At 43.9% G+C, this 45,333-nt stretch carries 36 protein-coding genes (1 of these 36 only partly in view); 13 read left to right on the top strand and 23 right to left on the bottom strand.

Annotated features, from left to right (window positions below; all coding sequences use genetic code 11):
- Positions 1-169 precede the first annotated feature (169 nt).
- Positions 170-1,417, bottom strand: a complete 1,248-nt coding sequence (locus tag HL061_RS13950; RefSeq protein WP_252963004.1) for a Zn-dependent hydrolase — start codon at positions 1,415-1,417, stop codon at positions 170-172.
- Between the two features lie 287 nt (positions 1,418-1,704).
- On the opposite strand from HL061_RS13950, the gene HL061_RS13945 reads away from it, so the two are divergent.
- Positions 1,705-2,166 carry an Lrp/AsnC family transcriptional regulator gene (locus tag HL061_RS13945; protein ID WP_252963003.1) on the top strand — a complete coding sequence of 154 codons (462 nt, stop codon included), beginning with the start codon at positions 1,705-1,707 and terminating at the stop codon, positions 2,164-2,166.
- A gap of 231 nt (positions 2,167-2,397) precedes the next feature.
- Entirely contained in the window at positions 2,398-2,535 is a 138-nt protein-coding gene (locus tag HL061_RS13940) for a hypothetical protein (RefSeq protein ID WP_201568295.1), read from the top strand.
- Between the two features lie 408 nt (positions 2,536-2,943).
- Here HL061_RS13940 and HL061_RS13935 read toward each other — a convergent pair whose 3' ends face one another.
- Entirely contained in the window at positions 2,944-3,831 is an 888-nt protein-coding gene (locus HL061_RS13935) for an SDR family NAD(P)-dependent oxidoreductase (RefSeq protein WP_071001368.1), read from the bottom strand.
- A gap of 199 nt (positions 3,832-4,030) precedes the next feature.
- Here HL061_RS13935 and HL061_RS13930 point away from each other — a divergent pair, with 199 nt between their 5' ends.
- Complete coding sequence (locus HL061_RS13930) at positions 4,031-4,438, top strand: DUF1622 domain-containing protein (RefSeq protein WP_240365068.1); 408 nt, start codon at positions 4,031-4,033, stop codon at positions 4,436-4,438.
- A 76-nt stretch (positions 4,439-4,514) separates the two neighbouring features.
- On the opposite strand, the gene dusB is transcribed toward HL061_RS13930, so the two are convergent.
- From dusB to HL061_RS13915, 3 genes are all read right to left on the bottom strand, one after another.
- Entirely contained in the window at positions 4,515-5,546 is a 1,032-nt protein-coding gene (gene dusB / locus HL061_RS13925) for a tRNA dihydrouridine synthase DusB (protein WP_212563649.1), read from the bottom strand.
- A 121-nt stretch (positions 5,547-5,667) separates the two neighbouring features.
- The gene (locus HL061_RS13920; protein WP_252963002.1) at positions 5,668-7,713 is read right to left on the bottom strand and encodes a BCCT family transporter; all 2,046 of its coding nucleotides are present in this window, start codon (positions 7,711-7,713) and stop codon (positions 5,668-5,670) included.
- 317 nt (positions 7,714-8,030) lie between these two features.
- The gene (locus HL061_RS13915) at positions 8,031-8,474 is read right to left on the bottom strand and encodes an HIT family protein (RefSeq protein WP_186474719.1); all 444 of its coding nucleotides are present in this window, start codon (positions 8,472-8,474) and stop codon (positions 8,031-8,033) included.
- A gap of 223 nt (positions 8,475-8,697) precedes the next feature.
- Here HL061_RS13915 and HL061_RS13910 point away from each other — a divergent pair, with 223 nt between their 5' ends.
- The 3 genes from HL061_RS13910 to HL061_RS13900 all read left to right on the top strand — a co-directional run bounded on the left by HL061_RS13910 (position 8,698) and on the right by HL061_RS13900 (position 13,036).
- Complete coding sequence (locus tag HL061_RS13910; RefSeq protein ID WP_252963001.1) at positions 8,698-9,453, top strand: hypothetical protein; 756 nt, start codon at positions 8,698-8,700, stop codon at positions 9,451-9,453.
- A 192-nt stretch (positions 9,454-9,645) separates the two neighbouring features.
- On the top strand, positions 9,646-11,532 hold the full coding sequence (gene ilvD, locus HL061_RS13905) for a dihydroxy-acid dehydratase (RefSeq protein WP_212563651.1): 1,887 nt from the start codon (positions 9,646-9,648) through the stop codon (positions 11,530-11,532).
- Positions 11,533-11,788: 256 nt separating this feature from the next.
- A complete protein-coding gene (locus HL061_RS13900; protein ID WP_071001361.1) occupies positions 11,789-13,036 on the top strand; it encodes a cation:proton antiporter in 1,248 nt (415 codons plus the stop codon).
- A 56-nt stretch (positions 13,037-13,092) separates the two neighbouring features.
- Here the strand turns inward: HL061_RS13900 and HL061_RS13895 are convergent, their stop codons facing one another.
- The 4 genes from HL061_RS13895 to HL061_RS13880 form a co-directional block, all read right to left on the bottom strand.
- A complete protein-coding gene (locus HL061_RS13895; protein WP_083328791.1) occupies positions 13,093-14,529 on the bottom strand; it encodes a serine hydrolase domain-containing protein in 1,437 nt (478 codons plus the stop codon).
- Between the two features lie 157 nt (positions 14,530-14,686).
- Positions 14,687-15,274 (bottom strand): sulfur transferase domain-containing protein, encoded by a 588-nt coding sequence (locus HL061_RS13890; protein WP_252963000.1) that lies wholly within the window; start codon positions 15,272-15,274, stop codon positions 14,687-14,689.
- Positions 15,275-15,340: 66 nt separating this feature from the next.
- Positions 15,341-16,252 (bottom strand): MaoC/PaaZ C-terminal domain-containing protein, encoded by a 912-nt coding sequence (locus HL061_RS13885; protein WP_071001360.1) that lies wholly within the window; start codon positions 16,250-16,252, stop codon positions 15,341-15,343.
- A 306-nt stretch (positions 16,253-16,558) separates the two neighbouring features.
- Positions 16,559-17,959, bottom strand: coding sequence for a 3-oxoacyl-ACP reductase (locus tag HL061_RS13880; protein WP_058024956.1), 1,401 nt, complete (start codon positions 17,957-17,959; stop codon positions 16,559-16,561).
- Positions 17,960-18,527: 568 nt separating this feature from the next.
- On the opposite strand from HL061_RS13880, the gene HL061_RS13875 reads away from it, so the two are divergent.
- On the top strand, positions 18,528-20,156 hold the full coding sequence (locus HL061_RS13875; RefSeq protein ID WP_071001359.1) for an acetyl-CoA C-acetyltransferase: 1,629 nt from the start codon (positions 18,528-18,530) through the stop codon (positions 20,154-20,156).
- A 268-nt stretch (positions 20,157-20,424) separates the two neighbouring features.
- The gene (gene ppk2 / locus HL061_RS13870; RefSeq protein WP_252962999.1) at positions 20,425-21,438 is read left to right on the top strand and encodes a polyphosphate kinase 2; all 1,014 of its coding nucleotides are present in this window, start codon (positions 20,425-20,427) and stop codon (positions 21,436-21,438) included.
- A 123-nt stretch (positions 21,439-21,561) separates the two neighbouring features.
- Here ppk2 and HL061_RS13865 read toward each other — a convergent pair whose 3' ends face one another.
- From HL061_RS13865 to rsmG, 10 genes are all read right to left on the bottom strand, one after another.
- Positions 21,562-21,909, bottom strand: coding sequence for a PilZ domain-containing protein (locus HL061_RS13865; RefSeq protein WP_058024954.1), 348 nt, complete (start codon positions 21,907-21,909; stop codon positions 21,562-21,564).
- A 116-nt stretch (positions 21,910-22,025) separates the two neighbouring features.
- On the bottom strand, positions 22,026-23,156 hold the full coding sequence (locus tag HL061_RS13860) for a DNA polymerase III subunit delta' (protein ID WP_071001358.1): 1,131 nt from the start codon (positions 23,154-23,156) through the stop codon (positions 22,026-22,028).
- 86 nt (positions 23,157-23,242) lie between these two features.
- On the bottom strand, positions 23,243-24,055 hold the full coding sequence (gene kdsB / locus HL061_RS13855; protein ID WP_071001357.1) for a 3-deoxy-manno-octulosonate cytidylyltransferase: 813 nt from the start codon (positions 24,053-24,055) through the stop codon (positions 23,243-23,245).
- Positions 24,056-24,100: 45 nt separating this feature from the next.
- The gene (lpxK, locus tag HL061_RS13850; RefSeq protein ID WP_071001356.1) at positions 24,101-25,231 is read right to left on the bottom strand and encodes a tetraacyldisaccharide 4'-kinase; all 1,131 of its coding nucleotides are present in this window, start codon (positions 25,229-25,231) and stop codon (positions 24,101-24,103) included.
- Positions 25,232-25,297: 66 nt separating this feature from the next.
- Positions 25,298-27,085, bottom strand: a complete 1,788-nt coding sequence (gene msbA, locus HL061_RS13845) for a lipid A export permease/ATP-binding protein MsbA (RefSeq protein ID WP_071001355.1) — start codon at positions 27,083-27,085, stop codon at positions 25,298-25,300.
- Between the two features lie 76 nt (positions 27,086-27,161).
- Positions 27,162-27,593 (bottom strand): biopolymer transporter ExbD, encoded by a 432-nt coding sequence (locus HL061_RS13840; RefSeq protein ID WP_058024949.1) that lies wholly within the window; start codon positions 27,591-27,593, stop codon positions 27,162-27,164.
- A gap of 72 nt (positions 27,594-27,665) precedes the next feature.
- On the bottom strand, positions 27,666-28,379 hold the full coding sequence (locus HL061_RS13835; protein WP_071001354.1) for a MotA/TolQ/ExbB proton channel family protein: 714 nt from the start codon (positions 28,377-28,379) through the stop codon (positions 27,666-27,668).
- Positions 28,380-28,480: 101 nt separating this feature from the next.
- Entirely contained in the window at positions 28,481-29,623 is a 1,143-nt protein-coding gene (locus HL061_RS13830; protein WP_071001353.1) for a ParB/RepB/Spo0J family partition protein, read from the bottom strand.
- A gap of 104 nt (positions 29,624-29,727) precedes the next feature.
- Complete coding sequence (locus HL061_RS13825) at positions 29,728-30,507, bottom strand: ParA family protein (protein WP_093070840.1); 780 nt, start codon at positions 30,505-30,507, stop codon at positions 29,728-29,730.
- Between the two features lie 259 nt (positions 30,508-30,766).
- Positions 30,767-31,483, bottom strand: a complete 717-nt coding sequence (rsmG, locus tag HL061_RS13820) for a 16S rRNA (guanine(527)-N(7))-methyltransferase RsmG (protein WP_071001351.1) — start codon at positions 31,481-31,483, stop codon at positions 30,767-30,769.
- A gap of 350 nt (positions 31,484-31,833) precedes the next feature.
- Between rsmG and HL061_RS13815 the strand changes: the two genes are divergently transcribed.
- From HL061_RS13815 to HL061_RS13805, 3 genes are all read left to right on the top strand, one after another.
- A complete protein-coding gene (locus tag HL061_RS13815) occupies positions 31,834-34,623 on the top strand; it encodes an ATP-binding protein (protein WP_093070843.1) in 2,790 nt (929 codons plus the stop codon).
- A 183-nt stretch (positions 34,624-34,806) separates the two neighbouring features.
- Entirely contained in the window at positions 34,807-35,934 is a 1,128-nt protein-coding gene (locus HL061_RS13810; protein ID WP_071001349.1) for a WYL domain-containing protein, read from the top strand.
- A gap of 50 nt (positions 35,935-35,984) precedes the next feature.
- Positions 35,985-36,632, top strand: a complete 648-nt coding sequence (locus HL061_RS13805; RefSeq protein WP_071001348.1) for a TerD family protein — start codon at positions 35,985-35,987, stop codon at positions 36,630-36,632.
- Positions 36,633-36,765: 133 nt separating this feature from the next.
- On the opposite strand, the gene HL061_RS13800 is transcribed toward HL061_RS13805, so the two are convergent.
- Positions 36,766-37,749, bottom strand: coding sequence for an ion transporter (locus HL061_RS13800; RefSeq protein ID WP_212563654.1), 984 nt, complete (start codon positions 37,747-37,749; stop codon positions 36,766-36,768).
- A gap of 308 nt (positions 37,750-38,057) precedes the next feature.
- Positions 38,058-38,285, bottom strand: a complete 228-nt coding sequence (locus HL061_RS13795) for a hypothetical protein (protein WP_143506625.1) — start codon at positions 38,283-38,285, stop codon at positions 38,058-38,060.
- Between the two features lie 487 nt (positions 38,286-38,772).
- Here HL061_RS13795 and HL061_RS13790 point away from each other — a divergent pair, with 487 nt between their 5' ends.
- Positions 38,773-39,399, top strand: coding sequence for an OmpW family outer membrane protein (locus tag HL061_RS13790; RefSeq protein WP_252962998.1), 627 nt, complete (start codon positions 38,773-38,775; stop codon positions 39,397-39,399).
- Positions 39,400-39,561: 162 nt separating this feature from the next.
- Here HL061_RS13790 and HL061_RS13785 read toward each other — a convergent pair whose 3' ends face one another.
- Both HL061_RS13785 and aceE read right to left on the bottom strand, forming a co-directional pair.
- Complete coding sequence (locus HL061_RS13785; protein WP_252962997.1) at positions 39,562-41,259, bottom strand: 2-oxo acid dehydrogenase subunit E2; 1,698 nt, start codon at positions 41,257-41,259, stop codon at positions 39,562-39,564.
- Positions 41,260-41,284: 25 nt separating this feature from the next.
- Positions 41,285-44,098 (bottom strand): pyruvate dehydrogenase (acetyl-transferring), homodimeric type, encoded by a 2,814-nt coding sequence (aceE, locus tag HL061_RS13780; protein ID WP_252962996.1) that lies wholly within the window; start codon positions 44,096-44,098, stop codon positions 41,285-41,287.
- A gap of 601 nt (positions 44,099-44,699) precedes the next feature.
- Here aceE and HL061_RS13775 point away from each other — a divergent pair.
- Positions 44,700-45,333 carry the start of a hypothetical protein gene (locus HL061_RS13775; protein WP_252962995.1) on the top strand. 1,397 nt of this gene lie beyond the right edge of the window, so 634 of the gene's 2,031 nt are visible here — the first part of the coding sequence; the start codon lies at positions 44,700-44,702; the stop codon falls past the right edge of the window.

Below are 45,333 nucleotides of genomic sequence, written 5' to 3'. Positions count from 1 at the left end.
CTGATAATGAAATACAGGACATTGAGAACAAACTAAACAACAGACCAAGAAAACGATTAGGGTTTAAAACGCCTATGCAGGCGTTCTATAATATTAATTAGCGTTGCACTTGGTGTGTTAATCTAAGTTTTTAAATAACATGATTAATTCTCTCAAAATGGAAAGTAGGTTATGGGTGAGTGATATTCAGTAATGACTCTACAGTCGCTAGCAGCACTTTGGCACCTTGGATTAAATCATAAGTTTCAGTGAATTCTTTAGGGTTGTGACTTATACCATCTTTACTTGGTACAAAAATCATTGCAGCTGGAGCAATACGAGCAATCATTTGAGCATCGTGACCTGCACCTGATGTCATGCGACGATGTGGAATATTAAGTGCATTGGCGGCCTGCTCAATAGAATGAACCAGGTCTTCGTCAAAAATAACGGGATCAAATCGAGCCAATACTTCCGTTTCTATCGTTACCCCTTCTTTTTGGCGTAATATATTCAGATGCTCAACTAACGCTTGCTCAGCAATGCCCAATTTAGCGTTATCAGGATTACGTAAATCTACGGTTAATTCAGCTGATCGAGGGATCACATTGATGGCATTTGGCTCAAATTGAATACTACCTACCGTTGCTAAAGTATCTGCGTTATTATCAGTGTGGTTACGCAAAAATGCTATGATAGATGCGGCTACGTAGCCTGCATCATGCCGCATTGACATTGGTGTAGTGCCAGCGTGATTCGCTTTTCCTTTGATGAAGATTTTTTGCCAAGAAATACCTTGTAAGTTAGCCACTGCACCAATCTGAATGCCTTCTTTATCTAAAACTGGGCCTTGCTCGATGTGCAATTCAAGATATTGGCTTGGTACTAAAGTTCCTAGTGGCATATCGCCATGGTAGCCTATACGTTTTAATTCATCTCCTAAACGTGTGCCATCGGAACCAATGTTGTTCAAGACTTGTTCCGCGCTTAAGCCCCCTGCATGAGCAAGCGAACCCATCATGTCCGGTTGATAGCGCACACCTTCTTCATTGGTGAATGCTGCCACGATAATCGGCCTTGAAGGAGTCTGTCCTAGATCCCGATAGGCTTTAGTGACTGACAATCCAGCCAATACACCATAGCAGCCATCTAATGCGCCAGCGTTGTATACGCTATCAATATGAGAACCAATCATCAAAGCATTTTCTCTTGTATTGCCTGACTGATCAGGCAAAATACCAAAGATATTGCCAATCTCATCAATATGGACTGTTAGGTCAAGTGCTTTCATCCATGTCACTACTTGGTCACGCCCAAGCTTTTCTGCATTCGTTAAGGCAATACGTGAACGACCACCATTCTGATTGTCTATACCAATATTTCCTAAGGTTTCAATATTTTGAAGGAGTGTGTTTGCATCTAAAGTAAGTACTGTCATATAAATCCCATACTTTTGAGTAAATAGTCTGTTGCGATATGACTAGTATAAGAAGGCTTTGTAGTATGATTTCTCTAAATTGACCATCTAAACGCAAATTTATTGCGTTACACTATTCCTAAGAACAGCTTTTCTTTATTTATAAGTAAAATAATTTCAAAATATTTGATGAAAAGCATTTCTTAAACACAAAGGAATAAAATGCTATTTGCATGAACTAAAATAGTGAACGCCACAGAAATGTCCCAATTGGCCAAGACAACTCTTACCATTAAGTGCAAATACTTATGATTGAAGTAGATGAATTTGATCTAAAAATACTACGTGCAATTCAAAAGGATGCGCGCATACCTCAAAGTGAACTTGGGGAGAAAGTTAGTTTGTCTACAGCTGCTATAAATCGACGATTAAAGAAGCTCAAGGCTAATGGTGTGATCAAGCAGTACACCGCGTTACTCAATCAAGAAGCATTAGGGTTTGGTTTGACTATTATTGCGAATATTGAAGTGGAGTCAGAAAAAATACATGAACTGGATGCAACGCGCCAAGATTTTGAAAACTGCCCCTTCGTTCAACAGTGCTATTACGTAACTGGGGAATGGGACTTTGTCTTAATTTTTGCAGTGAAAAGTATGGATCAATATAACGATTTAACCCGCGAGTTATTTTTTCAAAATCCTAATATCAAACGCTTTAAAACCCTTGTGACTATGTCTAAAGCTAAAATTGGAGTGGGGTTAGCACTGTAAGAAGGCAGTTTATTATAGGGGTTACATTAGGCGTATGGTGTCAAAAAAGACAGTGGATTTTTTAAATTATATACAAAATATTTTTTAAGAGCTTTACGTTCTGGTGCTGCTGAAATAGTTGATCCTCTACCGACAAGAAGTTTCATTCTTGGAGTAAAATTCGCACATGAAGTTTGGGGAGTTCCTAAGAACTATATTCTATTCAGTACAGGCGAAGGTGAAGGGGGGTATTTGTACAACATAGAAGATGATAGTGTATGGGATTATCAGATGGGACAGCTACAGCAACTAGCCGACGGTACATTACCGCATTGGGATAGCTTCTATGAATTTATGATTTGGTATTTGAGCGATGAAGAAGATGCTTGATGATTTTTATCATAAAGCCTAACTAATTAAGTTGGATCTAATTTTTCCAACTCCTTTATTCATACCAAGATGAAGGCAAATGGAATGAAACCTTCCCTAGCTTTGAACAATCTTAGATTGTTCAACAAGTACACTGTGAAGTACACTACAGTTATCACAAGAATTCAAACTATTGATACCAGTGGTCTACAGCCAAATATTCAATTCCTCACTAGGGAACCACTCTTATTCCTATAAAGGTACATTATGGCAAATAAACTTTAACCGAAGCAGATTGCTAAGAACAAAAGGCTACTAACGCCTTACCTATCTATATTATAGGAACATTAATACAAATAGATAGGGCATTAAAAAAGGATACCATCGTATCCTTTTTTTGTTTTCGTAATAATTGAGAGTAAACCTATCTTAGTGATGCTCACCAGGGAGAATTCTGGCAAAGGCACGCTGCGCAAAGTTAGGCTTGCTATCAGTCGTTTGCGCCGCTGTCGAACTTGGGAAGATACGATAACCAATTGATTGAATACCGACGTTAAATGCTGGCACCAACGAATAAGTGGCTGAGGCAAATTTGCCCATATTACTGGCAATACTGTTTGGCTTATGGACAATCGCTTTTGCGACCATTAATGCAGCTTCATCAGGCATCAAAGCTGGCATATAACGGTATAGCTTGGTGGGGGCAATCATAGGGGTACGTACCAAAGGCATAAAGATATTGGTGACCTTGATATTATCGCCTTTGACTTCCGCGGCTAAGCAACGACTAAACGCATCTAGTGCAGATTTTGACGCCACATACGCGGCAAAACGAGGGCTGTTGGCCAATACACCAATCGAAGAGATATTGACGACTTGACCCGTTTGGCGGCTAATCATCGTCGGCAAGAAACCCAAAATAATTTTGACCGCGCCAAAATAATTGATTTCCATGGTGCGCTCAAAGTCATGAAAACGGTTGACCGACTCATGGACTGAACGGCGAATCGAACGACCAGCATTATTGACCAATACATCCACATGTTTAAAATCAGCAAGAATTTGTTCGCTGATTTTTTCAATCTCATCCATATTAGTGAGGTCACATGGATAATAACTGGCCCTGCCACCCAATATTTCAATATTTTCTTTGACGGTTTTTAGTTTGTCTTCAGTACGCGCCAACAAAATAACATGCGCCCCGCACTCACTTAATAAAAAAGCCGTACGCTCGCCAATACCACTTGATGCACCCGTAATGATAATATTCTTGCCTTTTACTGCTTTTGTTATTGCTTTTTTCGAGGGATTAGCCATAAAAAGTCCTTTTTGTCTGTCCTATGCCAATGAAAATTCGTTTACAGCATAGCAAAAAAATATCGCATACAGTGAACAAAACACCAATAGCTGATAGTTAACTTGACGGTTTTAGAGGTTTATAGTGATATATCATCATATAATAGTGACGATATTTAGCGCCATACTTTTTGCTGACTGATACAGAGGAGACATTATTTTGATCGGAAACCTAACCCACTATATTGACTTGATTGCCAAGATAGTCGAAGTCATTGGTGTCTTGATTATGTTCTTTGGACTCCTCTTTGCCTTTTACAAAGCATTTCGGATATCGGGCGGCCTGAACCATAATACCTATGTAGAGAGCAGGCAGACCGTTGGCAAATCCATTCTTTTGGGACTTGAGGTACTGATTGCCGCAGACATTATGGCAACGGTGGTGACAGAGCCGACATTACGCAGAGTCTTAGTATTGGGTATTATCGTGCTTATTCGTACGTTTTTGAGTTTATCACTACAAGTTGAGCTAGAAGGCCGATTCCCTTGGCAAAAAGAAAAGCCAACATCTGAGAAAAACCCTGATGCTATGCCTTTTAACGAAGCCGCTCCTGCTGATAAAATATAGCTCTAATCAATAGAGCTGAAAGAGGTATCAGTGATTTATGCTTATGATAAGCGTGATGAAACTGTACAGATCATTACTACTCATGCGTCTGCAAAAAACGCTCAACCACGCGGAACTGCCCTGCTGTACTCTCCTCGCCATACATCGCTTGACGGAAAGCGTTGGAGTTGGGGATGCCTGTCGTATACCACGCAATATGCTTGCGGGCGATACGGCAGCCAGAGTACTCGCCGTAAAAGTCATACAGCTCTTGCAAATGCGCCAGTACAACTTCCTTAATCTCGCTCACACTTGGGGCATCAAGCACATCACCTGTGCGCAAAAAGCGCTCAATATCACGAAATATCCACGGCTGCCCTTGCGCGGCTCGCCCAATCATCACCGCATCACAGCCTGTCATCTCATAAACATGCTGCGCTTTTTGCGCGCTATCGATATCGCCATTCGCAATGACAGGAATGCTAATGCTGTCTTTGACTTCGCGTATTAACTCATAACGCGCCTCGCCCGTATACATATCCTCGCGCGTACGCCCATGAATCGCAATCGCGGCAATACCTGCTTGCTCTGCCCGCTTGGCGACTCGCAGGATGTTTTCACGACCGTTTTCAAACCCCAAACGTGTTTTTAGTGTGACAGGCGCATCAACGGCATTGACTGCAGCATCAAGCAATCTTGCTACTAAATCCTCATCTTGCAGCAGCGCTGAGCCTGCCAGCTTACGACAAACTTTTTTGGCCGGACAGCCCATATTGATATCGATAATCTGCGCACCATTATCAATCTGATAGCGAGCCGCTTCAGCCAATTTATCTGGTTCTGCACCTGCTATCTGAGCAGAGATAGGTGCTATCTCGTTATCGAAGTTCGCACGATATAGGGACTTTTTGCGCGCATAAAGTGCGGTATCAGCGATGATCATCTCACTGACGGCATGACCTGCGCCAAATGACTTACACAATCGGCGAAAAGGATTGTCCGTCACGCCCGCCATCGGCGCAACCATCAAACGGTTTTCAATCGTCAGACCACCTATATTTAAGGGTTGCAACAATGGATGGTCGGACGAAGTCGAGGATGAAGGTAACACAGGAGAATCAATAGACATAAAAAAACGGCTTGATTTGTAAGGAAAACAAGCCGTTATTCTAAGGATTCTTACATTTATTGCAAGCGATTAACGTGAATAGCTTGCATAAGCATTACTCATTTTTGATACATTCTATTCATTATTTATCAAGCACACTGCCCTGCTCTAGCGTGATAGCATCATCATGCGCTTGCATACGCCACGGTAGGCTATCAGGTGACACATTCAAGAAGTGCAAATACTTCTCAAACTGATCGATGATATCATTGATCACCGATTCAGACTTATAACCGTATAAGTCATAGGTCTGACCACCACGGCGCAGATACACCTCAGCGCGATGATAGTGTTCTTGCGGCAAGGTGTCGGCGCTGCTTTCAGTATAATAATCAGGCGCTTCATGTTCAGACAAGCGCACTTCATACCAAAACTCGACATCGTCACCACGTTGCAACTCAAGCACGGCACGGTTATTGGCTGCATCATAATTCACCTCAGTCGTCCAACCTGTTTCTGCAAATTTAGACGACACTTCCATCATCGAGGGCATCACTACTTCTTTGATGTAGTTTAGCACCTTGTCACGTGTGGGCTTGTCGGTCATATAATCAATACGCTCACGCCATGCGGACGGTTTAAGTAAGTGCGGCGGTAGTTTGTTATTTTGATCAAGGCTTTGATTACGATGTCCCTCGATACGCAATGCGCGCCACATACCGAACATGGAGATCAGAATGATAATCGCAAATGGTAGTGCACTAACGATTGCTGCCGTTTGTAGCGCTGTGAGACCGCCTGCAATCAAAAGCACCGCGGCAACGGCCCCTTCAGTCACTACCCAAAAGCTGCGCTGCCACCATGGCGTATCACTACGACCACCAGCCGCCAGCGAATCGATCACCAATGAGCCAGAATCCGATGACGTCACAAAAAACGTAATAATCAACAAAATAGTCAATGACGACACAAATTCGGTAAACGGTAACCGCTCTAATAATTTAAATAAAGCAATCGCTTGGTTGTTTTGTACCTCGCTGATGAGTGAGTTATAGCCATCGACCATAATCATGTGTAGGGCAGTATCACCAAACACCGAAAACCAGAAGAACGTAAAGAACGTTGGCACCAACATCACACCGAGTACAAACTCACGGATGGTACGACCACGGCTAATCTTGGCGATAAACAGACCGACAAAAGGCGCCCATGCAATCGTCCATGCAAAGATAAACAAGGTCCAGCTACCGATCCAATCGCTATTCTCGTACGCTTGTAAGCTAAAGGTACGCTCAACGATATTACCCAAATAACTACCCGTATTTTCCATAAAGGCATTTAGGATAAAGATCGTCGGCCCTACTACAAATACAAACACCATCAACGCGGTTGCCAATACCATATTTAGAATAGACAAGCGTTTTACCCCTTTATCCATCCCTGCCAATACGGACACCAGTGCTGCTGATGTCACTAATGCAATCGCCACGACCTGTATGGTAGTATTCACGGGGATAATATCAGGTAACAAGTAGTTTAGACCTGCATTGATTTGCGATACTGACAGACCAAGACTGGTAGCAATACCAAACATCGTACCCAATATCGCAAACACATCAACAATATGCCCAATAGGACCATGAATCTTATCACCGATGAGTGGATACAGTGTTGAGCGTATCGATAGGGGCAAACCATGGCGAAAGGCAAAATACGCTAAGGATAGACCAACAACACCATAAATCGCCCAAATATGAAAACCCCAATGGAAATACGCAATTTGCATCGCCTCTTTTGCCGCGGCGATAGTTTGCGGATCCGACATTGGCGGACTAGAAAAATGCATCACTGGTTCCGCTACTCCATAAAATAGTAGCGCAATCCCGTAGCCTGCCGAAAACAGCATGGCAAACCATTCAAGGAATCCGTATTCCGCCTCCCCATGATCAGGGCCCAGCTTGATACTGCCATAAGACGAAAACGCCAGTACAATAATGAACATCAAAAACAGGGCAACCGCCAGCATGTAAAACCAGCCGAAGGTCTCGGTCGTAAAACTAAGCACATCACTGAACAGAGCACCCGCTGCCTCAGGATTGATGGCGGTACCGATGACCAACAGCAGCATAATCACAGCTGCGGGTATAAAGACTGGTAGTAAAATGGTAGAGCGTGAACCGTTAATCATAAGCAGTGATGTCCTCAAATCCGTAAAAATAAGTGATAAAGAATCCTATCCCTGATACTCATCAACATAATAGATATCAATCTACAAACAATAGATGTCATCAATATTAAAACAGCACGTTAGCAATAATACCGACGCATTCTGTATAGATGGGAATACTATGTAACATAAACTTTAGCCGAATCCCAAGATAAACGCGTGTTTACAACAATAACTTAACGTTTATTACACAATGATTACTGGGCAATAAAAAAGGCAACTTGTTAGTTGCCCTTCAATCTTATATACCTATCATCCTAAAAATTTATGCCTCGATATCAGGCAGCACTAATAGCTGTAGCAAGTCGCTGAGCAATATCTGCAAGCTCACCTTGATCAGCCTGCGTTACTGCATGACGTCCTAACTCATGAATACTCGATGGAATCAAATGCACATGATAATGAAAAACCGTTTGACCGGCTTGTGAGCCATTCAACTGCATCTGAATAACGCCTTCACGCTCAAACACTTGACGCTGTGCTTGCACAACCTTTTTAGAAGTCATCAGGACAGCAGCGGCATACTCTGGCTCAAGATCTACCAAGTCCACTGCCTTTTGCTTAGGTATCACCAATACATGACCTTCGGCTTGCGGCATGATATCCATAAAAGCAAGGGTCTTATCGTCTTCATAGACTTTATGACAAGGAATATCACCATCTAACATTTTGGCAAAAATATTATTGTCGTCATAAGCAGTCTTTTGATTTACTTCAGTCATTATTTTTTCCTTTGATTATTTGATTGTTGGATGCTTAACAGCTTTTAAAATGGTTTAGAGCGCTTGTCATATAGTGGACGAAATATAAGTTTAGTACAAGTTGCTATCATTTCCGTCGTTGATAAAATCAAGCTGTACACTCCCTAGCTTATCCCACTAATTTATTGGCGGGTCATGCCTTTTAAATGTTATATTAACCCTCTACTTTAATAACGCTATGTTTATGGATTCGTCTACTTTGCCAACTCAAACAGATATGGATAATACTGCTATAACACTTGATAATAAGGAAGAACACTCTGATATTGAGAGTGAAAGCAGTACTCAAACTATCGATCCAAACGCTATCATCTTAGCAGAAGCTTTGACTGACAAGGCGATTAGCTGGCAGATACACAACTGTAAAATCATCAAAAAGACCGTCACGCAAGATTTGCCACTGCCTTTTCTATATCATTATGATAGCTTAGACGATGCCGTCAAGCAGTCGCATCCGCTTACACCTGAATTACTGCTTCAATTCAATACACCTATGTCCGCTCGTGAAGCGGCTCAGTTAATTGGCATTGACGAGGAGCTGCTGACCAGTCCTTGGCATGTAAGAATTATGGGCTCATTGGTGGTATTTAGTGAGGCATTGCAGTTAGCCGTTCGTCTGCATTGGACCAATACGGGCAAAAAGACGCAGCAAATCTATACTAAGGATGCCGCCGACGCTATTATTGCCGCCTTTGAAGACTGGCAGTTTTTTGGTCGTGTAGACGTCCTTTATAAAAATAATAAGCAGATATTAATCAGTATTGATGCGCAAAATGCCAACACTCAAGCGTTAGCTGCCGAATCGCTATTGACGATTGATGCGAGTAGTGGCTATCAACAGCTTTTGGCCACCCATGCGCTGGCAGTTATTATGAAGCTAGAAGCCGATAAAGCTGAACTACCTTGGTTTGAAAAAGCCATCTTAGCGCGTCTTGAATAGTCCATTTTTACCCATCTTTTATGGTTATAACTTCATTATTATTGGCACATGATTTTTTATTATTCATATCTAATGGTATGGTAATGAATTAGTATTATTCACTAGTCCTCACCCTCTATAAAAAGCACACTATCCTTATCAGAACTGAGGGTGCAGATTTTAACAACCCCGCCTATTTGTAAGGAATATCACATGGATTATCGCTCAAAAACCTCTACCGGCGGTCGTAATATGGCAGGCGCGCGCGCATTATGGCGTGCCACTGGCATGACTGACGGCGACTTTGGCAAGCCAATCATTGCGATTGCTAACTCTTTTACCCAGTTTGTACCCGGCCATGTGCATCTAAAAGATCTTGGACAACTGGTCGCCCGTGAGATTGAGCAAGCAGGCGGCGTTGCAAAAGAGTTCAATACCATTGCGGTCGATGATGGTATTGCGATGGGCCATAGCGGTATGTTGTACTCGCTACCAAGCCGTGATTTGATCGCTGATTCTGTCGAGTATATGGTCAATGCCCACTGTGCAGATGCGCTGGTTTGTATTTCTAACTGTGACAAAATCACCCCCGGTATGCTGATGGCGGCAATGCGTCTCAACATACCTGTGGTATTTATTTCAGGTGGCCCAATGGAAGCGGGCAAAATCCTAGCCAGTACCGTCGGTAAGAGCCACAATACCGATAGTAATGATAACAGTGCCGTTCGTAAGCTTGACCTCGTCGATGCAATGATGGACGCAGCTGATGACAGCATCAGTGATGAGGATGTGGCCACTATCGAAGCCTCAGCCTGTCCGACTTGCGGCTCGTGCTCTGGGATGTTCACAGCCAACTCGATGAACTGCTTGACCGAAGCGTTAGGCTTGGCCCTACCGGGTAATGGCTCGCTACTCGCTACTCATTCACTACGCCGTGAGCTGTTCTTAGAAGCGGGACGCACTATTGTCTCGCTTGCGAAACGTCGCTACGAGCAAGATGATGATTCAGTATTACCACGCTCAATCGCGACCAAAGCCGCTTTTGAGAACGCAATGAGCTTAGATATTGCCATGGGGGGTTCAACCAATACCATCTTGCATCTACTTGCTGCGGCCAATGAAGCCGAAATTGATTTTAAAATGGCTGATATTGACCGTCTAAGCCGCGGTGTGCCTTGTCTAGCAAAAGTAGCCCCTGCCTCACAAAAATTCCATATGGAAGACGTGCATCGTGCGGGCGGTGTCTTTGCGTTGTTGGCTGAACTTGATCGTGCGGGATTGTTGAAAACTGACGTACCGACTATCCATAGTACGACAATGAAAGAAGCGATTGATAAATGGGATATCATGAATCATGATAACCATGAGGCACGCGCGCGTTTCCTTGCTGCACCGGGTGGCGTTCGCACCACCGAGGCGTTTTCACAATCAAAAGAATGGTCAAACCTTGACGTCAACCGTGAGTCAGGTTGTATCCGTAGTGCCGAACACGCCTACTCTGCAGATGGTGGATTGGCTGTATTATATGGCAATATTGCCGAGCGTGGCTGCGTGGTCAAAACCGCTGGTGTCGATGAGAGTATCTTAACCTTTACCGGTCGCGCACGTATTTTTGAATCACAAGATGCGGCTGTCGCGGCAGTTTTAGACGACAAAATCGTTGCAGGCGATGTGGTCATCATCCGCTATGAGGGCCCTAAAGGTGGCCCTGGTATGCAAGAGATGCTCTATCCAACGACGTATCTGAAGTCAAAAGGTTTGGGTAAAGAATGCGCCCTACTCACTGATGGTCGTTTTTCTGGTGGCACATCCGGTCTATCAATCGGTCATGCTAGCCCAGAAGCTGCTGAAGGCGGTGCCATTGGTCTGGTTGAAGAAGGTGATAGCATTCACATCGACATTCCAAATCGTACTATCAACATGCAAGTCAGTGATGCAGACTTGGCCGCGCGCCGAGAAGCTATGGAAGCGCGCGGTCGCGACGCATGGAAACCCGTCAGTCGTGATCGTCATGTCTCGCCGGCATTACGTGCTTATGCTGCAATGACGACCAGTGCGGACACTGGCGCTGTGCGCGACGTAAGCCAAGTTGAGCGCTAAGAACTCTATCTAAACCCTTCGTTTTCATAACTTATTTATAAAAATCTATCAAGCCTGCGCCATGCAGGCTTTTTTTTCACCAAAAAACAACGCATCTGTCGTTCTGATAACTATTTCTTTCGGTAATAATTCTTTTTTATCGTTATGATAAGTCATATTGCAGGCTAGATATTAAACATCTATACCAACCATTATCAATATCGAAAGCAAACCTCTCAAAACAATTCCTTAAAATATAACAACGTGCGAAAACCTTATGATTGAGAACTACAATTTATTTTTATTAATCTGCGGTATCGCCTTTTTATTAGGGGCATTGTTTCCTGTTATCTTTAAACGCACCTCGATATCATTGCCTATGCTACAAGTGAGTTTTGGCTTGATGATGGGTTACTGGTGGACGTCTCTATCGTTTTTGGACCCTATCAATAATGGAATAATCATCGAAAAACTGACTGAAATTGTCATTTTAGTCTCATTGGTTGGTGCGGGTATCAAAATTGATACTGATTTCTCTTGGCAGCTGTGGCGACCGACGGTTAGGCTCTTACTCATTACGATGCCCATCGGTATTTTTGCGATGGCAGGGTTAGGCTATTATGCCTTTGGCTTGAGCCTTGGCGCTGCTATTTTGCTGGGTGCGGTATTAGCACCTACCGATCCTGTTCTGGCATCTAGTATTCAGGTGGGCCCCCCTAATACAGGAAGAGAAGACACACCTCGCTTTACGTTGACTTCAGAAGCAGGGTTAAACGACGGATTGGCTTTTCCTTTTGTTTACTTGGCGATTAAAATTGCGGAAGCTTTTAGTGAAGGAAACGCTTTTACCAGTGAGATGCTGTGGTCATGGTTCACCCATGATGTTTTGTGGAAGATTGGCGCAGGGGTATTGGTTGGTGTGCTGGTTGGTAAGGCGATGGCCAAAGTAGTATTTTCTAAACACACCCGTGAGACCACGATATCGCAAGGATATGTAGTTATTGCTCTGACTTTGGTGGCATATGGTGTCGCAGAGTATGTGCACAGCTATGGTTTTATCGCTGTCTTCGTCGCTGCATTTGCATTTAGGCGTTCAGAATGTGAGCACTCCTACCATCAAAAACTACACGATTTTGCTGAGCAATCAGAAGGTTTGTTGATGTCGTTAGTACTGGTTATTTTTGGTATGTTCTTGGGTCAAGGTTTGCAAGCTGGTGTTGAGCTAACATGGCGTGTGTATATCGTCAGTTTTACTTTCCTACTACTCATACGCCCAATTGGCGGATTTATCGCGTTATCAGGACTTCATTTACCCCGTACTGAAAAATACGCAATTTCAGCACTAGGTATACGCGGTATTGGTACTTTGTACTATCTGTCTTATGCGCTCAACACAGATTTCTTTGCTGAGGATGATGCGCTCAAACTATGGATTGTCTGCTCGATTGTGATTCTGACCTCCATCTTCATCCATGGTCTGAGCGCAACAAGGCTACTTAAAATGACACCAAAAGAGCATCATTAACCACTCATGCTGTTATTATCATTGATAAAGTGGATTCATTTATAGAATTGCCTTTATCAGCGTACTTCATCAACCCAGCCCAGAACCGCTTCTGTCAATGCAAACTGACGAATATCGTTGAGCATGGTGGTATCAAAATTATGGATAAAGGCAAATGACAGTTGACGCGTAGGATCACACCAAGCGACTGAGCCGTTATATCCCATGTGCCCAAACCCTGATAGTGCTGGATCAATGCTATTATCGATAGTGTCGTTACCACTGCATATACTGAATAATCTGTGGTAGCCCAGTCGCCACTGCATAGGCGCTGGCATGACAGCATCTAGGCCTGTGACTTGTATTGCGGAGAGCTGCTTAAACGTAGCACTATCAATTAGCGTCTGCCCTTGCCAAACCCCACCATTGGCCAACATAGCATAGATAGTGGCTAGCGCATCCGCTGAAGCGACGCCATTAGCAGCGGGAATGATTGCCTGTAGTGTCTTGCGATTGTGATAATCAAGTGCTTGTTTTCCGGCAGGAATGAGCGCTGCTTTATAGTTTTTAAGATTGAGCTGACTGGTATTAAAATATAGGCTATTAATACGCGCAGTATTTAATACAGGTTGTATGTTATCAATATTTTTATCGTCCAGATCGTCGTTAAGGCTACTTTGCGTTTCAGCTGTACGCTCATCATTGAGCATTTTCTGTTGCCAGCAATAATAGCTAGGCAGACTTGCATAAGTATGTAAGGTGCTTGGTGAGTCGGATTTTAGGGTTGGTTTTTGGCGCTTGTTACGCAGTTGTACGCTATCCTCATTTGATGACTCAAAGTCTTTGGCAAGCTTTGCTACTTGATCTACTTTGCTATCTGGTACACCAAAATAGCAACTGTCTGCAATACCTAAAGGCTCGGTTAGATACTGACGTAAAGCTTCGGCTAATGACATATGCGTTACGGCTTCTATCACACCGCCAAGTACCCAACCATAGACCAACGCGCTATAAGCGCTGTCATATACAGCGGCGTCCTCAGGTGCTGTGATAGGCATTTCTTCAATATGATTCAGCATAACGCGCCAATCGAGCATCGTGTCACTATCGACATCGATACTGGTGATCGAAAACAAATCCGCCTGATGTGACATCACCTGTCGCAAGGTAATTTTGTCTTTACCTGTTGCGGCAAACTCTGGCCAATAGTGAGCAATAGGCACATCATAACCAAGCAGCTGCTGCGAAACCAATACATGCAGTAGCGTCGCTAAGATGCCTTTACCGGTAGAAAAATTGATGGCAAGCGTATCAGACTGCCATGATGCATCCAAACGCGCCATACCTGTACTTGCCTGTGCAATACACTCGCCTGCCTGATACACAACCACAGCACCACCAGCTGGCGCGTCATCTAGCTGTAAGTCTGTAAATAACTGCTGTAAGCGGCGTTGTAAATCTATGCTCATAGATGTATCGATATTTTTATCATTATTTTGCTTGTTGTCGTCCATCATTGCTACCTTGCTCCAGTATTGTGAACTGACCTCGTATTAAAATCAGTTGGGTACATGCGTTATAGAGATATTGGAGATCAGTATAAATGCATTGATAACCAATAAAAAAGGCCACCTATCGGTCGCCTTTTTATGCTTCAATTATTATGATAATTTAGCGCGGTACTAGCAAGCGATTATGGACTTCTTGTTCAAGCTTGGTCAAGCCGTGACTACGTCCACGCTCCATAGCCGTATCCATCTTGCGACCACGCAACCAGCCTGCGCGTAGTGCAATGGCAGCCCCTACCCTGTTGCCTGAACCACAGTGTATGGCCATCTTTTTACCATGATACTGACGCAATATATTATCAAAAGCCAATATCTTAAGCTGCTTTAGCTCTTCAGCGCCATTAATAGGCAGGTGCTCATAGCTCATTCCTGCACGCTCAACGGCCGCTGATTCATTAAAACTCAACTCATCCTCTGACTGCAAATTAATCACCAACTCAACGCCAGCTTTTGCTAGAGCGGCGACTTTTTCCTCATTTAACGCGCCGCACACAATAGTATTGGCATCCGGACGAAAATAAGGCTCAAAGACAGCGGACAAATCAACACCATTGTCAGAATCGCTATGGTCATTAATTGAGATATTAGTGACAGCGTTGTCATTAGCAGCTACTGTATCAATAGTCATTGATCTGTCAGCTTGATCCGTACTTGTCGCGCTATTTTGTGAATTCATGTTTTGTGCAGTCATAATGATAAACGTGTTGGTTAAATATGGCTATTAAGATATCGGTTTGAATACGTCGTACAATGCTTGCTACTTGCTATTTAACGTCACGACACCCGCCAAATGTGGCTTACTGTTTTTGGAGCTATATAAGCCAAAATCACAGGTATCGCCGACACTTTCAAGCTGAGCGATTGGCTGCGCAATAAGCTCCACTTCTGCTGGCAAAAAGATCGGTAACTTGAAAGAAACATCAACGGTATAAGCATCAGGCAGCTCATCCATTAGAGCAAGACACTTAGCTTTTGACCACATGCCGTGTGCAATCGCTTTAGGGAAGCCAAACGCGCGCGCTGATAGTGGGTGCAAATGAATCAGGTTAAAGTCACCTGAAACAAAAGCATAACGGCGACCGATATCTTCTGGCACTTCAAAAATACTGTGTACGTCTTTTTTACCTACTTCTGGCTTCACAGCAACTGGACGCGGTGTGCTTTTTTTATCTTTGCTGCTGGCCGTTTTTTTGCTGCGTGATAGGTAAGTTGACGTTCCTTCCCAGATCACTTTGTCCTCTGCTTTGACCGTGGTGACAAAGTCAAATTGCTGACCTTGAGCATGGTCACGCAAGTTATCAAAAGTGACCGACATGGACACCGTTTCGCGCTCACCGATAGGACGATGCTGCGTGACGCTATTGTCTACGTGTACCAGACCCAACATCGCAAACGGAAACGGCTCTTTGACCATCATATTCATCTGTAGAGTCTGTGATAGTACTGAAAAGTACGTCGCTGGAACTTTACTATTATCAGCAAAGCCACAAATTTTACGATAGTCGTTTAGATTATCATGATCGATATGCAAATCATCGACGTAATAGGTGGCCTGTGGCAATTGATCTTTACTGACTTTGCCGCTGTTACCAATCGGTAGTAAGCTTTTGACAATATTGGCATAGGTAGTGTGCGCTTTTGGCAACGCGTCATAATGGGTGTCTGGCATAAGTAAATCCTAAATGTGGCTTGAACAAGATTTTTAACGTATCTAAAGACATTAAGCAGTCATTGACTGATACCTATTATCAATGAGTACTATATTCAATCAATTTTGCAAGTATCTTTAATAGCAAAAAATAGTTTGGCTGATGGCTCTTGTGTTTTTATCATAAAAAAGCCACCCGTGGGCAGCTTTATTACAAATTATCAGCAAATATTTCGTAAGCATATGTGAGGCAAATCAAAAACAAGGGATAATACCATCACGCTACTTTCTCCTCATTTGCCACACAGTCTCACCAACAAATCAGTATTATGCGCCAAGTAAGCTTTGACCACAAACACGAACTGTGTTGCCATTTAGGCCACCCGAAGCAGGTGAAGCCAACCATGCGATGGTCTCAGCCACGTCAACTGGTAAACCGCCTTGGCTCATTGAATTCATACGACGACCCGCTTCGCGAATAGCAAACGGAATCGCTTCCGTCATTTGTGTTTCGATAAACCCTGGTGCTACTGCATTGATGGTCATGCCTTTTGCGTTGTCTTCTAACTGCTTAGCAGTCGCATTAACCAAGCCAATAACACCCGCTTTAGAAGTGGCATAATTGGTCTGACCCATGTTGCCAGCGATACCTGAAATAGATGACACACAGACGATACGGGCGTTTTCTTTTAGCACGTCATTATCAAGCAAGTAGCGATTCAGCTTAGCAATGCTGCCCAAGTTAATATCGATGACCATATCCCACTTTTTCTCATCCATTCTGGCCAATGTCTTATCACGTGTCACGCCAGCATTATGAATGACTGAATCCAGACCACCACGCTTTTGCGCCGCATCTGCGATTTCTGCACCAGCGTCATCGCTAGTGATGTCTACTGTCAATACAGAGCCACTGATTTCGCTAGCAACTTTTTGTAGGTCAGCTTGCTGCTGCGGTACATCAAGACAGATTACATGCGCGCCCTCGCGAGCCAAGACGCGAGCAATTGCTTCGCCAATACCGCGACTTGCGCCCGTCACTAGCATCGTTTTACCGCCTAGAGGCTGATTCCAATCGACATCAACTGAGTCGCCCTTGCTCACGCGTACCACTTGTCCTGAGACATAAGCTGAACGTGCTGAAGTGAAAAAGCGTAAGGTCGAGTCTAGGTTTTGCTCAGCGCCTGTTTCTACATAGATAAGCTGAGCTGTAATGCCGCGCTTGAACTCTTTGCCTACTGATTTTACAAAGCCCTCAAGTGCCCGTTGTGCCATGGCAGTTTCGATATCAGTGATGTCCTCTGGCGTACGACCAATAACGATCACACGGCCTGATTTTTCAACGCGGCGCGCAACGCTATGAAAAAACTCGTACACTTCTTTTAGCTGATCTGCATTGCTGATATTACTTGCATCAAAAAGCAATACTTTGAACTGATCGTCACCACCTGTATTGGCTTTTGCTTCAACGCCTGCATCAGCAAGGGCGTCTTTAACATCATCACTGCTGTTTACATATACATCAGCATGCACATCTAACAAAATACGTGCAACAGATTCACTAATGCTTTTGTCCTCACCATTAGCACGGCCAACTAGTACACTGCCACGAACCAAACGCTCACCGCTTTCAAAACGATCAAGCGTCGCTGGCATTGGCAAACCTAAGTTCTTTGCGACTTTTTTACCAATAGAAGATTGAACAAAATCACCATAACGGTCTGACATAATATATTCCCTATAAATAATGAATGGTTGAAATAATAATAAACACTAAATGTAATACGCCTATTATATAGACTCATCAACATTGTAATTATTGATATTTGGTAAATCATTTTAAAACTGGCCAAACTATACACTGCCATTAAAAACATGTCCAAAAACAGACAATGTCTACAACAATCTGTAAACAAGTCAGTATACAAGCTGACGACTTTTTACCCACTTACTGACCATCATAACATGTTAAAATCTGACGTATAAGTTATGGCAAACATAATTATTGATAACAATATATTATCAAACATATCATTATGCAATGCTACTATCTGATATTCGTTGGTACTCGTCAGTCTATCAGCGCCTTAACCAGTACGCTTAAAGCTGTCATTGAACTTATACAAGCGACACATCGTTTGCTAAAGACATACATTAAACGAGCACAAAACGACTTATCATACACAGCGACACTAGGCGATAAATGATAATATTTGATTTTTGCTTAACATGACTTTGCCACTTTTTTTATTTTTACCCTTCAAATTTTCTGCCCATACTTTTTAAGGATAATATTATGAGTAATAAAAATAACCACCCTGATAGTCCAGTTGTCGAAAGCACTGTTGTTAAAGCCAGCGATGCAAAACCACAAGAAATTGCTGAAAACAATGAACCTGCTAAAACTGCTGACGTTAAAGCTGATACTAAGGCCAACGATACCAAGGCTGATAGCACACAAGCTGACAACACAAAAAAAGAAGCGCCAGCTACTAAAAAATCTGACGCTAAAGGAACTGATACCAACGACTCAGAGACTAAAAATACCACTAGCAAACAACCAGATGATGAAAAAGTAGAAACCACAGCAGCTAAAAAACCAGCGACTGCAACTAAAAAAGCGAGTACAACCAAACCTGCTACAAACCAGAATCGTGTGGCAATCTTAGGTGGTAACCGTATTCCATTTGCTCGCTCAAATGGCTCATACGCTGACGTCAGCAATACAGATATGTTGACTGCGGCTCTAGACGGCTTGGTTGAGCGCTACAACTTACAAGACGAAGTCATCGGCGAAGTGGTCGCTGGTGCCGTTATGAAGCTAAGCCGCGATATCAACCTGACTCGCGAAGCAACATTGAACACAGCGCTGAACCCACACACACCAGCCTATGATATCTCACAAGCGTGCGGAACTGGCCTACAAGCGACCTTTGCTTCTGCGAACAAAATCGCACTGGGTATTATCGATTCAGCCATTACAGGCGGCGTAGATACTACTTCAGATGCGCCTATCGCTATTGGTGATGGTCTGCGTAAAGTACTGATCAAGCTTGGTGCCGCCAAAGACAACAAGCAACGCCTAAAGGCATTGATGGGTCTAAATCCAAAAGACTTGATTGACTCACCGCAAAATGGCGAGCCGCGCACTGGTCTATCGATGGGCGAGCACCAAGCCATCACCACGCTTGAGTGGAACATCACTCGTGAAGCTCAAGACGAGCTTGCCTTTAACAGTCACAAAAACCTAGCACGCGCTTATGACGAAGGTTTCTTTGATGACTTGATCACCCCATACAAAGGTCTGACTCGTGATAACAACTTACGTCCAGACACCACGCTAGAGAAACTGGGTAAGCTAAAGCCAGTATTTGGCAAAAAGAACGCCAATCCAACGATGACTGCTGCTAACTCAACGCCACTGACTGATGGCGCATCTTGTGTCCTATTGGGTACTGATGAATGGGCAAAAGAGCATGGTCTAAAACCACTGGCTTATATCGTGCACCAAGAGACAGCAGCGGTAGACTTTATCGGTAAATCTGGTACTACCGAAGGCTTACTCATGGCACCCGCTTATGCGGTACCGCGTATGCTTGAGCGCGCTGGCCTCACGCTACAAGACTTTGATTTCTATGAGATTCATGAAGCGTTTGCCTCACAAGTGCTATCGACACTCGCCGCTTGGGAAGATGAGACATTCTGTGAAGAGCGCCTAGGTCTTGATGCGCCACTAGGCTCGATCGATCGCAGCAAGCTAAACGTGAATGGCTCATCGCTAGCAGCAGGCCATCCATTTGCCGCGACCGGTGGTCGTATCCTAGCCACCGCCGCAAAACTACTTGACCAAAAAGGCTCAGGCCGTGCGCTAATCTCTATCTGCGCAGCCGGTGGTCAAGGCGTGACTTGCATCTTAGAAAAATAAGTTCGGTAAGTAACGAATGAAAATGAGTACTTGATTCATCATTTTTATCAGCTCATCTATTCTCATAAAAAATGCCCTTTAAATAGTTAAAGGGCATTTTTTATTGTCTGTACTTTGCTATGATAGAACCGACCTAGATAGTAGCCTCTTAAAAAAGCTGACACGCCAAACAAAGGTAATATTTATGGGTAAGACAGAATTTCTACTTAAAAAAAAGTTTCTATTAAGAAAAATGAGACAAATCATTTTTGGCTCTGATAAATTGGTAATGACAAAACCCGTTACAACCACTGACTTTCAATCACTCACCACCCAGGAGCAATTAGATCAATACAACCGAGAACAAGCCATCTTGGCTGAGCGCATCGAAAAAGACATTCTTGATGATGAGCTACGTCGAAAAATGCATCAAGACCTTATCGATACCTACGATGAAGAGCTAGAAAACGAAATAGATGACTATGCACGTGACTTTCGCTTCAATGGTCGTGAGATGAGTGAGCAAGAAAAACTGGATCGGCGTACCTATTTCCATGAGTTGGTACGATTGCAGCGAGAACTTATTAAGCTGCAAGACTGGGTGGTCGCAAATGGTGAGCGTATCGTCGTTATCTTTGAAGGGCGAGACTCTGCTGGCAAAGGTGGGGCCATTAAACGTATCACTCAGCGGCTAAATCCACGCGTGTGCCGTGTTGCCGCCTTACCTGCTCCTACTGAACGCGAGCAAACCCAGTGGTATTTTCAGCGCTATGTCGCGCATCTACCAGCCGCAGGTGAGATCGTTTTGTTTGATCGTAGTTGGTACAATCGCGGCGGTGTCGAGCGCGTCATGGGCTTTTGTACTGATGAGCAATATGAGGAATTTTTCCAGTCAGTGCCAGAGTTTGAACGCATGCTTGTGCGATCAGGCATTCGCTTGGTGAAATACTGGTTTTCTATTACTGACGATGAGCAGCATGCACGCTTTATGAGCCGAATATACGATCCGCTAAAACAGTGGAAACTCTCGCCGATGGACTTACAATCCCGTAGGCGCTGGGAGGATTATACCAAAGCAAAAGAGACCATGTTTGAGCGCACTCATATCCCTGAGGCCCCATGGTGGGTGGTTGAAGGCAACAATAAGAAGCGCGCTAGGCTCAACTGTATTGCACATCTGCTCGACCAGATTCCTTATAAAGAGATACCTCGTGAGGAAGTTGAATTGCCCAGTCGCAAACGTGATGACGAATACTACCGCGAGCCTATTCCTGATGATATGTACGTACCGTCGCGCTACTAGCACTCATGGATATATATCCTAAAAAAAGCCTTATACAGTTATAAGGCTTTTTTATTAATCATACAATATAGCCATGATGACCATCGATAAAGACGCCTAGGTTTTTGGGTTAAGTGGTATGGGCTACATGGTATAAGTGGATTGCAGGCTATCTATTTTACCAGCCAATAAACGCTCAACTTCGTTCTTGATTCGTTGTCCTGCGATATCACTACCAATTTGCACAGCAAAGCCTGCTGGTCGACCGCTCTGCGTTTTGGAGTTGATCCAAACAACCTTACCATTCATTGGCAAACGCTCACTAGAGTTGGGCAGTGTAACAGCAATAAAAACTTCATTACCCAATTGCTGCGGCTGATCAGAGGGCACAAACAAAGCGCCATTGTTCACAAAAGACAGATAGCTGGCATACAACGTTTCGATAGTCTCAATATGGCAGGTTAAAATCCCGCCGCGTCCTGGCATTGCCATAATCAGCTTCCTTTATCAATTGGGTCAAATATATTTTTATAAATGATTGTGAGATATAAACAAAAGCAATTTATATCAATAAGTTTCAATAGCTCACAAAGGCTATGTCACCACTCCTACAAGCAGGCCAATTCTTGCATTAGCTTATCATAGGCAAATTTTTCTTGCACATTTTGTTGCAGTGCAACTTTGGTTTGCTGCAAACTATCGCCGAATACTTCTAGATTGAGAGCATCGGGTTGATAAGAGGCTAATGCTTCTGATAGGTTGATATCTGTTTGTAATTCATTCAGTCCTAGGCAGATGCGCTTTATGTCTAGGAGCATCCGTTCAGACAGTTGAATAAACTCTTTAATACTCAGCTGTTTTTGCCAATAATCACTTGCCGCTACGCTACTACGTTTACCACTTCGCAGTGCCTGCCATGTGGTCAGCCACAGTGCACGTTTGCTGTACCACGGTGCCTGTGCCAATGCTACCGCAGCGAGAGGTGCGCCGTTTGCTAATTGTATCAACTGCTCAATCGCCATCTTACTGACGGCTTCACGATTGATGGTATGACCGAGCGCTTTTGTCACATAATCGATAGCAACAGCGGGCTCAATAGTCTGTAATGCCAGCTGTTGTACACGGCTCTTGATGGTCGGAAGCAGCTGAGCAGGCGTGTCACTGATTAAAAATAGATGAACTTGCGCTTGCGGCTCCTCCAAGGTTTTGAGTAACGCATTGGCAGCGGCGACGGTCATTTGCTCAGCATGATCTAACACACAGATGCGCATCCCTTGCCCGCCTTGATAAATAAAAGGCTGCAAGGCACGAATGTCATCCACTTTGATTTTAATCGCGCTGTTGCTGGTGCTCTTAGTGGCTTTTTTGTCTTTTGCGCTGCTTGATTTGTCTTGGAGGGTGTCGCTATCCGCATTGATTGGCATACTCACGATTGGCAGCACTTGCAAGCTTGGGTGAGTACCCGACTTGAGCCATTGACAACTTTCACACGTGCCGCATGCGCCTAGTGGATTCGTATCATGCTCGCGGCATAATAACCAAGCCACCAACCGCCATACAAAGGCGTGTTTACCCATTCCCTGCATACCAGCAGCGAGCAATGCATGCGGCAAGGACTGCTGAGTCAATACTCGCTGCGTCAATTGCGACCACAATGTCTGTTGCCACGGCAATAAGGGCGCAAAATAGATACTATCTGAACGCTCTTGCGCGCCTACATTTGCTGTCAGATCATTCATAACAATAGCTCTATCACGTTTTTAGATATTTAGGATGCGGCACGCTAATGATACTCTGGATAATGTGCGAGCGCTTGCTCAGATCATTATTTAGTGGGGTTTTGAAAATCAGCCAAGCGCATGGCATTTAAACGGTTTAGATCCTCTTGGGTATCGACACCAGCCGGCAGTTGACAGGCGGCCTCTGCAATGGCGATAAGCTTACCGTTTTCTAGCACTCGTAGCTGCTCTAGGCTTTCAAGCTGCTCAAGCGGCGTCTGTGGCCATGCAACAAACTGCTGTAATAGACTAACGCGGTAAGCATATAAACCCAAATGACGATATGCGTTCTTCGGTGGCTGTCTTTGATTGTCATCCGCCAATACGATATCACGATCACAAGGAATCGGTGCTCGACTAAAATAAAGCGCGCGCTGCAAATTATTCGTATGTTGGCTGACCACTTTTACCACAGAAGGTCGCTGGAATGTATCGTAATCATCGATAGGCTCACAGAGTGTCGCCATGACGCTGGCCTCATCCGCTACCAAAAGCGCCTGTACCTGCTCGAGCAGTAAGGGCGGCACAAGAGGCTCATCACCCTGCATATTGACCACAATATCATGATCAGCCCAGCCTTTGATAGCCGCCACTTCCGCCAAGCGGTCAGTGCCTGAAGCATGCTCGCTACTTGTCATCACGACATCAAAACCGGCATCGATACAGACCTTTGCAATTTGCTCATCATCAGTCGCAATACACATATCGTCAGCAAAGGTTGCTGTTTTTGCCTTTTCAGCCACCCAAAGTATCATCGCTTTGCCATGAATGCTCAATAATGGCTTACCGGGTAACCGTGTGCTCTTAAAGCGTGCAGGAATCACAATATGGGTTTTGGCAGGTGTGGTGACAAGCGACATGGTTTATTCCTAAAAATTGTGTCAGTTTGACGTATTGACTATTATCTATGATGGCGTTTTTGTACCAACATCAGAGTCAGCCTCAATACCCAAAGCTTTTAATTGCTGGTTTAGATTATCATAACAGTTATCGGATAATACGGCCGTCACAGGCAAAACCCACAACCTGCTAACGAGCTGTGCATACTCATCACTTGATGCTTGCTCCGCCGTATAGTCTGACAGCAATGCTTTTATTTTTACCGCATCTTTACTGGTAACGACGATAGGATAATCGCTGTATTGTAAAAGCTCAGCCAAACTAAAGTCATAGTGATCAGGATAAGGATGCCCTATCACGTCAAAACCAAGAGACTCCAACGTATCAAAAAAACGCTGTGGGTAGCCGATACCACTGACTGCGTGTACTCTACTATTGCTGGCAGGAACGACATTATCTATTTGCTTAATAGGTGATTGAGGACTCCATAGATGTTGCAATTCATCAGCTTGCAAATGCATGCTCAAGCGCTCAGGAGGGTGTGAATTTTTACTGCTTTCATGATAATGCGACAAGTCTGTTTTTGGCTTGTCATGATAAATCACATGAGCACCTTCTAGTCGTGACATTGGCTCACGCAAAAATCCGGTTGGTAATAATTGCTCATTACCAAACCCTCGCGCGGCATCTACCACAATCCACTCTATATCCCGCTTGAGCGCATAATGTTGCAAACCATCGTCAGCGATAATCAATTGCAAATCAGGTTCAGCATCCAACAAGGTAGTAATTGCTTGCTGACGATTCGGGCATACTGCCATGGCAACGCCTGTCATATGAACAATCAAACATGGCTCGTCGCCTACTACGTTAGGCAAACTGGTGGCATTGACCAATGCTGGCATTTGGCTCGTATCGCCACCATAACCGCGGCTGATGACGCCGACTTTTATGCCTCGTTTTTGCAAGTGATTGACCAAGGCGATAATTAACGGTGTTTTGCCGCTACCACCCACACTGATATTACCAATGACCATGACGGGTATAGGTGCGCGATAACTTGATAGCAGCCCAACTTTATAAGCGTGACGACGAAGCAAGGTGATCAGTCCATAAAGCCAGCTAATAGGTAGCAACAGCCATAACCAAGCGGCCTTACGTTGCCATGCATTAGTAATTATCGTCTCAATACTCATAAATAATTGCCATGTATCCTATCGATTCGCTGCTTAGGCGTTGACGCTTTATCAAATAAATCTATTCTACTCAAAGTCTCGAGCATACATTTGCGCATAATGGCCTTGCAGCTGCATCAGCTCATTATGGGTACCAAGCTCAACTATCTGACCACCATCCATCACAGCAATACGATCCGCAGATTCAATAGTCGTTAAGCGGTGCGCAATCACTAGCGTCGTACGGTTTTTCATGACGTTATCGAGCGCTTGCTGAATATAATACTCTGACTCATTATCAAGCGCACTGGTGGCTTCATCCAAAATCAGAATCGGCGCATCTTTTAACAACGCGCGAGCAATAGATAGTCGTTGACGCTGGCCGCCAGACAGCTGGAGCCCTTCGGCCCCAATCTCGCTTTGATAGCCGTTTGGCATTTTCATGATAAAGTCATGCGCGAAAGCCGCTTTTGCAGCCTCCTCGACCTCAGCTTGGCTCTTGTTGGCCAATCCCCCATAAGCAATGTTATTAAATACTGTGGTATTAAATAGTACAACCTGCTGATTCACCATCGCAATTTGTGCGCGCAAGCTCTCTAGCTTAATCTGGTCTATCGGCACACCATCTAAGGTAATTTGTCCTGAAGAGGTTTCTAAAGTACGCGTTAAGAGATTAACCAAGGAGGACTTGCCTGCTCCGCTTCGTCCTACCAATGCAACCGTCTCGCCTGCTTTTATATTTAACGTAAAATCACGTAGAGCAACTGTCGAATCTGGATATACCAAACTGATATTATCCAAAGACATCTGACCAGATAACGCCTTGCTGATAGTGCCTGTGTCTTCCTCTTCTGGCTCATCAAGTAATGCAAAAATCGACTCACCAGCAGCAATGCCTTTTTGCAGTTTTTGATTGACATCAGTCAATGAACGGACGGGCTTACTGAGCAGACCAGCTGCCGCAATATAAGAGATAAACTCTCCTGCTGAAATACCGCTAATAACTGAAGGTCTCAATGCAAGCCATACCACCACCGACATCGCTATCGCCATCAGCAGCTGTACTGCTGGGGTATTGATGCTATTGGTGACGACCACCTTCATGCCTTGACGTAAGTTCTTTTTTGAAGTCTTATCAAAGCGCTCGGCTTCATATGCTTGTCCGCCATAATTCTTTACCACCTGATAGCCACTGATGACCTCATTGGTAATATGACTGACACTACCCATCGTTTTTTGGATACCTTTAGAGAGCTTAAGATAACGCTTGGAGGCAATGCGAATGAGCCATAGTATTGGTGGCAATACGACAAATAGGATTAGAGTCAAGCGCCAGTTGCTATAAAGCAAAAACCCTATCAATGCCACAACCGTCAAACCATCACGCAGCAAGGTCTTCATTGAGTCTGTACTGGCAGCAGTGACTTGCTCAACATCAAATATCAACTTGGATGAGATCGTACCAGCAGGATTGGCCAAATAGAATGAACTTGGCAAGCGCAGTAGTTTATTAAAAACCTCGACCCGCAGCTCATAAACCAAATTACGTGAGACCAAAGCCGAGTAATAGTTACCCAAAAAACTGCCCAAACCGCGTACGAAAAATAGCGCAATGATGAGTAATGGAAATAATGCCTGTTTGCTTCGATCACTTTGGTTAATGGCATCAGTAATGTATTGCAACAGCTTGGCAATCCAAATCTCAGTTCCTGCGTTGATAGCAAAGCCCAAAACAGTCAGTAGCAAAGCCCACCAATACGGTTTTAGATATTTTAATAGACGCAGTAAAGTTTTACTTTTTGGCGGATTAGACGGGGCTGCTGAAGGTTTTTTAGCAGAAGGTTTTGTAGAGTCAGGTGTATAAGCTTGGCTCATAAAAGCCTCAATGTAGGTGTCATGACATGAATGGGCTGTGCTTGATACACAGTTTATAGTAATGATGCGGCAAATATTATTGCGGCAAAGTTTGACCAAGTGGGACAACGGTGCTGATATTTAAGTTCAAAAATCCGAGTTTACCAGCAACATCCATCACCCGTACGACAGATTGATGGGTAGCGTTGGCATCCGCTGCGATGACAAATAGCATATCGCGATTGCTTCCTGCTTCTTGCTGCAACATGCTGGTCAGTTCAGCCTCGTTACTACTAGCAAGCGTAATACCATTCACCAAATAACTGCCATCTTCTTGTACAGCTACTTCTATACTATTTTTTTGCTCTGTCTGCGCCACACCTTCTGCTTCAGGAAGGATAATATTTAAACGACTAAAATGATTAAAAGAAGTAGCCAGTAGTAAAAAGACGATTAAAAACAATAAGCAATCAATCATGGGCGTCAGATTAATTTCAAGCGGCTCAACAGTCGGTTTTCTAAAGCGCATATGAATCTCTTCTACTTACCTGCTATTACGAACGTACTTTGAGCATCAAACTCAGGATCAAAACTATGACAATTATATTGTCGCCATATTGCTTTTATCTACATCTAATCGATCAGTAGCACGCTCATCAATAGTAGTCATACTATTAGCAGGTGCCGCTACGTAAGTATTGTCGAGCAATTGGTAGTCGTATAGCTCTTGAATCATCAGCCCTGCTTGAGTCTCGAACTGTGCATTGATGTCGATGATACGCCGCTGAAAGTATCGATACGCGACAAGCGCTGGGATGGCGACGATCATACCAGCAGCCGTGGTAATTAGTGCTTGTGAGACACCAGCAGCAAGCATTGTTGGATCTTGCATCGCACCATCAGTAATCGCTAAGAATGAAGAAATAATACCTAATACCGTACCTAATAATCCAAGCAATGGCGCAATGGCACCAATTGTACCCAACATATTGATATTTTTTTCTAGCTGGTGGACTTGTACGCTAGCACGATTTTGCATATGCATGGTCATAGACTCTAGGCCGTACTGACGATAGAGCAGCCCCGTTGCCAAAATATCACCAAGCGCTGTCTTCTCTTTGACATTCATCAATTGTGTACGGCCGATATCGCCATTTTCGCGTAGGCGAGTGATGAGCTGCTCACGCAGTCTGCTAGGCACAGTCTTGCTAAATTGCAATGTATGACTACGCTCAATAATGATAACCAATGCCAATATAGAGCAGACGACAATAGGTGTCATTAGCCAGCCGCCTGCCTTTACTAACTCCCACATATTTGCTCTCTTCCATATTTTTAAAAACAGTTATTACGTAGATGGATTTATACGTAAATAGTCGTTACTAATAAATCAGTCCTACTAGCTTGCGTATTGTCTTAAGCCTGTGCTTCTATGTGTTTAATCAAAGCAGCTAACTGGTCTTGACTGTGAAAAAAGATCTCAACACTACCCTGCCCGTCTTTTTTGTGCTTAAGCTTGACTTCAGCACCCAACATATCTGTCAATCTTTGCGTGAGACGCTCTTCGTCACGAGACTGTGCTTGTTCGACACGGTTAGCCTTGGGTACAGGGTTCAAAATGGATTTGACCAGCTTTTCAGCTTCTCGCACCGTCATACCGCCATCGATGATTTTTTGTGCAATGATTGGCTGCTGCTCAGAAGACAATGCTAAAAGCGTTCGAGCGTGACCCATGTCTAGTGCGCTATTTGCCAAATGATCTTTTACCGTATCATGCAATTGATTTAGACGTAGTAAATTCGATACCGTTGTACGCGCCTTGCCTACCACTTCAGCAATCATGGCGTGACTCATACCAAACTCTGTATGAAAGCGCTGCAACGCGGCTGCCTGCTCGATCACCGATAGATCTTCACGCTGGATATTTTCAATTAAGGCCAATGCAATAGCAAGCTCATCAGATAACGCACGCTCAATCGCTGGAATAACCGACTTACCCGCCATTTTTGCCGCGCGCCAGCGACGTTCGCCAGCGATAATTTCATGAGTGACAAATACTTCACTCTTATCTTCATTGGCGAGCAATGGGCGGATAACGATGGGCTGCATCACGCCATGCTGCTCAATAGAAGATGCCAATTCTGCCAGTGCCGTTTCACTCATGTCACGGCGCGGTTGATACTTACCTGCTTGTAGACGCGTGACATCGATCTGCACGAGGCTGATTTGATCCTCTGAAGCGTTTACGTCTGTGCTATTACCACGCGTTTTGTTGATAGCCGTCTTGCTTGTCACACGTGATGAACGAGTACTATTACTGACAGTAGTGTCATTATCAGTGGATTTTGCAGCCGATTTTTTACTGGCTTTGGGCGCAGCCGCATCGACGGGGGCAGTTTTCACAGGCATGTTGGTGTCTAGCGTTTCAGCTGGCACGGCCACATCGCGTGCAGCCATATCATCTTGCAAGGCAGAGGCGGTGATTTGCTTTTCTTTCTTGATTGACCCTAATAAGGCATCTAAGCCTCGATTGGCAGCCAACCCTCTTTTCTTCGCCATGATTACCTATCCTCTAACGCTAAAATAAAAGCCAATTGATTACTGCTGCGGCTTACTAAATACAATGTTAAGTGCTTTATTGTTCGAAAGCTTTTATAGAAAAACTAGCTACTTTGCTTCATCACTTCAGCGGCCAATTTTTGATAGGCGCGCGCGCCTTTTGACCATCTCTCATAAGCAATCACTGGTAGACCATGCGCGGGTGCTTCTGCTAGGCGAATGTTTCTTGGAATATGAGTCTTATACATAATATCGCCAAAGTGCGCTTCTAATTCAGCAGACACATCACGGGCAAGCGTGTTACGCGCATCAAACAGCGTTCTCACAACACCGCGAATATATAACTTAGGGTTTAATTCAGTAAGACGCTCAATCGTCTGTGATAAATCCGCTAATCCCTCTAATGCATAATATTCACACTGCATTGGGATAATCACACTATCAGTTGCAACCAAGGCATTAATCGTCAGTAGGTTCAAACTGGGTGCACAGTCTATAATCACGTAATCGTATGGCGGCTGTTGCGAGGATGTCTGCGCATCAACCAGATTTTTCATCGCCGTTTTGAACAGCTCGTGACTGTCCGTTTTACTCATCAATGTGATGTCCATACCAGCCAAATCACGATTGGCACCGATCACATCAAACCCTGCCGGACTGGTCACAATCGCTTCTGAAAGCGCTACACCATCCAGTAAAACATCGGCTATGGTAAGCATCAGCTCGTTTTTGTCGACACCCGTACCGCTGGTTGCATTGCCCTGTGGGTCTAAGTCAATCAGTAGTACGTGCTTGCGCTTAGCAGCTAAACTGGCGGTCAAGTTTACCGCCGTCGTGGTTTTGCCCACGCCGCCTTTTTGATTCGCAATTGCTATGATTTCCATACACTCACTCAATTTTATTAAGGTCTGTTACTGACTTTTTCTTTTAATTTATTTGCCGCTCAATCTTATATGCTTATGCAGTGCTACTAAATCAGCGCTTCATGAAAGTCAGCCATTTATAAAAAAATTCTTTTATAAATCACCCAATTTTCGTTTGTATATTTTCAGTGCCTTTTAAATACTATGCCATTTAGGTACAAACGTAAACTGCGTTTCACAAAAAACGACTGCTGTTTCATGACTGAGAAGTATCTACCTTTCAGGCATTTTTAGCAGACATTTCAATCAAATGACGACTATCATGCAGACGCGGCACTGTCAGCTTAATCGTCTTAATGTGCCAATCACTATCAAGCGCTTGTAGCTCTTCATCGCTTGGCACTTTGCCTTTCATAGCACACAAATAACCGCCATCTGCCAATCTCGGCTGCGCTACTTCAACAAAATCTATCAAACTGGCAAACGCTCTAGAAGTCACCACATCATAGCTGGCTTCGTGCGCTTCAATACGCGAAGCGATCGGTTGCATATTACGTAAGCCAAGCTCACTGCTGATCTGCTTAATAAAGCGAATCTTTTTTTGATTACTATCAAGGGCTGTACACGAGCGCTCAGGCTGACAAATCGCAATAATCACTGCAGGCAACCCTGCACCTGTACCGATATCAAGCAGCGACCCTGTCGGCAAATGCGTTATAATAGACAAGCAATCAATCACATGTTTGATCAGCGCTTCTTCTGGATCGGTGATGGCGGTCAGATTATACGCTTTATTCCACAACAAAAGCTGGTCTAAGTATAATAATAACGTGCGCTGCTGTTTCTCACTTAGTGATAGACTTAGCTCATTTACGGCTTGGGCTAAGATACTGGCCAGCTTTGGCAATTGTGAGCCAAGCTTCACAAAGCCAGTCGGATCAATATTGATATTACCCGTGCTAGTAGACGACGAAGAGGTTTTAGCGGAAGCTGACATACAACGAGTTATCCAGTTTTGACATGTGAACCGCCTATTTTATCATGCAGTCTGCTCATTGAATAGTTGCAGATTGCGCCAATGTGGGACATCTTATACTATCTGCACGGTTTGTGAGGCGTTATTCTACTTTAATAGCGCAAAACTTCCGCTTAATTTATGCTCCAGTCGCCTATTGCTACATAGTTATCTCACCATGATACAAAAGTATGCTCAATGATTTCGCTAAATTGTGGCCATATCTTGTAAGATATTCTGCTTGATTATAAAAATCTAAGAAGCGCTTTTTTATAATACCGTACTGCTTCTTTAACTCTGTTACTATTGCTAAGATGATCTCTTAAACGCCTATGACCGAACGACCCTACCCCCTTATGTCTCAAATATCAAAAGACGCTAATAATATGGTACCACCTACCGCTGACTCACAAGACGATAAACCAGTAATATCTAACGCCCCAAATCCTATTTTTACTGAGGTTCAAAAAAGCTGCCGTATTTCAGCTGAGCAACTAAAACGCTATAGCGACCCTGATGAGCTGCCTACAGACACACGTACTGCGCCTGACTTAGATGTTGGCTTCGGTCAACAACGTGCGCTCAAAGCCTTGCATACAGCGCTAGACATCAATGCAAGTGGCTATCATGTGTTTGCTGCTGGTGAGAACGGCTTGGGTAAGCGTACTGTCATCAGTCGCCTGTTGGCCCGTATTGCCGCCGACGCACCAACGCCTGATGATTGGGTTTATGTGCACAATTTTACCGATCCACGTACGCCACTGGCTCTGCGTCTACCTGCAGGACAAGCCGCCTTGCTACAACAGCAGGTCAATAACTTGTGGCAACAGGCAAAAAAGCGACTAAGCCAACGCTTTCGTAGCGACCAATACCAAAGTAAAATCGAAGCGATTAAAAACAATACACATCAAAAAGAGAGTCATGCTTACGACGCGCTAAACGCTGAGGGCAAACAGTATGATCTAGCCTTAACGTTTCGCTCGTTTGATAACAAGGCAGTTTTCGTCCATCCCAGTCAGTTGACGACAGACAGTAGTAGCGACCCTGTAAAGGCTTCAGAATCATCTAGCAACAGTGCAAATTTATCACCAAGAAATGATAACGAAAAAGCCAATATATTGAGCAACGATAAGACTAACCATGATGAAGAGCAAAACAACGCTCAAAATTCTGAGTATGGTAACAGTGAGTACGAGGCTGAGTTAAATAACTTCGTACAGAAAAACCATATGCAAAAGCGCCTCAGTCAACTAACCATTGCGTTGGAGCAGTTAGAAGACGAAGCCAACGATGCGATAGAATCACTGCATCGCAGTATCGCACGCCGTGCACTACAGCCTTTGTTCGCGCCTGTTTATGAGCAATTTGCCACGCACCCACTTGTGGTTGACTATCTCAAAGCCATATTTGCCGATATGGTTACTCATGTAGAGCGTATCGTTAACGGCGATGACGAAGAGTTTGTGACGGCTGTATTGACCACAACACCCAGCCGTTACGCGGTCAATGTCATTGTCAGTCACGCACCAGACAGTGGCGCGCCTGTTGTCTTTGAAGACTTACCAACCCATCTAAACTTATTGGGTCATGTTGAGCAAATCACTCAATTAGGGACAGTAACGACTGATGTCAGTATGATTCGCGCAGGTGCCCTACACCGTGCCAATGGCGGCTACCTGCTGCTAGAAGCCAGCCATTTACTTGAGCATCCTTATGCATGGCAAGGTCTAAAGCGCGCACTACAGTCACGCAAAATTAAGCTCTCAAGCCTTGAGCAAATGCTAACGCTAACAGGTAGCTTGTCTTTATCACCAGCGCCCATTGATCTTGATATCAAAGTGATCTTATTAGGTGAAGCAGACTTATATTATGAGCTGCTTGAGCTTGAGCCTGAGTTTGATGCAGTGTTTAAAGTTCGCGCGGACTTTCATGATGATGTGACGCGCACCAGCGAGCATGAATTGGCACTGGTAGCGAAAATGGCAGACATCATCGATTATGCTGATCTCTATCCATTCGATAGTAGCGCGCAAGCCACGTTGCTTGAGCATTTAAGCTTGCAAGCTGAAGAGCAGGACCGTTTAAGCCTACACAGTGATTTGTTGATTAAACTGTTGCATGAATCAAACCGTCACGCTCGTTTAAATGATGAGATAATGGTGACAGCAGATCATGTCACTCAGGCAATTGACGACATGGATGAGCGCTCAGGATATTTGCGCGATCTATACTGGGACGAACTCAAAAACGGCCAGCAGCTGATTCAAACCCAAGGTAGTGCAGTTGGGCAAGTCAACGCCCTGACCGTCGTCAGCTATGCCGATAGTGAGTTTGGCATGCCAGCGCGCCTCACTGCCGTTATTCAGCCCAATATTGGCGCAGGTGAAATCCTTGATATCGAGCGTGATGTAGACTTGGGTGGTAGCTTGCACGCCAAGGGTATGTTGATCATGACCAGTTATTTGCGCGCGTTATTTAGCCAACACCATGCACTAAACTTCAGCGCTTCGCTCGCGTTTGAACAAAGCTACGCCCATATCGATGGTGATAGTGCCACCGTTAGCGAAGGTTGTGCGCTACTATCCGCTTTAGCAAATGTCCCTATTGATCAATCCTTTGCCATTACTGGTTCTATGAATCAGCTGGGCGAAGTACAAGCGGTTGGTGGTATCAATGCCAAAATCGCCGGCTTTTTTGATGCGTGCCGTGAGCAAGAGTTGACGGGCGCTCAAGGCGTGGTCATTCCAATGGCCAATGTCAAACAACTCATGCTACGCGACGATATCATTGCTGCGGTAAAAGACGGCGACTTCCATATTTATGGCGTTTATACCTTGAGTGAAGCATTGACCTTGATGACAGGCCTACCCATCGATACCATGAATAAAAAAGGTCGCTACCGCAAGGACACCCTATTTGGCAAAGTCCTAAATCGTCTGATGTTATGGGATGAGAACCAAGACGGCGACGATGAGGTAGATGATAAAAAGTCAAAAAAGAAAGAGAAGAAAAAACGCAAAGCCAAGCGCCAAAAAAAAGAGGACAAAATAGAAAAAGAAAATCGCAAAGGCGAAAATAACGATAGTGACGTCACTGACAACCGTGAGCACAGTGAAGCTTAAAGTGTCAATGACAACACACCAAAATGATAATTAGGACGTGTTTAGACGGTGCTTAAACGGCGCCTAAACGATGTCTAAATGTATACGAACGTCCCTAGACGCTTTGATACTTTTCTGAGATGATAAACAACCAGCCAAAATCTGTAGAACAATAACCTGTGACTTTATAAAGGGTATTTTTTGATGACTGTACATTCTACTAATGCCAATAACCTTCAAGCTCAATCAGATTCTGATGAGCAAGCAGTTGCAATAGAGGCGGCAGAAAATGATGTGTTAAAAGAGACCCAGGATAATCGTTATGGGGCAGCGACAACGGCTCGTCAATGGCAAGTACTGTCACAGCTACAGCGCAATCGCTGGGTAGGTACGACTCATATTTATGAACAGCTCATGATGGCCGGTTTTGACATCAGCCTGCGTACCGTGCAACGTGATTTGAACGCATTGGCCAAACGCTTTCCTATCGAAAAAAACAACGCCAATCCACAAGGTTGGCGCTGGAAGGAAGATGCACCGCTGCAAAGCTTGCCGCATATGAATCTATCGCAGGCAGTTGCTTTTAATATGGTCGAGGCCAATCTCACTCAGCTATTGCCGCCTGTGATTTTAGATGAGCTATTTCCGTGGTTTGATCTAGCAAGACGACAGCTCAAAAACAGTAAAGTCACGCATTCATGGATAGACCGTGTACGTATCGAGCCTGCGACCCAGCCACTTATTGCCCCAGATATAGATTTAGATAGCAAAGACAACATTTACCATGCATTGTTTTATCAGCTGCAAATTAATGCTTGCTACACTCGCAGCAATAAATCAGAGGCCAGCGAATATACGCTAAACCCTATTGCTATCATTCAGCGTGGCGTGATTATTTATCTACTGGCGACTCGTACCGATGACCCCGATGCCACCATTCGTACCTTTGCGCTACATCGATTTGATAGAGTCGAGATTTTAGAGAGCGCAGCAAAGACACCAGATAACTTTCAGCTCGATACGTATTTGGATGAAGGCAGTATGGGCTTTAGTCATCCATTATTTGGTGAGTTGGCTGAGCGTGGTAAAAACACAGCCGTTGAGCTAAAATTTACCCAAAAAGCAGGCCGAAGCCTCACTGAGAGCAAGCTGAGTGATGATCAAATCGTCACATCAAACGACGACGACACCCTAACAATAAAAGCGACCGTTAATTTGACCTCACAGCTGGTTTGGTGGTTACGTGGTTTTGGCAGTGGACTGTTAGACGCCAAGCCTGCACTCCTTTATCAAGCGGTATTGGACCAACCTGCAATGACAAACAACGAATAACACTCGAATGACACTAATCGTTAACCACTAAAAATTAAAAAAGGAATATTATGCCAACCGCTGCCCCATCACCGCTGCTTTCCGACAGTTTAAGAGGACTGGGCTTGGATACGGGAACGTTATTTTTTGCGCTCAACTATGAATTTACTAAGATCGAGCCAAAAGGGTTGTTTAAACGTTTTAAAAAGGACAAAAGCGCGGTAGATATCGACTTGGCTTGTGTATTATATGATGACAATTGCATCATTAGTGATATTGTCTGGTTCAAACAATTACGTGACAAAGCTGAATCCGTCAAGCACCAAGGAGACAGTCTAAATGGCAAGGATCGCGGAGAGCAAGCCATGTATTTGGCTCCGCTTGATCAAGAACAAATCAGACTAGAGCTAGCAGAAATTCCCTTACATATCACTCATATCGCTTTGATTGCCAACTCCTATCACGGGCACTCACTCTCTAGGGTTAAAAAAGGTGAGATTCATTTGAGTGATGATGAGGGTAACCGCTGTTTTGAAGTCAACCTAAAGCAGCTCCCACGTGATTGTAAAACGCTTTGGGTGGCTCATTTGCGCCGATCCGTTGATGACTGGCATTTAACCCTACAAAATTTACCACTGAGCGCAGAAGATCTCTCAAAAGCGGCGCAAGAAGTTGCGCATGAATTGGCACGGGCGCTACCGATTCCTCAAGGAATATAGCGTCAGTCGATCATAAAATCTAAAAAGGGTACTGCATCTCAACCACACAGTACCCTTTTATGTTTCCTGACAAATATACTTGTTTCTAGAAATCTTAAGCATAAATTTCTATGATTGCCTGATAGATACTAAGCTATAAAACCTCACCGCAATGCGGGCAAAAATTCTTTTGACGCACCTCCACTTCTTTTTCGCGCCGCTCAAGCTCTTGCTCACGTAGCACTTGCAGTACAATATTTTGTGCTTGCTCTTTATCCAGTCCCAACTCTCGGCGAATCTTGTCAATCATCATCTGATTTTGTACCAAATCAAAATCACTATCGATCAGCTGCTCACGAAAATGCTGCTCCAGCTCTTCACGGCGTTGTACCAATTCATTTGCCAGACCTGTCGCCAGAATACCTGCAGGCAGTGCCGCCAAACCCACACCCAATATCGTAATAATAGCACCCAATATCTTGCCAGCATTAGTGATTGGTGTGACATCTCCATAACCCACGGTCGTGAGCGTTACTACAGCCCACCACATCGCCTTGGGTATTGACTCAAACTCTTCTGGCTGCGCATGGTTTTCGACCAAATAAATGCCACTCGAGGCAGTCACAATCATAATAATCAATATAAAAATAACCGCTTGGAACGAACCGCGCTCTTTACTGATGACCACTAGCAGGATACGCATGGACGCAAAATAGCGGGTCAGTTTGAGAATACGGAACAAACGCAAAATACGTAAGAAACGCAGATCAATATTGACGAAGAAATTTAAGAAGGCTGGAACAATGGCTACCAAGTCAATGAGTGCGGAAGGACTTCTGATCCAATCCCAACGCTGTTTCCACGTTGTATTGTCCGGTTTGGCTTCAGCAACACTCCATAGTCGCAGCAAATATTCAATAGAAAAGACCACAATAGAGAAGTTTTCAAACCAAGTAAAATAATTTTGATAAGGGTAGTACCAGCTGTCAACTGACTCAGCAATCACAGCTGCCACATTGGTCATAATCAAAAATATGAGAAAATAATCAATATAGCGGCTAAATAAAGTGTCATGTTCATCATTTTGCAACGTATCATAAACAAAATGACGTAAGCGCCTTATAGATTGGAGTAGCATGCCGTCCCTATTCGGTGAAATACCGGTATTATATAAATAAAATAAATTAACTGCCTTGCAAGGTGTTCAAGCGCTCTATCATCAAAAGCGCACGCTTTATTCAATGCGCTTTTATCAATGCACTTTGATCAATACGAAAATATCAACTATTTGACATGACCCAGCATGGCATTGGCTTATCGCCTGTTCATCAGCAGCCGCTATAGTCAATCAATATTAAAAGTGGTACAAGGCAGACGAGTGCAAGTACTACAGTAGTAGGTTAAACGAGTCTAACGCTGTAACACTTTAATAGTGGTTCGACTATATTATGTCCCATGTAGATAATAAAGATAGACTGCTATTAATAGCACCAATGCGGTGCCTACTACTGATAATCGTAAAAACTGCTCATCAGCGGGCAATTGCTGGCTGATGTCTTGAGCAGGTACTAAAAATAAATGGCACTCAGGGCAACAAGAATCTACCTGATTCAATATTTTGGTAGAACGGGCGTTCTTACAACGTAGTGGGGAGTTGCTACAATAACCAAGCATAATACGTACGCCTTTTATCAAATCATGAATATCAATTCAGTAAGCCGTCACCATTTATTTCCAATTCTACCGTTTAGACATTAGCAATAATCAATATATAGTTGATCCAATTTAAGAGTGGTACAAGGCAACCGAGTGCAGATGTATACGTCATACTTCAAGCGAGGTTAACGCTGTAACGCTTTTTTAGTGGATTGACTATAATTCTTATCTACCCATTTTCAGAGTATCACAACAGGCTTATACCCTACCTCACAATAATCAATTTTTTTAAATAATCAAAATAATTATACCGTTATCGCCTTTACTATAAATAATTAAATAAAACTTAGTAAAGCATAATTAAAACCTTACAGGAATTGTGGTTTTATACTATAATAGAGTCATAATGTTACCGCTTTATCATCCATTATAACATTATGTATCAGTGTGCAATGTCATCCCTCATTAGCACTGATAACCTTTTAATATATTAAGGAACCAAATCATGAAACTACAATCCCTAGTTTTAGCCGCTGCCACTGCCCTTACCATGACCACTGCTTTTGCCGTACCTGCTGGCACTTGGTCTATTGCGGCTGGTGCACATTATGTTGACCCTAAAAGTGATAATGGCACTCTAGATAATGGTTTGTCTGTTGATGTTGACGGCGATATACAGCCAACTATTAGTGGTGAGTATTTCATTGCCAACAATGTCGGTGTTGAGCTACTCGCAGCACTTCCATTTCATCATGATTTTGATCTAAACAGTGCGGATGGCACACAAGTTTTAACAGGTAAAACCCAACATTTACCACCAACTCTTTCTGTGCAATATCACTTTGATAATGACATGATGCCAATGAATGTGAAGCCTTTTGTCGGTGTGGGTGTCAATTACACCACATTTTTTAAAGAGCGTATTTCTAACGGCGCAGATTTAGAGTTTGATGACAGTGTCGGCGTTGCAGGTCATGTCGGCATTGATATCCCTTATGCACCAACTGAAGCTTTCCGTATCGATGCGCGTTATATGGACATCAAAACAGATGCTACTTTAGATGGCAGTGACATCGGTGAAATCGATATCAGCCCTTGGGCATATGGCATTGCATTTGTTAAACAGTTTTAATCACAAATCGTATTAAACTCGATGATCTAAGTATAAAAAGCCAGCGCTGATGCTGGCTTTTTTTTGGCTGATAGTTACTCATATCTAATACAGTACTGCTCAAAAAAAAGACCACCCTTAGGCAGTCTTTTTTTGGTTTTAGTTTTTAAAGTAGCGTATCAGCTATAGCAAAATACGGCGTGGATCAGCAAGCAATGTAGCAACATAGCGAGTGAATACCGCTGCATCCGCACCATTGATGACGCGGTGGTCATAAGACAATGATAATGGCAGCATCAAGCGCGGCTCAAAAGTTTGCTTAGCGTCATTCCAAACTGGCTGCATGGTCGCTTCTGATGCGCCCAAGATGCCTACTTGTGGCCAGTTGACCAGTGGCGTGAATGATGTACCGCCCAAGATACCTTGGCTTGATATGGTAAAGCTGGCACCTTGCATATCTTTAGTAGTGAGCTTTTTATCACGGGCTTTGCCTGCAAGCTCACCAATTTCAATCGCGATCTGCTTGATGCCTTTGTCCTGTGCATTTTTAATCACAGGAACCACTAGGCCGTCATCAGTCGCAACCGCAATACCCATGTTGACACTCTTACGTAAGATAATTTGTGTATTATCGTCGCTCAAATGACTGTTGAAACGTGGATGCTGAGTCAAGGCGTAAGCAGTTGCTTTAACAATAAAGGCCAAAATAGTCAGGCCAATACCTTGCGCCTTCATGTCACCCTTTAGCTCACCGCGTAGTTTTTCAGTTTCGGTGATATCAGACAAATCAAACTGTGTCACTTGCGGTAGATAGGTATTGTAGTTCAGCTGCGGGATTGACACTTTTTGCAAGCGGCTTAAATCTTGGGTTTCTGTTTCGCCCCAGATTTCAACATTGCTCATATCAGGTAGTTTTGGCAGACCTGAGCTAACAGCACCCTGAGCAGCTGGTGCGGCTTGTTGGGTGGTCAAACGGTTTTTAACATGCGCAAACAGATCTTCTTTTAGAATGCGATCGTTTAGTGCTGAACCCTTTACCTGTGTGATATCGACACCAAGCTGACGAGCCAATTTACGTACAGCAGGACCTGCATATACATCAACCAACTTTTCATTGACTTCCGCTTCGCTCAATTTTTTGCCCGCAGGTGCAGCAGTTGAGGTCGGTGCAGGCGCTTGCTTTGGCTCGCCTGTTGGGGCTGGCTGTGACTTGCTTTCAGTTTTCGGTGCAGGCTTGTCCGCTTTATCTTCAGTTTTAGCAGTATCCGCTTTCGGTTTTGCCTTAGGAGTACCTGCCGCTTTAATAACGATAAAGTCTTGACCGTTGGCAATAGTGTCACCAGCATTAACCAAGATTTTTTCAACTACGCCTGCTTCTGGTGCAGGCACTTCGACTGAGGCTTTATCTGACTCAATCAGTAGGATAGACTCATCGGCACTGACCGTGTCGCCTACACTCACCATAATCTCAGCCACTTGCGCTTCATCAACGCCTATATCTGGCAGTGCATGGGTAGTCGATGCGCCTTCGCCAGCATCATCAGTCGCTTCTTCTGCATCTGCATCATCTTCAACAGGTGCGTCTTCATTATTATCGTCTGCTTGTTCTGAATCAGTTACTTCTTCGGCAGTATCGTCATTATCATCGCTTGCGTCAGCACTCTCTACTTCGATCAATACCATGCCTTCGCTGACTTGATCGCCGATGGCGACATTGATTTTGGTGACTTTACCAGCAGCAGAGCTTGGAACTTCAACTGACGCTTTGTCAGACTCTAACAAAACGATGTTGTCATCTTTTGCGATGACATCACCCACTGCTACCATAATTTCGCTGACTTCAGCACTATCGACACCCAAATCGGGGGCTTTAATGTCCATGTTTTATCTCCTAGTCTTATGATTATTATTCTTTGACATCACCGTCATTGAGCAAGGGCGCATCTGCTTGATCTTCGGCGCGGCCTTCATTGCTGATATCTTCATCGTCTTCAGCAACGAACTCAGGCACAGGACTTGGGTTGACTTTGCCTGGTGCAGGTGCATCTGGAGAATGATCATAATAAGACTGTTGGTGCCATGCAGGTGGCTGATCCGCATCGATGCCTAAGCTTGAAATCGCATCTTTGACTAAGCGCATTTCGACTTCACCCTCATCCGCCAAGCGCTTAAGCGTGGCGACAACGATGTGAGCCGCATCAACGTTAAAGAAGCTGCGTAGGTTCTCGCGTGTATCAGAGCGGCCATAACCATCTGTGCCAAGCGTGGTATAAGGACGGTTGTCTGGTAACCAAGCACGAATTTGCTCTGAGTAGTTACGCATGTAGTCAGTGGCTGCAACTACGATGCCTTCGTGCGGTGCTAATTGCTCAGTAACCCATGGCACTTTTTCTTCATCCATTGGATGTAGACGGTTGTAGTCGTCACAAACCATACCATCACGAGTCAACTCGTTGAAGCTGGTGACACTCCAAACGTTTGATGTGATATTGAACTCATCTTTTAGGATCTGAGCCGCTTTTTGTACTTCACGTAGAATCACGCCTGAACCCAATAGCTGTACCTGAGTTGAGCCGTTGTCTTCAAGTAAATACATACCGCGCTTGATACCTTCCTCGCTTCCTTCTGGCATGGCAGGCTGGTCGTAGTTTTCGTTCATTAGCGTTAGGTAATAATAAACGCGCTCGCCTTCTCCGTACATCCGGCGTAGGCCATCATGTACGATGACCGCCAACTCATAACCATAGCAAGGGTCATAGCTCACGCAGTTCGGTACGGTGTTAAACAAAATCTGCGAATGGCCATCTTGATGCTGTAAGCCCTCACCATTCAAAGTCGTACGACCCGCAGTAGCCCCTAATAAGAAGCCTTGTGCCTGACAGTCACCTGCTGCCCACGCCAAGTCACCTATGCGCTGGAAGCCAAACATCGAGTAATAGATGTACATCGGAATCATTGGTAGCGCGTTCACAGAGTAACTGGTTGCCAAAGCAATCCATGTACTCATCGCACCCGCTTCGTTGATACCTTCTTCTAACATATGGCCATCGATGGCTTCTTTATAGCCCATCAATGCTTCGCTATCTTCTGGCGTATATTTTTGTCCGACCGCAGAGTAAATACCCAATTGACGGAACATACCTTCTAAACCAAAGGTACGCGCTTCGTCTGGTACGATTGGTACCACGCGATCTTGGATGTCTTTGTTTTTCAGCATGGCTGATAACAGACGTACAAATACCATCGTCGTTGATTGTTCTTTACCGTTACTACCCTTTAATACGCGATCAAATATCGATAGCTCAGGGATGTTCAGCGGAATATGGCCACTACGGCGGTTTGGCAGATGACCACCCAATGCTTCACGGCGACCTTTTAGATACTTCATCTCTGCCGAACCTTCTTCAGGACGGTAGAATGGTAGGGTCTCTAATTGCTCATCGGTAAATGGCAAATCAAAGCGATCACGGAAATAAACAAGCGCCTCTTGATCAAGTTTCTTGATTTGATGCGATTTATTGACCGCTTGTGTTGTGCTTGACAAACCATAGCCTTTGACAGTTTTGACCAGTACGACCGTTGGCTGACCTTTGGTTTTCATCGCTTCGCTAAACGCAGCGTACACTTTTTGTGGATCATGTCCACCACGGTTTAGGCGTGCAATGTCTTTATCAGTCAATGCATCTGCCATTTCTTTTAATTCAGGATATTTACCAAAGAATTCTTTGCGAGTAAATTCAGGCGTACGCGCTTCATATAGCTGGTATTCACCATCGACCACTTCTTCCATACGATGTTTGAGCACGCCAGTATCATCATTGGCAAGCAGGCTATCCCATTTACCACCCCAAATGACTTTAATCACACGCCAGCCAGCACCGCGGAATACCGACTCTAGCTCTTGAATAATTTTACCATTACCACGGACTGGGCCATCAAGACGCTGTAGATTACAGTTAACAACCCAAATTAGATTGTCCAGCTTCTCACGACCAGCAAGAGAGATTGCGCCCAAGCTTTCTGGCTCATCCGTCTCACCATCACCTAAGAATGCCCAAATTTTACGGCCTTCTTTTTCGAGCAAGCCACGGTTTTCCATGTAACGATGCACGTGAGCATGATAGATCGACATGATCGGACCTAAGCCCATTGATACCGTTGGGAACTGCCAATAGTCAGGCATCAAATATGGATGAGGATAGCTTGATAAGCCTTTACCACCCACTTCACGGCGGAAGTTATCAAGCTGATCTTCGGTTAGACGACCTTCTAAATAAGAACGTGCATAGATACCTGGCGCGGAGTGACCTTGATAATAAATCATATCACCACCGAAATGATCACTTGCGGCTCGAAAAAAATGGTTAAAGCCTGTCTCATACAGCGTGGCACTAGAGGCAAATGTCGCCAAATGACCACCTAAATCGTCATCGTTTTTGTTGGCACGCATCACCATCGCCAAAGCGTTATAACGAATCAGCGCACGGATCTTACGCTCAATGGTCAAGTCGCCAGGATACATCGGCTCGTCCTCGACTGCGATGGTATTGATATAAGCAGTATCAAGGCGGTTGAATGGCAGGCCTTCTTGCACCGCCATATTGTATAAGGCTTTTAGTAAAAACTGCGCGCGATCTTTGTCTGCATGTTTGATCACAGACTCAAAGGCTTCAAGCCATTCTTGGGTTTCGGTGCTGTCAGCATCCTTGTAATAATTCATTGTTGTCGATCCTTTTATATCAGTCATACCTACCTATCTAGACGGTAAGGCTTTGTTAAATACTGGTGTGAAGTGAGATATCGGTTTACTTATGACTTCCTTGATATGTCCAAGCATTCCCTTGTTTCATACGGTGAGATACAGCTAGATTATACAAAATAGTGCCACTGAGAATTGACATATGCATCAAATGGACGAAACTACAAAACAGATCATACTGTTGTCCCTGTATATTCAGTCATGAATGATTTTGATACTCTATTATAAGCGTTTGCGAGGCAATTGTTTATGGCTGTAGAGAAATGGATAAATAACAAGTATTTTTTAAATAAATAATGATTAGTTTTTTTAAAAATGACTATCAATCATTTGCTAAACTATATCTATTCAACCTTGCTGAATGTATAAAAATTAATATCGTCTCTGTAGTAACAGTTTGAATTACTAAATAATTACTAAATAGATATTATTTGATTAAACTTTTATGCTATTCATACCCTATAAATAGACTTTCATCTCATTTTTGTATATTAATTGTCACTTAGACGTTATGCTTATCACAAAGCTACATCCAAATTCCATTCTTACTCTCGGAGCTATTATGAAGTCGTCTATTGAACTGTCAGCTTTTAAGTCAAGAGTAACGCGTTGGATAGCTATACCATCTTTATTAATACTGATACCTAATTATTTGGCTTTTGCAGCAATAACAACATGTCCAGCTGGTTACATTTCTGATGAGTTTTCAAGCACTGATTACAGCAACTTAGGATCGACAGCATCACCCCCTATTCTTGGTGTAAACCAACTTTTAAATGGTCTTAAAAGTGAAAGTTACACTGTTGCTTCTAACAGTTTGATTACTACTGGCAGTTTAGATGCAGGCGGCTCAAATTTTTATAGACCTAAAACGCTAGCGGGCAACCTTCAATCATTTGAATTTTTCCAGGATTTTACTAACAAGGCGTCATCTCGTACGGCCTCATATACTTTTAAAAACAGTTTTACCAACGAGTCTCAAGCCCTTACTAATGTCAGTTTAAGTATTTATGATATAGATGTGAACTATGTAGGTTCAACAAGTTCAGGAACTAGGTATTTCGAGTTTTCTGATCAAGTAACTATCACTGGTTTTACCAGTGCAGGTACTAGTGTGACGCCAACTTTAATATATAGAGGCACCGGAATAACGACTACGGCACCCTATCGTCAAACTACCACTACCAGTAGCGTTT

The sequence above is a fragment of the Psychrobacter sp. PSP genome (genome assembly GCF_024085615.1).
GTDB classification, from domain to species: Bacteria; Pseudomonadota; Gammaproteobacteria; order Pseudomonadales; family Moraxellaceae; genus Psychrobacter; species Psychrobacter pacificensis.
This window is presented reverse-complemented; position numbering and strand designations above follow the sequence as displayed.

Coding starts and splice junctions, on each gene's coding strand:
- ppk2 (WP_252962999.1), top strand. CDS start 20,425: ATGACAAAACCCGTTACAACCACTGACTTTCAATCACTCACCACCCAG.
- kdsB (WP_071001357.1), bottom strand. CDS start 24,055: ATGTCGCTTGTCACCACACCTGCCAAAACCCATATTGTGATTCCTGCA.
- HL061_RS13935 (WP_071001368.1), bottom strand. CDS start 3,831: ATGGCTAATCCCTCGAAAAAAGCAATAACAAAAGCAGTAAAAGGCAAG.
- HL061_RS13920 (WP_252963002.1), bottom strand. CDS start 7,713: ATGATTAACGGTTCACGCTCTACCATTTTACTACCAGTCTTTATACCC.
- aceE (WP_252962996.1), bottom strand. CDS start 44,098: ATGAATTATTACAAGGATGCTGACAGCACCGAAACCCAAGAATGGCTT.
- HL061_RS13950 (WP_252963004.1), bottom strand. CDS start 1,417: ATGACAGTACTTACTTTAGATGCAAACACACTCCTTCAAAATATTGAA.
- HL061_RS13865 (WP_058024954.1), bottom strand. CDS start 21,909: ATGGCAATGCCAGGACGCGGCGGGATTTTAACCTGCCATATTGAGACT.
- HL061_RS13810 (WP_071001349.1), top strand. CDS start 34,807: ATGACTGTACATTCTACTAATGCCAATAACCTTCAAGCTCAATCAGAT.
- HL061_RS13875 (WP_071001359.1), top strand. CDS start 18,528: ATGAGTAATAAAAATAACCACCCTGATAGTCCAGTTGTCGAAAGCACT.
- HL061_RS13790 (WP_252962998.1), top strand. CDS start 38,773: ATGAAACTACAATCCCTAGTTTTAGCCGCTGCCACTGCCCTTACCATG.
- HL061_RS13795 (WP_143506625.1), bottom strand. CDS start 38,285: ATGCTTGGTTATTGTAGCAACTCCCCACTACGTTGTAAGAACGCCCGT.
- HL061_RS13910 (WP_252963001.1), top strand. CDS start 8,698: ATGGATTCGTCTACTTTGCCAACTCAAACAGATATGGATAATACTGCT.
- msbA (WP_071001355.1), bottom strand. CDS start 27,085: ATGAGCCAAGCTTATACACCTGACTCTACAAAACCTTCTGCTAAAAAA.
- HL061_RS13895 (WP_083328791.1), bottom strand. CDS start 14,529: ATGGACGACAACAAGCAAAATAATGATAAAAATATCGATACATCTATG.
- HL061_RS13815 (WP_093070843.1), top strand. CDS start 31,834: ATGACCGAACGACCCTACCCCCTTATGTCTCAAATATCAAAAGACGCT.
- HL061_RS13805 (WP_071001348.1), top strand. CDS start 35,985: ATGCCAACCGCTGCCCCATCACCGCTGCTTTCCGACAGTTTAAGAGGA.
- HL061_RS13885 (WP_071001360.1), bottom strand. CDS start 16,252: ATGCCAGACACCCATTATGACGCGTTGCCAAAAGCGCACACTACCTAT.
- HL061_RS13900 (WP_071001361.1), top strand. CDS start 11,789: ATGATTGAGAACTACAATTTATTTTTATTAATCTGCGGTATCGCCTTT.
- HL061_RS13915 (WP_186474719.1), bottom strand. CDS start 8,474: ATGACTGAAGTAAATCAAAAGACTGCTTATGACGACAATAATATTTTT.
- HL061_RS13785 (WP_252962997.1), bottom strand. CDS start 41,259: ATGGACATTAAAGCCCCCGATTTGGGTGTCGATAGTGCTGAAGTCAGC.
- ilvD (WP_212563651.1), top strand. CDS start 9,646: ATGGATTATCGCTCAAAAACCTCTACCGGCGGTCGTAATATGGCAGGC.
- HL061_RS13835 (WP_071001354.1), bottom strand. CDS start 28,379: ATGTGGGAGTTAGTAAAGGCAGGCGGCTGGCTAATGACACCTATTGTC.
- HL061_RS13840 (WP_058024949.1), bottom strand. CDS start 27,593: ATGCGCTTTAGAAAACCGACTGTTGAGCCGCTTGAAATTAATCTGACG.
- HL061_RS13860 (WP_071001358.1), bottom strand. CDS start 23,156: ATGAATGATCTGACAGCAAATGTAGGCGCGCAAGAGCGTTCAGATAGT.
- HL061_RS13880 (WP_058024956.1), bottom strand. CDS start 17,959: ATGTCAGACCGTTATGGTGATTTTGTTCAATCTTCTATTGGTAAAAAA.
- HL061_RS13890 (WP_252963000.1), bottom strand. CDS start 15,274: ATGACTGCACAAAACATGAATTCACAAAATAGCGCGACAAGTACGGAT.
- dusB (WP_212563649.1), bottom strand. CDS start 5,546: ATGTCTATTGATTCTCCTGTGTTACCTTCATCCTCGACTTCGTCCGAC.
- rsmG (WP_071001351.1), bottom strand. CDS start 31,483: ATGTCAGCTTCCGCTAAAACCTCTTCGTCGTCTACTAGCACGGGTAAT.
- HL061_RS13830 (WP_071001353.1), bottom strand. CDS start 29,623: ATGGCGAAGAAAAGAGGGTTGGCTGCCAATCGAGGCTTAGATGCCTTA.
- HL061_RS13800 (WP_212563654.1), bottom strand. CDS start 37,749: ATGCTACTCCAATCTATAAGGCGCTTACGTCATTTTGTTTATGATACG.
- lpxK (WP_071001356.1), bottom strand. CDS start 25,231: ATGAGTATTGAGACGATAATTACTAATGCATGGCAACGTAAGGCCGCT.
- HL061_RS13945 (WP_252963003.1), top strand. CDS start 1,705: ATGATTGAAGTAGATGAATTTGATCTAAAAATACTACGTGCAATTCAA.
- HL061_RS13825 (WP_093070840.1), bottom strand. CDS start 30,507: ATGGAAATCATAGCAATTGCGAATCAAAAAGGCGGCGTGGGCAAAACC.